Below are 55,440 nucleotides of genomic sequence, written 5' to 3'. Positions count from 1 at the left end.
GTGCCATGACGGGGCGCTGGGGCCTGCTGGGTTTGGTGATGGTGGGACTGCTGTCGGGCTGCGCGGACCGGGAGCGCTCGTCGCTCGCGGACGGCCGGCTGACGGCGACGCCAGGTGGCGTCGACTTCGCGCGGGTGGCGGTCTTCGACGCTCGCGAATCCACGGTGACGCTGCGCAACGTGGGCCGCGCGCGCATCACGGTGGACGAGGCCTGGGTGGAGGGGCCCGAGGGCGCCTACAAGGCGGAGTTCACCCACGAAGGCCCGCACAGCCTGGTGCCGGGCAGCGAGTGCACGCTGAAGGTGCGCTTCGCGCCGCTGGCGCAGGGCGGTCTGCCCGCGGTGCTGGTGATCCGCTCGGACACGCGCATCGAGCCGCTGATGCGGATTCCCCTCAACGGCGCGGGCGTGGACGCGTGGGCGCGGGTGACGCCGCGCGCGCTGGACTTCGGCCGCATCGAGGCGGACTCCACCAAGACGCTGGGCGTGACGCTGGACAACCCCACGGAACTGCCGGTGATGGTGACGCCCAAGCTGGTGGGCGCGGACAAGGATGAGTTCATCGCGGCGCCGGTGACGGTGAACCCGGGCGAGCGCGTGGAGTTGCCCCTCACCTTCAACCCGGTGAAGGTCGGCAAGAAGCAGGTTGCGCTGGCCATCTCGCCCTGCCACGGGTGCGCGGACGTGCCGGTGCAGGTGACGGCGGAGTCGCTGGAGCGCGCGGTGGTGGCGGAGCCGGAGGTGGTGGACTTTGGCGCGGTGCCGGTGGACCGCGACGCCATCAAGGCCTCCAGCCTGCGCAACATCAGCACGGAGCCGGTGACGGTGACGTCGCTCATGCTGGATGGCACGGACGCGTCCTTCAGCCAGAACAACACGGGCCTGCCGCTGGTGCTCCAGCCGGGAGAGGTGCGCGCCTTTGAGATCCGCTACAGCCCCGGCCACATGGGCGCGGCCACGGACCGCGCCGTCTACACCGTGGTGAGCAGGCGCCACCCCACGCTGCCCGTGCCGCTGCGCGGCTTTGGCGGCGCGTCCGAGCTGTGCGTGTCGCCGATGATGTACGACTTCGGCGAGCAGCCGCTGGGCTCCAAGGTGCGCGTGGTGGTGAACGTGAAGAACTGCGGCACGGACAACGCGGGGCCGCTCACCATCAACACGCTGGACTGGACGCCGGACGCGACGGGCGCCCAGCTCCAGTTCAACAACAAGCCGGTGACGCTGCCGTTCACCCTGCCGGCCAACGGCGAGCTGAACCTGGAGGTCTTCTACGAGCCCATGCGCGAGGGCAGCGCGTCCGGCGCGCTGGTGATGACCACGAGCGCGTTCTCCGCGGCCACCGTGCAGCTGGACTTCTTCGGCAGCGCGAAGGCGCACGCGCCCTGTGAATTGACCGTCACGCCGGAGCTGGTGGACTTCGGCACCATCCCGCCGGGCCGCGGCGCGGTGCTGGGCGTGAAGCTGGAGAACAAGGGCACGGACCTGTGCCCCGTGAAGAACATCCGCGTCGCCAACGACGGCGGCGGCGTGTTCAAGATGCCCGGCGGCGAGCTCTTCGGCGGCATCATCTACCCGGGGGATTGGTTCAGCTTCCAGGTGGCGTTCCAGGCGCCCTTCACCGGTGGCAACTTCATCGGTGAGTTGCAGGTGGAGCAGTACAACCCGGTGACGCCGGTGCGGCAGGTGCCGCTGATGGCGAACTCGCAGGAGACGTGCCTGGTGGCGTCGCCCTGGTACCTGGACTTCGGCCTGGGCCGCAAGGACTGCCGCCCGGCGCCGCGCGAGGTGAACTACCTCAACGCGTGCACCACGCCCATCACAGTGTCCAACGTCTTCATCGGGCCGGGCACGACGGACACGGAGTTCGAGCTGTTGGACCACCCGGCGCCGCCCGCGTTCCAGCTTGCGCCGGGTGAGTCCTTCACGGTGGGGGTGGACTACCTGGCGCAGGTGACGGGCATGAACCTGTCGCCGCTCTTCGTGGACTCCAGCGACCTGCCCATCCCGCTGATGGTGCCGCTCATCGGCGAGTCGTCGAAGAAGACGGACAAGACGGACACCTTCGTGCAGCAGGACGTGAGCAAGGTGGACGTGCTGTTCGTCGTGGACAACACGGCGTCCATGGTGGAGGAGCACCCGAAGCTCGTGTCCGCCATCCCCGCGTTCGTGGACGCCGCGCGCAACAAGGCGGTGGACGTGAACATGGCGGTGACGACGACGGGCATCTCCGCGGTGTCCGGCGCGTGCCCGGGCGGCGCGCTGGGTGGCGAGGCCGGCCGCTTCTTCCCGGCGGACAACAGCCGCCAGCGCATCCTCACCCTGGGCACGGCCAACGTGACGCAGGTGCTCCAGCAGAACGTGCAGGTGGGCCAGTGCGCCCAGGTGGAGCAGGGCTTTGAGGCGATGCGCCGCGCGCTCACGTCTCCGCTGGTGAACAACGTGGATGATCCGCGCACGCCGCTGGCCAACGACGGCAACGCGGGCTTCCTGCGCGACTCCGCGGCGCTGGTGGTGGTGTTCGTGGGCGACGAGGACGACCACTCGCCGGACGCGGTCTCCACGTACGTGCAGTGGGCGCAGCAGCGCAAGGGTGAGAACCAGCCGCAGCGGGCCACGTTCTTCGCCATCGCGCCCACCAAGACGTCCTGTGCCACGGCGGGCGGCACCGGCACCCGGTACGCGGACGCGGCGGCGCAGACGGGCGGCGAGGTGCTCAACGTCTGCGCGGCGGACTACGCGCCGCTGCTCCGGCAGGTGGCCAGCAAGGCGTTCAGCGCGCAGGACCGCTTCCCGCTGAGCGAGGAGCCCGACGCGGGCACGGTGGTGGTGACCGTCAACGGCACCGCCACCCCCAGCGGGTGGACCTATGACGCCGCGTCCAACAGCGTGGTGTTCAGCGTGGTGCCGCCGCCGGGCTCCAGGGTGGCCATCACCTACCGCCGCGCCTGCGCCAACGACTGAACGGTGAAGAAGCTGTGGGTGTGGACCCCGTGACGGGCCGGCCATCCGGCCCCGAACGGGGTTGTCAGACCCCGGTGCTACAGCACTGCATCTGCCTGTGCGGATGACCAGAAAATTGGAGGCGCTCCCTCGGTGTGTACCCTGCGGAGCGTCTGCACGCTGTTGCCCTGGAGGCGCTGTGAGCACCTGGATGCCCGATGAGCCCCTGAAGTCCTCTCCGCGCGCCGGTGCGCCGGGACTGCGGGTCATCCGTGGAGAGGGGCAGCGCAAGCAGGAGCCGCTGGCGGACCGGAACGCGGTGGCCCGGGTGCTGATGGAGGCCGGGGCGGACATGCTCCTGCGGCGCATCAGCCCCGTGAGGGCGCAGGAGATCGAGCGCAAGGTGGACCGGGTGCTGGACCTGTTCGACCGGGTAGATGCGGCCCCGGTGCTGATGCCGGTGCTCAAGCGGCACCTGGACGAACTGGAGGCCCTGATGCGGGAGACCCGCGAGGTCCGGGCCGCCCGGCGCTAGGCACACGCCCGGTGGAACCGGAAAAAGCCCAGGGGGATTCGATGTTTGATTCCCCTGGCCCGGCCGCTTACGCTTGGGGTTCGCCACCTCGCGTCCGGCCGTGTCCATCGAAACCTACGGCAGCTACCAGCTCCTGAAGCGCCTCGCCACGGGCGGCATGGCGCAGATCTACCTCGCACGCCGGCCAGGTTCGGATGCTCCGGACAAGCTGCTGGTGTTGAAGCGGATCCTCCCGCACCTGTCGGAGAACGACGAGTTCGTCCGGATGTTCCTGGACGAGGCGCGGATCGCGGCCCGGCTCGCTCACCCCAACGTCGTGCAGATCTACGACCTGGGCGCGGAGGCGGACACCTTCTTCATCGCCATGGAGTACATCCATGGCGTGGACGCGCGCCGGCTCTGGAAGCGCTCGGAGACGGCGGGCCGTCCGCTGCCGGTGCCCCTGGTGTGCCGCATCCTCCTGGAGGCGTGCGCGGGCCTGGACTACGCGCACAAGAAGACGGACGCGGCGGGGCGCCCGCTGGGCATCGTCCACCGGGACGTGTCACCGCAGAACATCCTGGTGACGTTCGACGGTGGCGTGAAGGTGGTGGACTTCGGCATCGCGAAGGCGGCGGATCAGGCCACCGTGACGCGCTCCGGGGTGCTCAAGGGCAAGTATTCGTACATGTCGCCGGAGCAGGCCGCCGGGCAGCGCGTGGACCGCCGCTCGGACGTGTTCGCGCTGGGCGTGGTGCTGCATGAGCTGCTGACCGGGGGGCGCCTCTTCAAGCGCCACAGCGACATGCTGACCCTGTCGGCGGTGGCGGAGTGCAACGTACCGGCGCCTTCGCAGGTGGCGCCCCGGGTGCCGGCGGAGCTGGACGCCATCGTGCTCAAGGCGCTCGCGAAGGAGCCGGACGCGCGCTTCCAGCACGCGCAGGAGCTGCAGTGGGCGCTGGAGGGGTGGCTCGCGTCGCAGCCGCAGCCGTGCGGCACGGCGGCGGACCTGGCCGGGTACATGGGGGAGCTGTACGCGGACCGCCTGACGGAGGAGGCGCGCTCCGGCGAGGTGCAGGTGACGGACGAGGAGGCGGGGGGGGCTCCGCCGCCCGCGCCGCGCCGTTCCGCGATGCGGCCCGCGACGGCGCCGGGGCGCACGGAGAACGAGCCCACCACCACGCTGCGTCCGAACCGGTCGAGCCGTCCCAGTGGGAAGGTGGAGGCGCGCCGCGAGGACGCGGAGGCGGGTGGGGCTCGCTCGGAGGTCCGGGGCCCGGACACCCGTCCAGAAGGCCGCAACGCGGAGGCGCGGGTGGACGCGCGCAACGCGGAGGCCCGCTCCGTCGACGCCCGCCCGGAGCCCCGCTCCGAGGTTCGCAACGCGGATCCGCGAGTGGATTCCCGCGCCGTCGATGCCCGTCCGGAGCCTCGCTCGGAAGTCCGTAACGCGGACCCGCGAGTGGAGGCCCGGTCCGTCGATGCGCGGCCGGAGCCCCGCTCCGAGGTCCGCAACGCCGAGGCCCCCCGGGGCATGACGGGCTCGCGGCGGGCCCTGGAGTCACCGCCCTCGCGGAGCACCCGGCCGGTGCGCCTGGAGGAGCCGTCCCTCCCGACGGTGACGCAGGACGAGGACGGTCCCACGCTCGCGATGGTGGACACGCAGAGGAAGCTCTCCGGCGGGTTCCAGATTGAAGAGGACGGTCCCACGCTCGCGATGGTGGACACGCAGGGGAAGATCTCCGGCGCGTTCCAGATTGAGGAGGACGGTCCCACGCTCGCGATGGTGGACACGCAGGGGAAGATCTCCGGCGCGTTCCAGATTGAAGAGGACGGTCCCACGCTGGATCATCGCTCCCTGACGGCGACGCTGACCCGGGATGACGAGGACGACTCGACCCTGGACATGCGCTCGGTCTCCCGCGCGGACGTGGACGAGGGCCCCACGCAGGACCTGCGCGCCGTGCCGCGCTCCGAGATTCCAGCCCCCCGTCCGGGCGGGCCCACGCCGTCCGGTGAACACCGTGGCCATCGGCTCCCGGTGCCCGCGCCCCACGCGACCATCGAGGAGATGACCGCGTCCACCGCGCCGCGCTCCGCGTCGCGCGCGCCCATGCCTGGCGCGTGGGTGCCGCCGGCCCGCACCGGCACGCTCACCGAGCAGTCCGCCGTGGAGCCGCCCAGGCGCCGGGGGCTCCTGTACGCCGCCATCGTGCTCGTCGCGATCCTGGTGGGCGTCGCCCTCGTGTGGAGCCTGGGCCCCGGCGCCAGCGGTGTGCACGTGGAGTCCGAGCCCGCGGGCGCGCGCGTCGTCTTCGAGGACCGGGTGCTCCCGGAGCGCACGCCGCTGACGCTGCCGACGGTGAAGCCCGGCCGCTACTGGGTCGTGCTGATCAAGGAAGGCTACCGCGAGCTGCGCACGCAGGTCGTCATCCCGCCGTCCGGCCGGCTCGACGTAGGGCCGCTGAAGCTCGTGCCGATGCCGTCGTCCGGAAAGCCCGGCACGGAGCCGCCCGCGTCGGCGCCGCCGGCTTCGACGACACCGGAGCCCGGCGTCGGACCTTCCGGCGCGGCCGCTCCCCGTGAGCCGGACGCCGCGGCCCCCGAAGTGAAGCAGGCCCAGGAGTCCCCTGTCGCGCAGGCTCCCGCGCCGGTGGTGAAGACGCCCGTGGCCACGGCGGAGGTGCGTGAAGCCGCGCGCGCCGCGGAGCGGGCCGCGTCGGTGAGCTTCGTGGTGACGCCCTGGGCGGAGGTGTCATGCAACGGCCGCAAGCTGGGGGAGACGCCGTTCCAGCCGGTGAAGCTGGGCGTGGGTTCGTATGACTGCAAGTTCACCAACCCCGAGCTGAAGCGCACTGTCAGCCGCCGCATCGAGGTGCGTCCCATCGACCTCAACGTGGTGACGGTCAAGTTCGAGTAGGCGTGGCCTTGGACCCTTCCGTGACGCTCGAGGCAGGCACCCACGTCGGCAAGTACGTCGTGCGCCGCAAGCTCGCCGAAGGGGGCATGGCGGAGATCTTCCTGTGCACCGCGCGCGGGCCGGAGGGCTTCGAGAAAGAGGTCGTCATCAAGCGCGTGCGGGCATTCCTCGCGAGCGACCCGGACTTCGTGCAGATGTTCATCGCGGAGGCGCGGCTGGCCTCGCGGCTCAACCACGCCAACGTGGTGCAGATCTTCGACTTCGACAAGCACGAGGACACCTACTACCTGGCGATGGAGTACGTGCGCGGCTGCTCGCTGTGGGAGCTGCGCAAGCGGAGCAAGGAGGCGATGACGCCGATGCCGCCCGTGCTGGTGGCGCACATCGGCGCGGAGGTCGCGCGCGGCCTGCACTACGCCCACCGCCTGCGGGTGAACGGCGAGCTGTTGAACCTGGTGCACCGGGACGTCACGCCGCACAACGTGCTCGTGTCCTACGACGGCGCGGTGAAGCTCACCGACTTCGGCATCGCGAAGGCGGGCAACAAGCTGACGAACCCCGGCGTGCTCAAGGGCAAGTTCGCGTACATGTCCCCCGAGCAGGCCCGGGGCGAGAGCGTGGACGTGCGCACCGACGTCTTCGCGCTGGGCGTGGTGTTGTGGGAGCTGCTCACCGGCGGGCGCCTGTTCCAGGGGGACTCGGAGATCGCCGTCCTGCGCGCGGTGCAGGAGAGCACCATCGTGCCGCCCGCGCGCCTCAACCCGGACGTGCCGCCGGACCTGGACGCCGTCATCTGCCGCGCGCTGGAGCGAGACCTGTCCAAGCGCTTCCAGACGGCGGGAGAGCTGGAGCGCGCGCTGGCGCAGTGCGTGTTGAACCACGCCCGCTCCGTGGACGACACCGACGTGGGCGCGTTCGTCCGGCCGCTGTTCCCCATCGCGGCGAGCAACCAGGCGCTGCCCGCGCTCCCGGAGCGCACCGCGCTGGAGGATGGCGCGCTGCCCGCCGCCGGAGCGCCGCCCCGCGAACCCACGGCGGTGATGCCGTCGCGCGAGCACGCCTCGGGAGCGAAGCGGGGCGCTTCGCCGGATGAGGACCGCCACGGGACGACGCTGGTGCTGTCGCGAGACGACCCGGCTCCGAACGGCCGTCCTCCTCAGCCCACGCCGCAGATGCCGTTGCAGTCCATGGGAAGGGAAGCGCCGCTCGCCCGGCGCAGCGAATCCCGCGAGGTCCCCGCCGCCCGGGCTGAGTCCCCGAGCGACGAGAACTCCATGGCCTGGGCCGGCTCCGCTGATGACGACGCCGGTGCGTCCGAGAGCCGTTCCGTGGACGGAGGCTCGCGGTCATCCGCCTCCGCGCGCCGGGCGGAGTCCTCGAGCCGCAAGTCCGACACCGCCTCCGCACGCCGGGTCGCGCTCGCCGCCGACGAACGCTCTAGCGCCGACGACCGTGAGCTCGACACGGTCTCCGCCACCGAGCCGGGGCCTCCCGTCGCGCCGAACCGCAAGCGCGCCCTGTGGGCTGGAGCCGCCGTGGTGGGGCTCGCGGGTCTGGTGGGCGTCCTCGCCGTGGCCCGCTCGAACACCGGTGCCCGGGACGCGGAGCAGGGGAGGCCGCCCGCGCAGGCCACGGCCCCGGCGGCGACCCCACCGCCCACGACGGCCCCCATCGTGAACCCGCCTCCGGCCGCGGAGGCCATCGACTCGGAGCTGGAAGGGCAGCGGCGCGAAGCCACCCTGACTCCGCCTCCGTCCACGGAACCGGCCGCCCCCGCCGCGACGCCCACGGCGGACCCCGCCACGGCGCCTGCCGCCTCGGACACGGCGAAGGCCATGGGCACGCTCCAGGTGCGGGCCAACCCCTACGCCACCGTCTTCCTGGGCACGAAGCGGCTCGGGGACGTGCAGGGCCGCGCGAGCTACAAGGTGCCGGCCGGCACCTACAGCCTGACCTTCGCGCACCCGACCAGCACGAAGACGTTCACCGTCATCGTCCCCGCCAACGGCTCCGTGATTCAGGAGTTCCGCGCGTCTCGCGGACGCTGAGCCGAGCTGGGCTGAAGCCCGCCTCCCGTCCCTCCATCCCCTGAAGCCCCCGGCAGCCGGCGCGCAGCGTCGGCCGGACGACGTCCGCCCGCACGCCTGCTCGTCTTCCTTGACGAATGACGCGCGAATCTGGCACCTATGGCGTCCATTCAGTAGCCTCTATTCAATGGAATCGATGGACCTGCTCGCGCCCGATGAACTCGAGCGCATCGAGCGCGAAAACGCGGGAGGCTTGCCCGCGAACGCGATCCTGGAAATCTTCCGGCCCCGGGGCGTGAGGCTCTCGGAGGCGACGTTCCGGAAGTACGTCCAGGCCGGTCTGCTCCCCCGCAGCCGCCGTGTGGGCCGCAAGGGGAAGCACCAGGGAAGCCTGGGCCTCTACCCGGTGGAAGCGGTGCGGCGCATCAACGTCATCAAGAAGATGATGGCCGAAGGACACACCCTGGAGGACATCCGTCGCTCCTTCGTGTTCCACCGAAACCACATCGACCAGCTCCAGCGGGACTTGTCGGAAGTGCTGGACGGGTTCCAGGAGGAGCTGGGAGGACGGCCTCTGGGAGGAGAACGCAGGAGGTCACTCGAAGCCCAGTTGGCAACGCTCAGGCAACGGGCGCAGGATCTGGTCCGGGATGTCGCCCGGTTGGGCAGCGCCGTCACGGCGCGCGAAGACGAAACGCTCCGGCCGCAATAGGATGCCCCCCCGGGTCCTGTTGAACCGGATAGACTCCACGCATCTGGAGGACGAAACATGTCGGAAGTGAAGCAGCTGCAGGAGGGCGAGGGGGGGAATGAGGAGGAGCAGCCCGCGGAACGCCGGCGCTCCAAGACGATGTCGCGCAAGGAGATGGCGCGCGACCTGCGCCGGCGCAGGCTCGCCGGTCAGCTGGACCCGGAAGAGGCGGAGACCCTCAAGCTCGTGGACGAGCAGCGGCCGCGCACCCGCGCGGACTGCATCAACGGCCCGCGCCCGTGCCTCTTCGTGTCCTGCAAGCACAACCTCTACCTGGACGTGAACCCGGAGACGGGCTCCATCAAGCTCAACTTCCCGGACAAGGAAATCACGGAGTTGGAGCACACCTGCGCCCTGGACGTGGCGGAGAAGGGCGGCATCACGCTGGAGGAGGTGGGGGAAATCATGAACCTCACCCGCGAGCGCATCCGTCAGGTGGAGACGCGCGGCCTGATGAAGCTGCGTGAGGCCACGGAGGCCGAGCCTCCCGTGTCCGCCCGCAAGCCTTGAGGGCAGGGCACTGTTTCGCGCCGGGCCTGGGGTGACGTGTTGCGTTGACACCCCAGGGGGTGGTTGCTAGGACCCGCGCCACCCCCCACCCATTGCGAGGCGCACACGTGCTGGCTCTCCTGAGCGTTTCCGACAAGCGCGGTCTGGTCCCCTTCGCCCAGGGCCTGGTGCGGCTGGGCTACCGGCTGCTCTCCACGGGCGGCACCCTGGAGGCCCTGAAGGCCGCCAGCATCCCCGCCACCCAGGTGTCCGAGCACACGAAGAGCCCCGAAATCCTCGGCGGCCGCGTGAAGACGCTCCACCCCCGCATCCACGGCGGCATCCTCGGCCGGCCCGACCTGGACAGCGACAAGGCGGAGATGGCGGCGAACAACATCGAGCCCATCTCGCTGGTGGTGGTGAACCTCTACCCGTTCCGCCAGACGGTGGCGTCCGGCGCGGGCGAGGACGACGTCATCGAGAACATCGACATTGGCGGGCCGGCGATGGTCCGCGCGTCCGCGAAGAACTTCCAGCACGTGGCCATCGTGGTGGACCCGGACGACTACGCGCCGGTGCTCGCGGAGATTGAGGGCCAGAAGTCGGTGGGTCTGGAGACGCGGCGCCGGCTGATGCGCAAGGCGTTCGCGCACACGGCGGCCTACGACGCGTCCATCTCCGGGTGGCTGTCCGGCGAGGCCCAGGAGCCCTTCCCCGAAGAGCTGTCGCTCGCGTTCCGCAAGGTGCAGGGCCTGCGCTACGGGGAGAACCCGCACCAGCGCGGCGCCTTCTACAAGGAATACGCCGCCCCGAAGGAGCCGTCCGTCGCCTTCGCCAAGGTGCTCCAGGGCAAGGAGCTCTCGTACAACAACATCCTGGACCTGGACGCGGCCCTGGGGCTCGTCCTGGAGTTCCCGGAGAAGCCCTGCGCGGTGGTCATCAAGCACAACACCCCGTGCGGCGTGGCGGTGGACGACGCGCTGGAGAAGGCCTACCGCACCGCCCGCGCGGTGGACGAGGTGAGCGCCTTCGGCGGCATCGTCGCCTTCAACCGGGAGGTGGACGAGGCCACGGCGAAGGCCATGGCAGAGACGTTCCTGGAGGCGGTCATCGCGCCGTCGTACTCGGCGGTGGCGCTCCAGGTGCTGGCGGGGAAGAAGAACCTGCGCCTCCTGGAGGCGGGCCCCGCGCTGGCGTCCGCCACGGCGGCGCCCCGGCCCCAGGTGGACGCGCGCAGCGTGTCCGGGGGAATGCTGCTGATGGACCGGGACGCGGTGGAGCCGCCCCTGGAGTGGAAGGTGGTGTCCAAGCGCGCCCCCACGCCGGAGGAGGAGCGGGCCCTTCGCTTCGCCTGGAAGGTGTGCAAGCACGTGAAGAGCAACGCCATCGTCTTCGCGGCCCCGGCGCAGCTGCTGGCCCAGGGTGGCGGGCAGACGAACCGGGTGGACTCCGTGCGCATCGCCATGACGCGGGGTGGCGAGGCCCTCAAGGGGAGCGCCGTGGCCTCGGATGCCTTCTTCCCCTTCCGGGACGGGCTGGACGAGGCGGCCCGGGCAGGGGCGACGGCGGTCATCCAACCGGGCGGGTCTGTCCGGGACGCGGAGGTGATTGCCGCCGCGGACGAACATGGGATGGCCATGGTGGTGACGGGAGTGCGACACTTCCGCCACTAACTTCATGCGCATCGTCTGCCAGAAATGCGCGGCGGCCTACGCGATCGACGATCGGTTGATCACGACCAAGGGCGTCCGCGCGCAGTGTCCCCGCTGCCGTCACCTCCAGCTCGTGAAGCGGGAGGCCTCGGCCGCGTCCGTGACGGCCCCCCCTGAAGGGGCCGTGCCTCCCGCCGCCGAGCCGAATCCGCCCGCGGCCGCACCGGCGCCTCCAGTCGCCCGCGAGCCCCGGAGCAATCCGGCCGCCGCGCCCGTCGCCGCGAAGCCACGGGAAGCACCGAAGGCGGCTCCGAAGTCGGACCTCTTCGGGGACTTCGGCGAGATGCCGGAGCTGGGGCCGCCGGGGAGCGTGGACCCGTTCGCGGACCTGGGGCCGCCCGCGTCGCAGGCCTCCGGGGGCCTTCCCTCGGACCCGTTCGCGAACCTGGGCCCGTCCTCGCCCAGGCCGGCGCCCGCCGCGAAGCCCGGCCCTCCGGTGCCCGACGCGCCCGGGGTGGCGGCTCCCGCGCCGACAGCGGCGCCATCCACCTCTCCGGAAGACCCGCTGCTCGACTTCCTCGGCCCGGCGCCCGGAGGCCTGGAGCCCGAAGCCCCGCTGGCGCCCACGCCCGGGCGGGCCTCCTCGCCACCCGCCGGGGCGGTGTCCCTGGGCCGCATGTCCGCCCGCGCGCCCGCTCCTGTGGTCCCGAAGAAGGAGATGCACACGAATTGCCGCTCGTGCGGCAAGGACCTGACGGACCCCTTCGATCAGGCCCTGGGCACCTGCGAGGCCTGCAAGCAGCGGGAGTCCGCGTTCCCCCGGGAGTCCTCCGTGGTGGTGGCGCCAGAGGCGGCGCCGCCTCCGTCCGACGGCGGCGGTCTGGTGGAACTGCCCATGATGAGCGGCCTGGACGGCACCGCGTCCGAGGACGAACCCCGGTTCGAGGGCGCCACGGCGCTGGCGCCGGACTCGCGCGTGAGCTCGGTGAAGCCCGCGCGCACGTCGCACATCACGGCCGCGCCGGTCCGCAGCGCGCAGCGTGACGGACGCGGTGGCGGCAGCCGTGCGGGAGTCTTCGGCCTGTTGGCGCTGGCGGTCCTGGGGGCCGGCGGCGCGGGCTACTACTTCCTCGTGCACAAGCCCCAGCAGGAGCAGCTGGCCCGGGCCGCGCAGCCCCCCGCTCCGGCCGAGGTGCCTTCGGAGGTGCTGGCCGCGGTGGGCCGGTGGAAGCTCCAGTTCCTGGAGCTGGAGGGCACCAGCGCGGAGCACCTGGCGGCCGGCCAGAAGCAGCTCGAGCTGGACCAGCGCATCGCCTACACGGAAGCCGAGGAGTCCTTCCAGCAGGCGCTGCTGCTCGACCCTCGCAGCACGGACGCCATCGCCGGGTACGTGCAGGCGCTGTCGCTCGGGCGCGGTCCGGGCATGGACGACAACTCCTTCCAGGAGGCGCGCGAGCTCATCCAGGCCGCGACGGGCATGGCCGGAGAGACGCCCGCGCTGCTCGTCGCGCACGCGAACCTGCTGCTGGCGCGCTCGCGTCAGTCCGGCAACCTGGAGGAGGCGGCGCGGCTGGCGACGGAGGTGCTGTCCCAGCCGAAGGCCGCTGACGCCTACAAGGCCGAAGCGCACCTGGTGCTGGGCCGCTCGCAGGTGGCCACGTCGCGTGAGCTGGCGAACCAGGAGTTCGACGCCGCGCGGAAGCTGGCGCCGAACCTCCAGCGCGTGGACTACTACAGCGCGCTCGCGCACGAGCAGGCCGGCCAGTACGGGCTGGCGCTCAAGCAGCTGCGCCAGCGGATGGAGCTGGATCCCCAGGACTGGAACAGCCTGGAGGCCACCGCCCGCATCTACGTGGAGGTCGGGGAGACCGCCCGCGCGCGCAAGCTGTACGAGGACCGGTTGAAGGCGAAGGCGGGCGACGTGCGCGCCTCCCTGGCGCTGGCGGTGCTGCGCTACCAGGCGGAGGGCAACGCGCGCGAAGCCGTGCGCGCCCTGAAGGAGCTGACGAAGAACGCGTCCCGCTACGGTCCGCGCGACGCCTCCGAAATCTTCAGCCACCTGGCCGCGGCGGAGCGCACCGCGGGCAATGACACCGCTGCCGCGAGCGCGGCCGCGTCGGCCCTGAAGGTGGTCCCGGCGATGCCGGAGGCCCACCTGCAGTTGTTCCTGGTGGCGCTGGCGAAGAAGGACGCGGCCCTGGCCCGCGAGCACCTGAAGGGCTTCCAGGGCCGGTTGCAGGACGCCGCGCTGGAGAAGGTGCTGGAAGGGCGCGTGCACCTGCTGGAAGGCGACGTGGCTGGAGCCCAGGAGCGCTTCCAGCAGGCGGTGCGGCTGGACGACCGCCGCATGGACGCGAAGCTGCTGGAAGGCGTGGCGGCGGCGAGCGCGAAGAAGCGCGACGAGGTCTTCCGCCTGTTCTACCCGGTGCTGGAGGCGCGCGAGTGGGATCCGCTGCGGCTGGCGCCCCGGCCCGCGCTGTCGCGCTTCTGGCTGCGGCCGGGCGACACGCTGGTGGGCGTGGAGAACGTGGTGAAGTCCCTGAGCGACCGTCCGGAGGACGTGCAGCCCCTGCTCTACGAGGCCCTGGTGCGCTTCCATCAGGGGGACCGTCAGACCGCGGAGCGGCTGCTGCACACCGTGGTGGACGTGAACGAGAACAGCGGCGGTGCGCAGGCGTACCGGGCGCTCATCGCGCTGGACACGAAGGGGCCGCAGGCCCGGAACCTGGCGGAGCGCGCGGTGAGGGTCGAGCGCGGGCTGCCGGTGGCGCGCCTGTCGCTGGGGCTCGCGCAGGCCGCGGACAGGGACGTGGCGGGGGCGATGCGCTCGTTGCAGTCCGCCCTGGACGTCGCGCCGAAGATGCTGTCCGCGCAGACGAAGCTGGCGGAGCTGCTGATGACGTCGAAGCCGCAGGAGGCGCGCGCGGTGCTGGAGAAGGTGGTGGGGTTGGATCCCTCCTACTTCCCGGCGAAGACGCTGCTCTTCAAACTGGACGAGCGAGGTTGACGTGAAGGTCCTGTTGCTGGGGTCGGGCGGCCGCGAGCACGCGCTCGCATGGAAGCTGGCCCAGAGTCCTCGTCTCTCGCGGCTCCTCGTCGGCCCCGGCAACCCGGGCACGGCGCGGTGGGGCACCAACGTGCCGTTGCAGGCGGACTCGCCGGAGGCGGTGGTGTCGCTGGCGCGCCGCGAGCGCGTGGACCTGGTGGTGGTGGGCCCGGAGGCGCCGCTCGTCGCGGGCGTCGCGGACGCGCTGGCGCAGGTGGACATCCCGTGCTTCGGCCCCGTCGCGGCGGCCGCGCGCATCGAGGGCTCCAAGGCCTTCGCCAAGGAGGTGATGGCGGAGGCGGGCGTGCCCACCGCGGCCTTCCGCGTCTTCACGGACGCGGCGGAGGCGGAGGCATACGCCGTGGCGCAGGGCCGCATCGTGGTGAAGGCGGACGGCCTGGCCGCGGGCAAGGGCGTCATCGTCGCGCCGGACGCGAAGGCCGCGCGTGAAGCCGTGCGCGCCGTGGCCCAGATGGGGCAGGCGGGCCAGCGGATGGTGCTGGAGGAACTGCTGGAGGGCGAGGAGGTGTCGCTCATGGCCCTGTGCGACGGCGAGCGCTACGTGCTCCTGCCGCTGTCGCAGGACCACAAGCGCGTGGGTGAGGGCGACACGGGCCCCAACACCGGCGGCATGGGCGCGTACTGCCCGGCGCCGTTCCTCACTCCGGCGCAGCTGGCCCAGGTGGGCGAGCAGGTCATCGCGCCCACGCTGGCGGTGCTCAAGAAGCGCGGCACGCCGCTGCGCGGGGTGCTGTACGCGGGGCTGATGCTCACGGCGTCCGGCCCGAAGGTGCTGGAGTTCAACGCGCGCTTCGGCGACCCGGAGACGCAGGTCCTGATGATGCAGGTGGACGAGGACCTGCTGCCGCTGATGGAGGCGTGCGCGAAGGGGACGCTGGAGCCCCGGCCGCTGAAGCAGTTCCCGGGCGCGTCGGTGGGCGTGGTGCTGGCGGCGGAGGGCTACCCGGAGGCGCCGAAGAAGGGCCAGCGGATTGAAGGGCTGGACGAGGTGGCGTCGAACGCGCCCGTGTTCCTGGCGGGCGTGGCGAAGCAGGACGGCGCGCTGGTGACGGCGGGTGGCAGGGTGCTGACGGTGTGCGCTCGGGGTGACAGCCTGGCGACGGCGCGAGAGCGGGCCCTGGAGTCGGCGGACGCCGTGCGCTTCGAGGGCAAGCACTTCCGCCGGGACATTGGCGCGCGGGGGCTGCGGGCGCGGTCGTGAAGCTGCTGGCGCGCTACCTGCTCAAGGAACTGCTCGTCCCCCTGGGTGTGTGGGTGGCGTTCATGTTCCTGCTGCTGTTCGTGATGCAGTTCCTGCGCGGCACGGACGTGCTGTTGGGCTCGGCGGTGACGCTGGTCGACCTGGGCCGGCTCATCGCGTACCTGGCGCCGCACTTCCTGGTGATGGCGCTGCCCATCGCGTTCCTGCTGGCCATCCTGTTGGGCCTGGGGCGGCTGGGCGAGGACCGGGAGCTCACGTCGCTGCAGGCCCTGGGCATCAGCCCGCTCCAGCTGCTGGCGGCGCCGCTGGGCGTGGGTATCGCGCTGAGCGCGTTCATGGTGTTGCTCACGTCCACGGTGGAGCCGTGGGGCCTCACGGGCGTGAAGGACCTGGTGGGCGAGGTCATCCAGAAGAACGTCGCGGGCGACGTGAAGTCCGGCGTCTTCTACGAGGACCTGAGCGACCTGACGTTGTACGCGCAGAAGGTGGCGCCCAAGGGCGGCGGGTGGACGAACGTGCTGTTGCACGACGACCGCGACCCCAGCTCGCCGTTGCTGGTGCTGGCGCACAAGGGCAGCGTGGGCACGTCCGAGCGGGGCGAGGCGCTGCGGATTGAATTGAGGGAAGGCGAGGTGCACCGCGCCAACCGCTCCTCGGTGGACGCGAGCGTCGTCGCGTTCGAGAAGGCGGAGATCAACGTGGGGCTGGGCGGCTCGCTGTCGCGGCGCAACCGGTTCCGCTCGCCGAAGGAGGAGCTGACGCCAGTGGAACTCCTGGCGGCGGCGAAGGACGCGGAGGAGCGGCGCGAGGATGCGCGCCCCTTCCTGATGGCGCTGCACAGCCGGATGGGCAACGCGGTGGCGCCGGTGGCGTTCGCGCTGCTGGGCACGCCGCTCGCGATTGGCCGCAGGCAGGCGGGCCGCGCGTGGGGCTACCTGCTGACGCTGGGCGGCTATGTCCTCTATTACCTCCTGAGCCGCGCCTTCGAGCAGATGGGGCAGAAGGGCCAGATGCCGGTGTTCGTCGCGGGGCAGCTGGCGAACGTGCTCTTCATGGTGGTGGGGGCGTTCGCGCTGTATCGCGTGACGCGTTCGGGGACGGTGCGGTGAAGGGCACCCTCTTCCGGTACGTGGTGGGCGCGTACGTGCGCTACACGCTGGGCATCCTGGCGGGCGTGGTGGCGGTGTTCCTGGTGGTGGACTTCGTGGATCGCGCGAAGGCCTACGGCGGCGAGGGCTGGGTGCTGGATGTGCTCAAGCTCTATGGCTACAAGGCGCTGGTGACGGTGCAGCAGCTGGGGCCGGCGGCGCTGCTGCTGGCGGCGGGCACCACGGTGTCGGCGCTGCGCAAGAAGGGCGAGGTGACGGCGCTGCGCGCGCTCACCTTCGGGCCGGCGGCGCTGTACCTGCCGGTGGCCGTGTGCGCGCTGGTGGCGTGCGTGGGGCTGGTGGCGTTCGACGAGACGGTGGCCGCGAGGGCAGGCCGGCGCGTGGATGAAATCACCACGCAGCGCTTCAACCGCTGGGGCGACTGGCGGATGTATTACACGCCGAAGCAGTGGTTCCGGCGGGGGGACGCCATCTTCTTCCTGCGAGGCGGCAATCCCCAGGAGGGCTTCGAGAACGTCTCCATCTTCACGCTGACGCCGGAGTTCAAGCTGCGCCGCCGAGTGGACGCGGGGCGGATGCGCCCGGTGGAGGGCACGCGCTGGGAGTTGACGGACGTGGTGGAGCGCACGTTCACGGAGGACGGGCGCACGTCCGTGACGCAGCAGCCCACCGCGGAGTACGAGCTGGGCGTGGGCGCGACGACGTTCCGCATCCGGCCGGGCCGTCCGGAGCAGATGCGCCTGGGTGAGTTGGGCGAACAGATTGTCGCGCGAGCGGAGGTGGGGCTCGCGACGAAGGCCTTCCAGCTCGCGTGGCACAACCGCTTCGCGTATCCGCTGGCGGGGCTGCCCGCGGCGTTGCTCGCCGTGGGCCTGGCGCTGCGGACGAACCGGCGAGGACACCTGACGGCGGCGGTGGTGGAGGGGCTGCTCATCGCCGTGGCGATGTGGGGCCTGATGGTGGTGTCCCGCACGCTGGTGCTCACCGAGCGTCTGGCGCCCGCCGTGGCGGCCTGGATGCCCACGACACTGCTGACCATCGTCGCGGCGGCCCTGTGGTTGCGCCGCGAAGGCTTGCTGCACCTGCCGCGCCGAAGCGTGACGCGGCAGGCGTAGGGGGCCTCACCCGCGAAGCAGCCGGCGCGTGTGGTGGGCGAGTTGTCTCTCCTCATCGCTGGGCAGCACGCAGACCGGACACCGGGAGCCCTTGGCTGTGATGAGCCCCTCGCCCGCCTCGTTCCGCCGCGCATCGAGCTGGATGCCCAGGTGGCCCAGTCTCTCGCACACACCCTCGCGGATCCGCGCGCTGTTCTCCCCGATGCCGCCGGTGAAGACGAGCATGTCCAGCCCGCCGAGCACCGTCGCATAGGCGCCCACCGTCTTCGCGATGCCGCGCGTGAAGACGTCCACCGCCAGTGCCGCCGCCGCGTTGCCCGCCGCCGCGTCGCGCGTCAGGGCCTGCATGTCGCTGGTCCCCTCCGACAGCCCCCGGAGCCCGGCGTCGTGGTTCACCAGCGACTCCAGCGCGTCCGCGTCCATTCCACCCGTGCGCATCAGGAATAGCAGGACGCCGGGATCCAGGTCGCCCGTGCGCGTTCCGCTGGGGATGCCGCCGGTGGGCGTGAAGCCCATGGACGTGTCGACGGAGCGTCCCCACTCGAGCGCCACGAGGCTCGCGCCATTGCCCAGGTGCGCCACCACGGTGCGTTCGTTGATGTGGGGCAGCAGCCTCGCCACGATGGACTCATACGACAGGCCATGGAAGCCGTACCGCTGCACGCCCTGGTCCCTCACGGAGCGGGGCAGGGGGAGCGTCGAGGCGACCTCCGGCAGCGTGGCGTGAAAGGCCGTGTCGAAGCAGACGAACTGCGGCACGCCCGGGTACTGCCGCTCGGTGGCCCGGATGAGCCGCAGCGCCGGAGGGATGTGCAGCGGCGCGAAGTGCGTCGCCTCCTCCAGCGCCTTCATCACCTCCGGCGTCAGGGCCTGGTGCTCGCGCAGGTGGGGACCGCCATGCACCACGCGGTGCCCGATGGCGCGGGGCCGCTCTGCGCCCAGCTCCTCCAGGTGCCGCACGGCCTCGCGGAACGCGTCCTCCTGTGACGGATTCCGCACGTCCACCGCGCGCACCTGCTTCCCCGCGCCGTCCTTCACGACCAGCCGGCCCTGCTCCGCGCCAATGTGGGTCGCGCTGCCCTTGAACCGCACCGCCTCCTGGCCACCCTGCTCATCGTAGAGGCCGAACTTCAGCGACGACGAGCCGCTGTTGATGACCAGCACCGCGCCTGAATCACTCATCGCGCGGTCCATTTCCAGTCGGCCACCTCGGGCATGTCCTCGCCGTGCTCCGACACGTAGAGCTTGTGGCGCTGGCGCACCTCGGAGAAGCGCTGCTCCGCGTCGTCCAGCCGGTGCCGCGCGGCCTTCGAGTGCCGGATGGCATCCAGCGCCAGGGTGAAGCGGTCCATGTCGTTGAGCACCGTCATGTCGAACGGCGTCGTCGTGGTGCCCTCTTCCTTGTACCCGTGCACGTGGATGTTGCCGTGGTTGGCCCGGTTGTATGTGAGCTTGTGCACGAGCGTGGGGTAGCCGTGGAACGCGAACACCACGGGCTTGTCCGTGGTGAACAGGCGGTTGAAGTCCTCTTCGTTGAGCCCGTGAGGATGGACGTGCACGGGCGCGAGCGTGAAGACATCCACCACGTTGACCACGCGCACCTTGAGCTCCGGAGCCCACTCGCGCAGCAGCGTCACCGCGGCCAGCGTCTCCATGGTGGGCACGTCGCCCGCGCAGGCCATCACCACGTCCGGGTCGCCATCGTCATTGCCAGCCCAGTCCCACGCGCCAATGCCCGCCGAGCAGTGGCGCACCGCACTCGCCATGTCCAACCACACCGGCGAGAGCTGCTTCCCCGCGATGATGAGGTTCACGTAGTTCTTCGAGCGCAGGCAGTGGTCCGCCACCGACAAGAGCGTGTTCGCGTCCGGCGGCAGGTAGATGCGCACCGTGTCCGCCTTCTTGTTGGCCACGTGGTCGATGAAGCCCGGGTCCTGGTGGGAGAACCCATTGTGGTCCTGCCGCCACACGTGCGAGCTGAGCAGGTAGTTCAGCGACGCGATGGGCTTGCGCCACGGCAGCTCCCTGGCGCTCTTGATCCACTTGGCGTGCTGGTTGAACATCGAATCGATGATGTGGATGAACGCCTCGTAGCAGGAGAAGAAGCCGTGGCGTCCGGTGAGCAGGTACCCCTCCAGCCAGCCCTGGCAGAGGTGCTCGCTCAGGACCTCCATCACGCGGCCGTCCACGGAGAGGTTCTCGTCCGTGGGCTCCTGCTTCGCGTCCCAGCTCTTGCCGCTGACGGCGTAGACGTCCTGGAGCCGGTTGGACGCGTTCTCGTCCGGGGCGAACATGCGGAAGTTCTTCGCCGCCAGGTTGTGGCGCATCACATCCCGCAGGTAGCCGCCCAGCACCTTGGTGGCGCTGACCTGCTTGGAACCCGGGACGCCCGGGTCGACCGCGTAGTCGCGAAAGGCCGGCAGCACCAACGGCACCAACAGCTGGCCGCCGTTCGAGTGCACGTTGACGCCCATGCGCAGCCGGCCCTTGGGAGCGATGTCCGCCAACTCCTCGCGGAAGGTGCCATTCGCGTCGAACAGCTCGCGGGGCCGGTAGCCGTGGAGCCACGCTTCCAAAATCTTCAGGTGCTCGGGGTTGTCGCGCACCTCCTCCAGCGGGACCTGGTGGGCGCGCCAGGTGCCCTCCACGGGCTTGCCATCCACGACCTTCGGGCCGGTCCACCCCTTGGGGGTGCGCAGCACGAGCATGGGCCAGCGCGGGCGGGTAGGGTCGTTCTTCTCGCGGGCGTGGCGCTGGATGCGTGTGATTTCGGCGTAGAGGGTGTCCAGCACCTGCGCCATCCGCTGGTGCATGTCCTTGGGGTCGTCGCCCTCCAGGAAGTAGGGCGTGTAGCCGTAGCCCTTGAAGAGGGACTCCAACTCGTCGGCGTCGATGCGGGCAAGCACCGTGGGGTTGGCGATCTTGTACCCGTTGAGGTGCAGGATGGGCAGCACCGCGCCGTCGGTGATGGGGTTGATGAACTTGTTGGAGTGCCAGCTCGCGGCGAGCGCGCCCGTCTCCGCCTCGCCGTCGCCGACGACGCACGGGACGATGAGGTCCGGGTTGTCCAGCACGGCGCCGTACGCGTGGAGCAGCGAGTAGCCCAGCTCGCCGCCTTCGCTGATGGAGCCGGGGACCTCCGGCGCGTCGTGGCTGGGGACGCCGTAGGGCCAGGAGAACTGGCGGAACAGGCGCTTCATGCCGTCGCGGTTGCGCTCGATGTTGGGATACAGCTCCGTGTAGGAGCCTTCGAGGAACGTGTTGGCGATGATGCCCGGAGCACCGTGGCCGGGGCCAATGAGATACATCATGTTGGCCCGGTGGTTCCGGATGATGCGGTTCAGGTGCACGTAGATGAAGTTGAGGCCGGGCGTGGTGCCGAAGTGCCCGAGCAGTCGGGGCTTGATGTCCTCGCGGGAGAGGGACCGCTCCAGCAGCGGGTTGTCCTTGAGGTAGATCTGCCCGACGGACAGGTAGTTCGCCGCGCGCCAGTAGGCGTCGATCTTTCCAAGCTCCTCATCACTCAGCGGACCCGCCATCTTTCATCTCCCGAGGTGTAGGCCGTGCATCCCCCGGGGAGGGATGGGACTCCATCTGGCCCACGACATGCAATGTCTGTGATGGGAAAAGTCGGGCGCGTCGGTTTCCCGACAGCGGAGGGGCCTTCGCGTGCGCGTCATGTTTACCGCAAGCCCTGACACCGCTGGACCACATTGGCAGCCATCTCCAGGTGTCCCACCGTCCCTTGCTTCGGTCTGACAAGGAGTTGGGCAATGCGTATGCGATTCGGGTGGATCCTTGCAGGGTTGTCGTTCGTGGGCTGTGGTGGAGCGCGGGACATGGAGCCGCCCGTGGCCCAGGAGCAGCAGGTTCAGGCGCAGGCGTGCACACCCGCCATGGCGGCCTTCAAGGTGAAGGACCTCCTCCCGCCGGGTGCGCCGTTGCCTTCGCCATCCCGGCCCATTCCCGATTGGCTGACGAACGTGGCGGGCACGCTGTACTTCACCGTGGATCCCTACCAGGGGACGGCTGGGCTGTGGCGCAGTGACGGCACCGGGGTGGGCACCGTTCCGGTGAAGGAGTTCCCCTTCGCGGGCTTGAACTACCGGGACTTCTCGTCGCTCACGGCCGTGGGCTCGCGGGTCTTCTTCAAGATGAGTGACCCGGCCACGGGCTTCGAGTTGTGGGTGAGCGACGGGACGGCGGCGGGAACGAGGCTCGTGAAGGACATCGTACCGGGCAGCGCGAACTCCATTCTCTCGAATCTCACCGACCTGGGGGGCGTGCTGACCTTCTTCCGCAGGGAGGAGAGCGCGGTGGAGCTGTGGCGGTCGGACGGGACGGAGGCGGGGACGTACCGGGTGGTGGACTTCGGCTCGGGGGCGTTCCTGTCCAGCTCCACGGTACGGACGAATGACGCGCTGTTGTTCTTCCTCCAGGACGCGACCCACGGCACGCGCCTGTGGCGGACGGACGGCACGGCGGCGGGCACCCGGCTCGTCAAGCGCGTGGACGCGGGGGCCCCCTTCGTGACGGCGACGCGCCGGCTCGCGAACGGCAACGGGTTGTTCACGCTGGACGACTCCGCCGGGACGGAGGTGTGGCGGACGGATGGAACGGCGGCGGGCACGGTGCGCCTGGACACCTTCGGCAAGCAGGCGCGGCTGCTGGGGGCGCTGGGCTCCTACGTCTACCTGTCCACGCTCGCCGACGATGGCGAGCGGTTGAAGCTGAACCGCCTGTCGCTCTCCGGAGGCGGGAAGACCCTGGTGACGACGCTGCCCAATCCCTATCCTGGCCAGCAGGACAACACGCCCTACGTGCAGGACTCGCGGGAGGCCGGGGGCAAGCTCTACCTGTCCGTGGCGATCAGCTCGCCGGGCCCCGCGCCTCGCCAGGTCGGGCTGTGGGTGACGGACGGCACTGCGGGAGGGACGCGGCAGGTCAGCCAGGGGCTCACCACGTCCGACGAGAGCAGTTCGCCCCTCTTCGACACGGGCTCTGGCACGCTGCTCTTCAGCTCGTGGGACGGCGGACTGGGACTCATGCCGCAGGTCACGAATGGCACGGCGGCGGGCACGGGGCGCGTCACCACCTCGAGCCCCGGGGCCGAGGGACCCGAGGAGTTCACGCGCGTGGGCAACAGGATCTACTTCCGGGGGTTCTCCGGCGTCTGGGGTGACGCGTTGTGGGCCGTGTCCGCCAACGTGACCTGCACGCCGCTGAGCGCCAGCGCGGAGTGACAGGGCCGGTGAGCGTCAGCGCAAGGCCAGACGCATGACGTGCCGCCGGCTTCCAGCGAGCCCCAGCTCCTGGAACCCGGCGGCTTAGAAGGACGCCGGGCATCAGTGGGAGGCGGTGACGTCCGACATGTTCACGGGCGTGGTGACGCGCTTCACCTTGGGGAAGAACAGGCCCGCCGCGAACGCGGCGATCATCGCCGAGCACATGATCCAGAAGTTGATGGACAGCCCGGTGTTCAGCGCTCCGCCGAGCGTCTCGAGGACGGCGGGAGCCAGGCCGCGTCCATGCTCGGGGCCGAGCAGCTCCGTGGCGGCGCTCACGGGGACATTCGGGTCCTTCATGAGCTGTGACACCAGCACGCCGCCCATGATGCCCACGCCCAGCGACCCGCCGATGGTGCGGAAGAACATGCTGCTGGCCGTGGCCACGCCGCGCAGCTCCCAGCCCACGGTGGTCTGGACTGCCACCATGGTCGCCATGGCGGCGAAGCCCAGGCCAATGCCAAACAACCCCATGGCGAGCTGCGGCACCAGCATGGAAGCCCCGGGCTTGAGCAGCAGCGCCATCAGCACGGTGCCAATGGAGGCCAGCCCCAGCCCGCCGACGATGAGCGGCCGGAACCCGGTGCGCACCATGAGCCTGCCGCCGATGAGGCTCGCCAGCGGCCAGCCGACGATCATGGGGGTGATCATCCCGCCCGCCATCGTGGCGGAGCCGCCGAGCACGCCCTGCACGTACAGGGGCACATAGGTGGTCGCGCCGAACTGGGCGGCGGAGAAGAGGGCGCCGGCCAGGCTGGAGATGGCGATGGTGGGAATCTTGAAGATGCTCATCGGGATGATGGGCTCGGCGGCGCGAAGCTCCACGAACACGAACGCGGTGAGGAGCACGGCGGCCAGGGGCAGGGCGAGCAGCGTCGCTCCCGAACCCTGCACGCCGAACAGCAGCGCCACGACGCCCGAGGACAGCAGCGCCGCGCCCGCGTAGTCGAGCCGGGCACGCACCTTGGGCTTGAGTTGCTCGTGGAAGAACATGACGAGCAGCACCATGGATGCGATGCCGATGGGGATGTTGATGAAGAAGATCCAGTGCCACGTGAGGTACTTCACGATGAGGCCGCCGGTGAGAGGGCCGGCGAGGCCCGCGATGCCCCACACGGCGCTGAACGCGCCCTGGACCTTCCCGCGCTGCTCCAGCGTGTAGATGTCCCCGATGATGGTGAGCGCGATGGGCTGCATGGCGCCGGCGCCCAGGCCCTGGAGGACGCGGAACGCGATGAGCATGTTCATCGACGTGGAGAACCCGCACGCCAGGGACGCCAGCAGGAACAGGGTGGAGCCGAAGAGGACGATGGGCTTGCGGCCGTAGAGGTCGGCGAGCTTCCCGTAGATGGGGACGGTGATGGTGGATGACAGCATGTACGCGGTGAAGACCCACGCGTAGTGCTGGATGCCGCCCAGGTCGCTGACCACCGTGGGCATGGCGGTGGAGACGACGGTCATCTCCAGCGCGGCCACGAAGAGGGACAGTGCCAGAGCCAAAGTGGTGAACGGTCGATGGGTGGTGCGCATATCGGAAGGGGGACCGGGGAAAGGACCCTGGGTAACGCGTGCCCGTCCAGAGCGCCAACGTCAAGCGCGTGAAAAGGGATGACGGCGTCCATCGCCGGGGATTCCAGGTCCAGTCCGGAAGGGCAGCGGAGCACGAGGTGGGATAGGGTCCACCGGCCTCGCGAATCCGAGGCGCACGGTATGGGCACGGAAACGAAGACGGTCGAGTCAGGGCGCTGGAAGACGGCGGTCGCCACGGTGTTGGGGCTCTACGCGGTAGGTCTGGTGCTGGCGGAGGCGGTGCTCCAGGCCGGAGCCATCCTGGCCACGGCGCTGGCCCTGGCGCTGGCGGCAACGAAGCGGCTGCGCCTGGAGAAGGACGTCAGGGCGTTCGTGCTGGCGAGCGTCGCCCTGAGCGTCTGGCAGCTGCTGTCCCCGGCGGTGGCGCTGCTGACAGGAGCCGCGACGAAGTGGCCCCGGGGCGCGAGGTACGGCCAGGCGCTGGACACGGTTGCGGGAGCCGCGGTCGCGTGCATCGGGACGCTGGGAGTGCCGTGGCTGATGCTGGGGAGCCTCGTCGCGGGAGGCTGGCTGCTGGCGGCGGCGCTGGGCTTCTTCCAGCACCGGGTGCAGTGGCCCTGGGAGCCGCCCAAGTTCCTGAAGCTGAACCTGTCGCGCCTGCACGAGAACTTCGGAACGGAGGAGAACCCGAGGTACGCGGCGGGAGGCTTCTTCTTCCACCGGCTGCGGTTCGCGCACGGAGCCATCGCGGTGCTGGGCCCGGCGCTGGCGGTGATTGGCCGGTCGAAGGTGACGCGGAGGCGGGTGCTGGCCGGCGTGATGGTGCTGGGGCTGCTGCTGTCCATCTACGGCGCGTTCGCGCGAGCAGCGTTGGGAGCGGCGCTGGGCGTGTGCGTGCTGGCGCTGCTGCTGTTGCTGCGGGGGACGGCGCGGAAGGCGGGGCTCGGAGTGGCGGTGGCGCTGGTGGCCGTGGTGCTGCTGACGCCCGCGTGGCGGGAGCGGTTCGGCAAGGCGGTGGACAACCTCTTCGGCAGCGGAGAGCGCTCGCTGGCGATGTCCGTGGGTTGGCGCCTGGTGCGAGAGCACCCCTGGGTGGGCGTGGGCTTCGGCAATCACAAACCCGCGGCCCTGGCGACGCAGGCGGAGACGGGTATCACGGACCTGCTGGCCACGGACTCACACAACATCTGGCTGACGGCCTGGGCGGAGACGGGGCTCGTGGGCCTGGTGCTGCTGGCGACGATGCACTTCCTGCTGGCGAGGGCATTGGTGCGAAGGCACCGGGCGGGTTCGATTCCGGCCACGGGAGCCCTGCTGTCCTTCGTGGGCTTCCACGTCCTGGCCCTGGTGCACTACCTACCGTTCCACCCCAGCGTGCACCTGTCGTTCATGCTCATCTGGGGCCTGGGGCTGTGCGAGTTCTGTACGCCGCTCCGCCATGAACCTGATTGAGTTTTCAAGCTGAGTGGGGGCGTGTGATGGAATCCGTTGCGGTCACCGAAATCAGGCAGGTCGATACCGGATTGCAGGAGCTGTTCTGTGACTACGTGCCCCAGGTGTTCCGCCGCGCGGACTTCCGCCGTTGGCGTGCATGGGGAGAGTGGAACGACGACTATCGTGCGTTCGCGCTGATTGAGGACGGCCGCGTGGTGGCCAACACCTCCGTGATGCGGATGCGCCTGCTGTTGGAAGGGCGCGAGGTGCTGGCCCATCAGCTGGGAGCCGTGGGGTGTTTGCCGTCGCATCGTGGCCGGGGACTTGCGCGCGTGGTCATGAACGCCGCGCTGGACGCGTGTGGGGATGCGCCCGTGCTGCTCTTCGCCAACCCCAAGGTGCGCCAGTTCTACCCGCGCTTCGGGTTCCAGCCTCAAATGCAGACGTTGTTCGCCACCCCGTACGATGCCGTGCCGGCGGGCCCACCCGCGCCCACGCTCAATCTGGATGACGCGGAAGTGCGCGCTGGCCTCGCCACGCTCTCCAGCGAAGGGCGTCCCTCCACGGAACGCTTCGGCGCGCGAGGCTACGCGACGGTGGCGAGCTGGCCCGTGGCCAATGGCTTCGCGAGGCCCCTGCGCCAGTTGGGAACGGACGCCTGGGCGTTCGCGGGAGTCGAAGGCGAGACGCTGTACCTCGACGACGTCTTCGCCCGCGAGCCCTTCGACCTGCGAGCCTGGATCCCCCGGTTGATTGACCGGCCCATCCGGTCCATCCGCTTCGGGTTCACTCCGGAGCGCTACTGGCCGGAGGCCGTGACGGCCGGTGAGGACATGGAAGCCGACCTGTTCGTGCGCAACTTCCATCCCTCACAAGAGGCCCACCGGTTCCCGGTCATGGCCCACACATGACCCTGACCCCATTCACATGAATGGGGACAGGGAGGAGCCTCACTGGCAGAGCCGCTCGACCGACTTGATCCGCACCACGCCGTCAACTTTCGGATCGTTGGTCTGGTCTCCGAGGGCGATGGTGCCGGTCGCCGAGAAGTTGTTCCGCGTGAGCTTCGCGACGCCGTCGATGCTCACCGTCGCGACCTTCGCGGCATCCACCACGAGCTCGTAGACATGGTACGCGCCATCGGTCACGGAGAATGCCGCGGACTGCGTGTCATCCGCCCAGCCAATCGCCGCATTGTCCAGGTAGATCATCTGCGAGCGATCCGTGGAGTTGCCGAACGGCGGGGTGAAGCTGCCCAGGATGGCCGCGCCGCTGTCGAGCTGGTTGTGGTTGTTCGCCGACTCGACCTGCATCGTCACGCGGAGCTTGAACGGCTTCGTTGCGTCGAACGCGTTCGCCCGCGTGATGAGCAACTGCCCGCTGGTTCGGCCGCCGCTGTCCGTCGACGTCGCGAGGCGGACGTAGTCCTCGCCGTACGTGAGTGTGTTCGGCGTCTGCGCGACCGTCGTCCAACCCTGCGCTGCGATGTCGACGCCGCCGACCAGCAGCGGAACGCTCGCGCGAGCCGACCACGTCGTCGTCGACGTCGTGGGCGCGCAGACCTCGCAGGCATTCGCGGGGTTCGGCGTACCCTCGGAGTAGAACGTGCCGTCGATCAGGCATTTCGGGCTGCACGCCCCGGCCGAGCAAATCTGTCCCGAGCCGCACGCCGCCCCGTCCGCGAGCGGCGTCCACGTGGTCGCGGACGTCGCGGGCACGCACTGCTCACACGCGTTCGCCGGGTTCACCGCCCCGGCCTCGACCTGCTGGCCGTCGATCCGACAGACCGCGACGCAGACACCGGCCTCACAGGCCTCGGTGGTCGTGCAGGCCTGGTCGCACCCTCCGCAGTGGGCAAGGTCACTGTCGGTGTTGACGCAGGTGTCGCCGCACTGCGTGGTGCCAGCGTCAGTGCACATCTCAGGAACGGACGCATCTGGCACAGAGGCGTCGGGTGTCCCGCCGGGAGGGTTGGGGGAATCGTCACTGCAGGCAGCGAAGATGCCGAGTACGACGATGCAGGAGAGAGCGATCGAGCGAATGGAGACCATGAAGGTACGTGACTTTACGCCCGCGTCACGGATCTCAGGGGGGCCCGTCCTGGATTTCGCGAGGACTCGTCAGAGTCCAAGCTCCAGGCCGATGCCTGGGGCCACGGACCAGAGCGTCTTCCGCGAGTTGCTGCCCGGGTACCACTCGCCGACCACCTGGGCCCGGAGGAACTCCAGGAAGGTGATGCCCACGAGCGCCTGGACGACGGGCCGTGAGCACGCGGTCACGTGGCTGGCGCCTCGGTCCGTGCAGAGGCTCGTTCCGTAGTCGTCGTTCGCGCTGAACAACCATCCGGCGCGAAGGGCCAGGCGGCTTTGGGAGAGGAAGGTCTGCTCGGCGCGGGGCTGGAACTCCAGTCCTCCCGCGAGGATCACGCCAAAGGGATCGCTGCTGCTGCCGGAGGAGAGGACGTCCTCGAGTCCCCGAAACCCAAGAGCACCCGCGAACCGGAGCCCGGACGACAGAGGCATCTCGGAGGCCCCGACGCTCAAGCCCAGTTCGCTCTCCGTGGGCCCCATCGTGATGTGCAGCGACAGGCGCTGGGGTTCGTAGCTGATGCTGTCCACCGCGAGCTTGCTGGCGAAGCGGACCGTGGGCTTGTCGGCGGCGGGCTGCACCGCCGCGAGCCGGATGGCCGCGTCACCCAGCGCATGGCGGATGCGCATGACGGCCTGGTCTCCTTGGCCCTTCGGGACACCGAGGTCCCGGAACCCGAAGCCGTAAGCGCCCAGCAGCCGCATCGAATACGCCAGCTCTGATTCCTCTTTGCGCTGCTTCCAGTCCGGCCACGTGTTGGCCTGGAGGCCCGGGACATGGGGCGGCGGCTGGCCCGCGATGGCGCGGTCACAGTGCGCATTGCGCCAGGTGCCCGGGGGGACGCTGCCGGCGGACTTGCTGCATGCGTCGTAGAGCTGGTCGAGAGACATCTGCAACAGCGCCCGGAAGTCCGACAGCGCTTCGCCCTGGCACGCCTGCTCCGCGCTCGGTGAGGAGTCATAGACGGCGCTCATGCAGGCGAAGGGCTGCCATCCGCCAACACCATCCATCGCCGCTGCGCGAGGCTGTTCCGCTTGGGTGTGCCCTTCCCGGAACGCGTCATCCATCATCCGCCGGGCGTCATACATGCCCAGGTAGAAATCGAAGACACGGAAGCTTTTTTCGAAGAAGCCCAGGAACGCGAAGAGGGGGGCACCGGCAGCAGGGAAGTGCCGACGGGGCAGGGTGAGTCGCTTGGCGATCTCCGGCTCCTCCTCCAGCAGCATGGCCAGTTCCTTGGACCGCGCCGTGTCCACGAAGGCCGCCAGGATCTCCGCGAGTGTTCCCGGCAGTGACGTGGGTCCGGCGCTCGCCTGCGGAGGTGGCGCGACCGGATACTCGGTGGCGTCCGGATCGATGAATGCGAACGCGATACCGGGAGGCGTCGTGCGTGTGTTGGGCTGTGGAACCGGACGCCACTCCAGCTTGCCGTCCGCGGTTTCGCGAAGACCATCACGGGCGAGCCCCACGGCCAGACGCAGGGGTGTGTTGTCGAAGACGCCGCCATCGATGAAGAGTTCCCGCTTCGCCTCCGAAGGCAGACAGACCCCAGGCTTCGCGGAGGCGTTCGGCGCGCAGGTCCGCAGGGGTTGGGGCGGGAACGCGATGGGGAAGGACATGGACGCGAGCAGCAGTTCGCGCAGGTTCGCGAAGGGGAGCTCTCCGTGCTCGTCCGTCTCCAGCAGCAGCTCCATGCGCCGGCCCTCGCGCGCGGTGTAGTTGGTCGCGCGTGGAGCGCGTCCGGGCCCGCGTCCCTGGATGCGGATGGCGAACTTCTCTTCGAGTCGCGGAAGGTCGAGACGGCCATTCGCGGCCTGAAGGGCACGAGGCGAAAGGCGCGTCGTTGAAACTCCGAGCACTACGTCGCAGGAGCGGTCCAAGCCTCGGTTCCAGGCCTGTTCGACATGAGAAGCGCGCCGCTCCAGCGCCTCCCGCGAGAAGACTCCGAGCGGCGTCGTCGAGGACGGGACGAAGAGGTCATTGAAGCCGATGGGAACCCAGATGTCCCAGAACAACGACTGGCCCGGTGTTGACGCATCCACGCCACAGGTCGCCATGATCGCAAGCAAGGCGTTGAGGCTTCCCGCGGATGCGCCAGTCACGAGTCGCAGGTCCACGGCGCGCTCTCCCTGAGAGGATGTTCCCGAGTAGTACAGGAACCCGGCCTCATACGTGCCCAGGGATACGCCGCCACTCACCGTCAGGGAGAAAGCCTTCGGAGTTGCGCCCTGGAGCGGGTGGATGGCCTGGGCGCTTGCGGTCGAGGCGAAGAAGAGCACCACCCCGGCAAGAACACGCGCTACTCGGAATACGCTTGGAATGAGGGGCGAAGTCGCAAGGCTTGTCATGGAAGGTAGCTCGGGGGTGGCTTGGGTCCTGTCCAGAGCTGGTTTAGACTGGCACTCATGAACCCGTCATCGTTGCGACTTGCTCTTGTGCTGTCCTGTTGCGGAGCGCTTGCCGTCGGCTGTGATTCGCCCGCCAAGGGATCGTGTCAGGGAACCCATCTGGGACAGGCTGTGAACTGGCCCATTGACGGTGAGAGGAGTTCCCTGGAGCGGACCCATCCGGCTCTGAACGACAACAAGGTGACCTACCTCGCGTTGTCGTATGTCACGGATTCTCTCCTTGATAAGGGTGTGGCCTCCATCGGGGTGGGTATCACGTTCAATGAAGAGCTCGTGATTCGCTCGCCGACTGCTTATGAGTTGGTTCGGGGGAGCGAGGATGAGCTGGTTGCCGCAGGCGAGTCCAGCGGCTTGCGGTGGGCGGGATACTACGACCCCATCAATGACCTGCGGATGGGGGGCTATCTCAAGCCCGGACCGCCGTCGTCCGCGACCCTGACCCTTGACCATGTGGCAAACGCGGATGCGCAAGGTGAATTTGTCTATCGCTATTTCGATGGCAGTGAATTGAATTGTACCTTCGACGTGAACTAACCCAGGGCTCTGCGAAATACACCCAACGTCTGCAATACACAGATGTCCCAGGTGAAACGCGCGGCCCTCCCCCTGCCCAGGTCCACCAGTTCTCGGCGGAGGGAGTCGTCACGTAACAGTCGCAGGCATGCCTCCCTCCATGCGGAAGACACCGTCGGTTCCAGTCGGAGCGCCGCGTCGCCCACGACCTCCGGGAGCGCTGTCGCATCCGCCGCGATCACCGGGCACCCGGACGCCATGGCCTCCAGGGCCGGCAATCCAAAGCCCTCGTACTTGGACGGCAGGAGCAGCGCCGTAGCTGCCCCATAGAACAACGGCATCTCCGACTCAGGCAGTTGCTCCAGGTCGATGACGTTCTCGTGCAGTCCCACTTCGTGTGCCACCGCGCCCCTACCCGCGAGCAACACCAGGGGCACCGGCAGGTCCGGAGCGAACTTCCCCAGCATCGCCAGGTTCTTGAACGGCTTCGCGTTGCCCACGACCGCGATGTACCGCTCCGGCAACTCATGCTGCTCCCGGAATGCCTTCGCCTCGCTCGCCGTGGGCGGCTGGAACCTTGAATCCACGCCGTTGTGGATCACCTGGAACCGGTACGGCGACATCTTCAGATACTTCCCCAGCTCCTCCCGGGAGAAGTCAGACACCGTAATCAGCGCAGTCGCCAGCCGGGCCCGCGGTCCCACCACGGCCTTGTAATAAATCGCCTGCACCGGCGTGTACTGGTCCGCCAGCGCCAGGTGGTTCGCGTCGTGCAACGTCGCCACCAGCTTCCCCGGCCAGAACAACGGCAACGAGAACGACGTCGCGTGGAACAGGTCAGGCTTCAGCTTCGTCAACTCGTACGCCAGCAGCGGCTGCTCGGTCGGTGACAGATACCCCGCCCTCGACCGGTGCAGCGGAATCGTCGGCGTCAGGTCGCCCAGGTCGTCCGGCAGGCCCTTCGCCGGCACCAGCGCGGAGAACTCCAGGTCCGGGGCCAGGGCGGGCAGACGGCGCGCCAGCTCCAGCGCGTACCTCGCGATGCCGTGGAGCTGACCGCGCACCATTCTCAAGTCGAGCAGGACAGAAGGCACGCTCCCTGGCCTACCACACGCCGCCTTCCCCCCGCACCGCCGCGCCAGTGCTAGAAGCCCCTCCCGTGAAGGTCGCCCTCGTCCACGACTGGCTCGTCACCCACCGCGGCGGAGAACGCGTCCTCGACGCCCTCTGCGAACTGTTCCCCAGCGCGGACCTCTACACCCTCATCCACCAGCCGGGCAGCCAGTCCCCGCGCATCGAGGACCGGCGCATCACCACGTCGTTCCTCCAGCACATCCCGGGCATCCACTCGCGCTACCGGCACTTCCTGCCGCTGTTCCCCCGCGCCATCGAAGCCCTGCGCATCACCGGCGACTACGACCTCGTCCTGTCCTCCAGCCACTGCGTCGCCAAGGGCATCCACGCGCCTCCCGGCGTGCCCCACCTGAGCTACGTCCACGCTCCCATGCGGTACATGTGGGACCTGTTCGACGAGTACTTCGGCCCCGGCCGCACCCGCCTCCCCGTGCGCGCCGCCGCCCTCGCCGTGCGCCCCTACCTCCAACACTGGGACCGCACCTCCACCCAGCGCGTGGACCGCATCGTCGCCAACTCCCAGCACATCGCCGGGAAGATCCGCCGCTTCTGGGACCGCGACGCCTCCGTCGTCCCGCCCCCCGTGGAGCTCGAACGCTTCACCCAGGTGCCGCTCGAAGGGGGAGGACAGGGCGGCTACTTCCTGTGGCTCGGAGCCTTCGCCCCCTACAAGCGCCTGGACGTCGCCCTGGAGGCCTTCCGCACCCTGGACACGCCTCTGTGGGTCGTGGGCACGGGGCAGGAGGCCTCGCGCCTCACGTCGGGGCCACTTCCGCCCCACATCCGGTTCCTCGGCAACGTGCCCGACAGCGCGCTCCCCGCCCTCTACCGCGACGCCCGCGCGCTCCTCTTCACCCCCGAGGAGGACTTCGGCATCACCCCCCTGGAGGCCCAGGCCACCGGCCGCCCCGTCATCGCCTTCGGCAAGGGCGGCTCCCTGGAGACCGTCACCTCGAAGACGGGCCTCTTCTTCCCGGAGCAGACCCCCGCGTCCCTCGCCGCCGCCGTGCGCCAGTTCGACGCCTGGGAGCAGTCCTTCCGGCCGGAGGACGCCCGCGCCCAGGCCGAGCGCTTCAGCCGCGCCCGCTTCCAGCAGGCCATCCAGGCGGAGGTGGAGGCCCTGCTCGGCATGTCCCCGTCCTCCCCAACGGTGTGACAACGCTGTCCACGCCGTCCCCAGTTTCCCGAGGCCTGCCTGCCCGGCGGGACGTCTTGTGTCCGCTGCCCTCCGGTGCAACCCCTTGGTTTCACGGAAAAACACGTGATAGGACGCCGCGCCGGGGGAGGGGCCCGGGCGCTTGAGGGCTCCCGGGGCTCAGGGTGCGTGTCTTGCATCCGACGGACGGTCCTCGTCCCCCGTCAGGAGTCACCGCGGTGTTTGGTCGCCTGCAGCGCTTCTACACGTCCATCAAGGTCGCCGCCGACGCGGGGATGCTCGGGGTGGCGTTCGTGCTCGCGTACTTCACCCGCTTCAGCGGCGTGTTCCCCATCACGGAGGGCGTCCCGCCCCCGGGTGAGACGTTCGTCTCCCTGGTGATGGTGCTGGTCATCTTCCCGATGACGTTCCAGCGGGCGCGGCTGTACGCGACCAACCGCGCGCGCTCGCACATGGGGGAGCTGTTCGAGCTCTTCAAGGCCACCATCACCGCGACGCTCGTCCTGGTGGCGGTGACGTACTTCATCCGCGAGCGCTACTCGCGCCTGACGCTGGCCATCTTCGTCGTCTACGCCTTCACGCTCATCGCGCTGTCGCGCATGGTCATGCGCCACCTGCTCAGCGAGGTGCGCCGGCGCGGCTACAACCTCAAGTCCATCCTCGTCATCGGCGAGGAGGAGCTGGGGCTGCGCACCATCGAGACCGTGGAGAGCCACCGCGAGCTGGGCTTCCGCGTGACGGGCGTGCTGGCGCTGAAGGAGGAGAAGGTCGGCCAGTGGGTGGGCGGCGTGCGCGTGGTGGGCCACGTGGGCGAGGTGGAGTCCTACCTGGATGCCCACCCCGTGGATCAGGTCATCATCGCCGTGCCGCTGGAGGACCAGGCGCGCGTGAAGCCGCTGATGGAGCAGCTGGCGCTGCGCACCGTGGACGTCAAGGTGGTGCCGGACCTGTACCAGTACATCACCCTGTACGGCGGCCTGGAGGAGTTCGGCGGCCTGCCCATCATCAGCCTCCAGGGCGACCCCATGGACGGCTGGAGCCGCGTGGCCAAGCGCGTGTTCGACGTGCTCTTCTCCCTGGTGGCCATCGCCGTCAGCGCGCCGATGATGGTGTTCACCGCCCTGCTGGTGCGCCTCACCAGCAAGGGCCCCATCCTCTACCGCCAGGAGCGGATGGGCATGGACGGGCGGACCTTCGCCATCCTCAAGTTCCGCACCATGCGCGTGGACGCGGAGGTCCAGGGCGCCACCATGGCCAGCGCGGTGGACGCGCGCCGCACGCCGGTGGGCACGTTCCTGCGCAAGTACTCGCTGGATGAGCTGCCCCAGTTCTTCAACGTGCTCCGGGGCGACATGAGCCTCGTGGGCCCGCGTCCGGAGCGGCCCGTCTTCATCGAGGAGTTCAAGCGCCAGATTCCGCGCTACCACCTGCGTCACAAGGTGAAGGCCGGCATCACCGGCTGGGCGCAGATCAACGGCCTGCGCGGCCAGACGTCCATCCAGAAGCGCATCGAGTACGACCTGTACTACATCGAGAACTGGTCGCTCCTGATGGACCTGAAGATCCTCCTGCGCACCGCGCTGGGTGGCTTCCTGTCGAAGAACGCGTACTGACCCGGGCGCCACCGGGCAGGCGAGCAGGACGGGTGCGCAGGTCGTATTCGTGCGCACCCTCTCTTTGGCACCGCGAAGCCGTTTAGACTGCGGGCCGACATGGGCGACAAGCTGGGATTGACGCTGGTCCGCAAGGGCCTCCTGACGCAGGCGCAGCTCGACCAGGGCATGAGCGCTCAGCTCGTGCATGGAGGCCGGTTGGGCTCCCGGCTCGTGGAGCTGGGGTTCCTCGACATCGAGACGGTGGGCATGGTGCTGGGCGAGCTGACCCGGTTGCCCGTCGCGATGGAGGCGGACTTCGACGCCGTCACGGACGCGACGCTGAAGCTGCTCAACGCGGATCAGGCGGAGAAGCACCAGGCGTTCCCGCTCGCGGTGGAGGGCCGGCGGCTGAAGGTCGCGATGGCCAACCCGTTGGATCTGCAGACCACGGATGCGCTCGGGTTCATCACCGGCATGCGCATCGTCCCGTACGTGGTGCCGGAGCTGCGGCTCTTCCACTACCTGAGCAAGCGCTACGACATCGACCGGCCGACGCGCCCACTGAAGCCGGCCATTCCGCTGCCCGCGCGGCGTTCGGTATCCATGGCGGCGGTGGCTCCTGTCGCCCCTGTGGCCATGGCGGCGCCGGTGGTCGTGCCTCCGCCGGCCGTGCCGCCTCCGCCCGCGCCCGTGCGCGCGGAGCCCGAGGTCGCGGGGATGTTCGGCGGGCTCGCGCCCGGACAGTTCCTCAGTGATGACTCGGAGGACTCCGAGGCCGACGCGGACATCGCCGACGCGGCCATCATCGGCGAGGAGCTTCCGGACATCGTGATGGGCGAGCCGGTGCGGGCTCCGCCTGTCATTGAGGCGGCTCGGCCCGGTGGGAGTCCTCCGGCCGCGCCGCCGCGATTGGCGGCACAGCCTCCGGGCTTGGTGGCCCGGCAGGGTGCGGCGGGTGGGCTTCCGTCGGCGGCTCCGGGGATGCCGGTGGCTCCGGGAGTTGCTCCACCTGGGGCTGCGCCGATGGGCGTTGTGCCTGGAGCGGTTCCTCCAGGTGCGGGAATGCCTCCGCGTGTGGCGCCTCCGCCGGGGGGGCAGCCACCCGGGATGATTGGACGGGGCGGGCCCGTGCCTCCGGCGGCTCGGCCTTCCGCGACGGGGATCCCCGCTGTGCCGAAGACGCCGCCTCCGGGCATGCGTCCCGCCGCTCCTGGTGTGCCGGGGCCGCGACCCGTGGGGCCTCCGGGGGCACCGATGCCGCCGGGGATGGTCCGCGCGGGGCCTCCGCCGGGAGCTCCGGGCATGCCGCCGGGAGCGGCGCCTCGGCCTCCGCCGGGCATGCCCGCGCCGGTGATGATGACTCCAGGTGGCGCGGGGCCTGTTCCTCCGGGGCAGCGTCCTCCGACCGCGCCTGGGGTTCCCGGTGTTGGGACTCCTCCGGGTGCGCGTCCGATGGGGCCTCCGGGCGCCATGCCGCCGAATGCCGTGCAGGGACGTCCCGTCCAGCCGCCTCCTCCGGGTGCGCCGCCGCGGCAGGGGCCACCCTCTGGAGTCGTGCCTTCGGTGGCTGCTGGCGCACCGGGTGTCGCCGTGCCTCCTCTCGGCGCTCCGGCGTTCGTTCCGCCGCCTCGTCCAGGTGCTGTCGCCGTACCTCCGGCCGCGATGGCCCAGGGCGCGACGAATGTGCTGTCGCCCGCGACAGCTCACGGGATGTCTGGTCCGGCGAATGGAGCCCAAGGCCTGTCTGGGGCAGCGAATGCCGCTCAAGGCAGTGTGCCTGCCATTGCGCCTCAAGGGCTGTCTGGGGAAACGAGCGCCTCCGTGGGCCTCGCTCCAGCTGCTGCGCGAACGGCCCAGGCTTCGCCAGTTGCGGGGTCTGCGCTGGCAGGGATTCCCCAGGACGTGGCGGGTGCCTCAATTCCTGTCATGGAGCGGCCTTCCGGTGGAGTCCAGCCCCCAGCGGCTCGACGTCCTTCCGGAGTGACTCGAACCATCACGGCGGCCGTGGCTCCGGCGGTGGCCTCCGTCGAGGAAGTCCCGGTAGCCAGTGGTTTGGTACCGGACCTCGGAGGTGAGTGGGGCGATGCATTCACTGTTGCCGCTCCCGCGAAGCCGGTGGCCGCGGACGTCGCGGATGCACCGTTGAATGCGAAGGCAGACGCCGCCATCGCCACGCCCGCCCCGAGTCCGTCGTTGTCCGGGCTGGTGCTGGACGCCGAGCTTCTCGCCGACGCCGACGTCAGTCCGAGTCCCGAGCCGCTCGACGTTGCACCTGTCGCGGCCGCTCCCGAGAAGGCGTCCGAGTCCGCGGCGATCCTGACCGGGGATGATCTCTCCGACGGCATCCTCGAAGACGTGGACGCCGTGTCCGCGGAGCTGCCGGCGGCGACCGCTGCGGAGGCCGCGGACATCCTCGACGTCGAGGACGTGATTTCCGCCGAGCCACACGAGGCGCGGGTTGCCGAAGCCTCGGACGTCCTCGAAGTCGATGCGGTGATGTCCGTCGAGCCTCAGAAGGCCCAGGCCACCGAAGCCTCGGACGTCCTCGAAGTCGATGCGGTGATGTCCGTCGAGCCTCAGAAAGCCCAGGCCACCGAAGCCTCGGACGTCCTCGAAGTCGAAGATGTGATTTCCGCCGAGCCGCACGCCGCCGAAGCCACGGACGTTTTCGAAGTCGAGGACGTGATTTCCGCCGAGCCGCACGCCGCCGAAGCCACGGACGTCCTCGAAGTCGAAGCGGTGATGGCTGCCGAGCCACACGAGGCGCTGGTCGCCGAAGCCACAGGCGTGCTCGACGTCGAAGCGGTGATGGCCGCCGAGCCACACGAGGCGCCGGTCGCCGAATCCACGGGCGTGCTCGAAGTCGAAGCGGTGATGGCCGCCGAACCACAACGGGCCCAGGCCGCCGAAGCCACGGGCGCGCTCGAAGTCGCAGGCTTGATGTCCGCCGAGCCGCACGCGCCTCAGGCCCCCGAAGCCACGGGCGTGCTCGAAGTCGCAGGCTTGATGGCCGCCGAGCCCCACGAGCCCCAGCCCATTCCCGAGGCGGAACCCGTCTGGGACGCCGCGCCTGACGCAGCCACGGCTGGCGCGAAGGGATCACCCGCGCAGGAATCCATCACCACGCCTGACGCCCCGAAGGATGGCGGGCTGTTGGAGGCGACGGAGCTCGCGGCCGTCCCGGAAGCGGCCGTCGCCGTCGAATCCTCGAAGCCGGAGAGCCTCCCTGAGGAGTCGTCCGTCTCCACGACGCCTTCGCCTGAAGCGAACGTTCCGGAGGCGTCTGTCATTGCCGCAGCCCCAGCCACGCTGGACGCCGAGGCCGACGCGCTCGAGTTCAGCCTGGCGGGAGACTCGCAGAAGCCCTCCGCGTCTTCGGAGGCCGAGTCCTGGCAGGTCGCCGCCGCACCGAAGTCCGACTCCGTGAGCACCGCTCCTCCGGCGGAGGCCCCCAGCCCCGCGCCCACCGAGGATCATCGAGCCGAAGTCCCCCCGGAGTTCGAGGTCGCCCTCGTCTCCCACTCGGACGTCGCCACGCCGACGCCCGCTGAAGAGCCCGTGACCCTGCCGATGCCGCGCCTCGTGGCCGCTCCTCCGGCGCCGGTCCGCGACCGGACGCCCATCGCGCTCGACGACCTGCCCACCTCCACCGAGGAACCCATGCAGCTCGCCTCCACTTGGGAGTTCGTGGGCTGGCAGGGCGGCGGGGAAGGGGAGGGCTCCGTGGGCCACAATCCGGAGACCACCTGGGCGGACCGCGTCGTGGACCTGGACGTCCCCGCCGCCGCGCCCGCTGCGGCCGAGGACGGCGTGGCCCTGGTCTCCGCGTGGGAGTTCATGCAGCAGCCGTGGCAGCCGCAGGACTCCGAGCAGGTCGATCCCGCCCAGGCCCTGCTCGCCGCCGCCAGCGCGTCCACCGACACGCCGACGCACGGTCCCGCCGTCTCCGCGGAACAGGTCCTCTCCGCGCTCGACACGGCGGACTCGCAGGGCATGGTCGGCAAGGTACTGCTGGCCTACAGCGCGGGCCGCTTCCGCCGGGCGTTCCTCCTGGGGGACAGCTTCGGGCTCGCGCGCGTGGGCCGTGCCTGGGGTCCGGGCAGCGACCGTCCGGAGGTCACCGCGCTCAAGGTGGACCTGGACGCGCCGTCCCTCTTCACCTCCGCCCTGAACGGCCCCAGCCCCAGCGTCTTCAGCGCCCCGCAGGTGCCTCAGGACGAGGCCATCTTCTCCGCGCTGTGCGGCGAGTCCGAATCCCACCTGCTCGTCTTCCCGCTGCACGCGCGCGGCCAGCCCGTGGCCTTCTTCGTCGCCGAGCACGGCCCCTCGCCCCTGGAGGTCGCCATGCTGGAGGAACTGGGCCGCATCGCGGACCGGGCCGTGGAGATCTGCACCCGCCTCCATCGCTTCCCCTGAAACACGAAGGGCTCCGGAGCTTGAAGCCCCGGAGCCCTTTCTCACTTCAGCTCAAGACCGACGCGCGCTCAGCTGCAGCCCGTCGTCGTGCCGCAGTTCGTGCACTTGTAGCAGGCGCCGCTGCGCACGGTGATGGCGCCGCACTGGTGGCAGGGCGGGGCGTCCGCCTGGTTCAGGTACGTGCTGCGCGAGTTCATCGCTGACAGCTGCAGCGTCCCCACCTGGGCCGGCACCGCCGCCTGCGTCACCGGCTCCGGACGGGCCTCCTCCACCGGCGTCACCTCCACGTCGTCCGCGCAGGGCTCCGTAGGCAGGAACTTCAACGACAGCCACCGGAAGATGTAGTCGGTGATGGACTTGGCGATGGGGATGGCCGGGTTGCCCGTGAAGCCGCTCGGCTCGTAGCGGGTGTGGCAGAACTTGTCCGCCAGCACCTGCAGCGGCACGCCGTACTGGAGCGCCAACGACACGCTGGTGGCGAAGCTGTCCATCAGGCCGCTCACCACCGAGCCCTCCTTCGCCATCACGACGAAGAGCTCGCCCGGCTTGCCGTCCTCGTACATGCCCACCGTCAGGTAGCCCTCGTGGCCGCCGATGGAGAACTTGTGCGTGATGGACTGACGCTCGTCCGGCAGCCGGCGACGCAGCGCCTTGGGCTCCGGCGTCACGGCGGGGGCGGGCTCCGCCACCACGCGGCGGGATTCCGGAGCCTTCTCGGGGGCCTTGTCCTGCGACGTGTTGAGCGGCTGCGTGCGCTTGCACCCGTCGCGGTACACCGCCACGGCCTTCAGCCCGCTGCGCCACGCCTCGATGTATGCCTTCTCGATGTCCTCCACCGAGGCGTCATTCGGCAGGTTCACCGTCTTGGAGATGGCGCCGGAGAGGAACGGCTGCGCCGCGGACATCATCTCGATGTGGCCCATCCAGTGGATGCTGCGCTGGCCCTTGGACGGCTTGAACGCGCAGTCGAACACCGGCAGGTGCTCCGGCTTCAGGTGCGGAGCGCCCTCGATGGTGTCGTGCTTGTCCAGGTACGCGATGATGTCCTGCGCCTGCGTCTGCGGGTAGCCCAGCTTCTCCAGCGCCAGCGGCACCGTCTGGTTGACGATCTTCAACATGCCGCCGCCGACCAGCTTCTTGTACTTGATCAGCGCGATGTCCGGCTCGATGCCCGTGGTGTCGCAGTCCATCATGAAGCCGATGGTCCCCGTGGGCGCCAGCACCGTCACCTGGCTGTTGCGGTAGCCGTGCTCCGTGCCGCGCGCCAGCGCGTCGTCCCACGCCTCCTTCTGCGCCGCGTGCAGCTCCGCGCTCACGCCGTCCACGGGCAGCTGGTACGCCGCCTTGCGGTGCTTGCGGATGACGCCGAGCATGGGCTCCGCGTTGTTGCCGTAGCCCGCGAAAGCGCCCTGCTTCTCCGCGATGCGCGCGCTCATCGCGTACGCCTCGCCGCACATCAGAGAGGTAATCGCCCCCGCCAGGTTGCGGCCCGCGGCCGAGTCGTAGGGCAGGCCGGACGCCATCAGCAGCGCGCCCAGGTTCGCGTAGCCCAGGCCCAGCGGACGGTAGTCGTGGCTGTTCTTCGCGATGCGCTCGGTGGGGTAGCGGCTGAAGCCGACGATGATCTCCTGCGCCAGCAGCACCACGTTCACCGCGTGCTTGAAGGCGGCCACGTCGAAGCCCCCCTCCAGCGTGCGGAAGTGCATCAGGTTCAGCGACGCCAGGTTGCAGGCCGAGTCATCCAGGAACATGTACTCGGAGCAGGGGTTGGACGCGTTGATGCGCGCCGTGCCGGAGCACGTGTGCCACGCGTTCACCGTGGTGTCGTACTGGAGGCCCGGATCGCCGCACAGGTGCGCCGCCTCCGCGATCTCACGGAACAGCTCACGGGCCTTGTAGGTCTCCATCACCTGGCCGTCGCGCACCGCGCGCGTCTGCCACGGGCCGTCGTTCACCACCGCCTTCATGAAGTCGTCGGTGACGCGCACGGAGTTGTTGGAGTTCTGGAAGTACACCGACCCGTAGGCCTCGCCGTTGAAGGACGGGTCGTAGCCCGCCTCGATCAGCGCCCAGGCCTTCTTCTCCTCGTTCGACTTGCAGCGGATGAACTCGAGGATGTCCGGGTGCCCGGCGTTGAGGATGACCATCTTCGCCGCGCGCCGCGTCTTGCCGCCGCTCTTGATGACGCCCGCGAACGCGTCGAAGCCGCGCATGAACGACACCGGGCCGGACGCGGTGCCGCCGCCCGCCAGCAGCTCCTTGCTGCCGCGGATGCTGGACAGGTTGGAGCCCGTGCCGCTGCCGTACTTGAAGAGCATGCCCTCCGTGCGCGCCAGCCCCAGGATGGACTCCATGTTGTCGTCCACGCTGTTGATGAAGCACGCCGAACACTGCGGGTGCTCCTCCACGCCCACGTTGAACCAGACGGGCGAGTTGAACGCCGCCTTCTGGCGCAGCAGCAGATGCGTCAGCTCCGCGTGGAACGCCTCGCGGTCCACCGCCGACGCGAAGTAGTGCCCGTCCTCGCCCCAGCGGGTGAGGGTGTCCACCACGCGCGCCACCAGCTTGCGCACGCTCGTCTCACGCTCGGGCGTGCCGGGCGTGCCCCGGAAGTACTTCGACGCCACGACGTTCGTCGCCAGCATCGACCAGGAGCGGGGGACCTCGATGTCCTTCTGATCGAAGACGACCTTGCCGTCCTCGCCCTTGATGCTCGCGCTGCGGTGCTCCCACGCCAGCTCGTCCGCCGGATCCACCCCGGGCGTCGTGAAGAAGCGCTCCACGCTCAGCCCCGTGGAGGACACCGCGGCCTTGCCCTTCGCACGGCCGCCGCGCCGCGGCTCCCTGCCCCCCACCACCGGCTTCCCGCTCAGTTCCTTCTCCATGACGCCCGCCTCCAAATCCACTGAGAGTGCTGATGCAAAATTTGCAAAATAGCCAACGCCGCGAGATCCCAGGGGATCCGATGATCACTTCCAGGTACGGGGACGGCAGCGTTGGGATGGTCCGGGATGGGCAGAAGCCAGAGGGTCCACCCCTGGAATCCGGGCCCGGGCCTGACTGCCCACCCGCCGGGCGGGCGGATCAATATGATCGCTGGTGGGGTCCGTCAACATCGCCCATTCCCCTATATCTAGTATCAGGTCCTCGCATACACACTGTATTTGGTGTGGGCGTTGGGTGGCTGAACAGCTACCTCAAGTTGGATCTAGGAACCCCGCCTGTGACTCGCAACGCCTGTTGTGGCTGGCAATGTATGGCCATGACCATGCGAAATCGGACAGGCGGGGAAGGGCGCCTGTCCAAGCGCTTGTGATCACTGACGGATGTTTGCTGGCAGTCCGTGCGCCGGGCGTAGGGGCGCTCCAGCGGCCCGGCGACATCAGGACCGGGCGGGGTGGGCCTGGACGGTCGCCTGCCGAACGGCGGCGTCGATTTCGCCGCCCGGGCGCGTTAGGAGGCGGACCATGCCGCCTCCCTTCGAACGCCACGTCTTCGTCTGCACCAACCGTCGCCCGGACGGCAACCCCAAGGGGTGCTGCGCCACCAAGGGAGGCGAGGAGGTGCGGGCGGCCTTCAAGGAGGAGCTCGACAAGCGCGGCCTCAAGCGCAGCATGCGCGCCAACGCGGCGGGCTGCGTGGACACGTGCGCCTTCGGCGTCTCCGTGGTCGTCTACCCGGAGGGCACCTGGTACGGCGGCGTGAAGGTGGAGGACGTGCCCACCATCGTGGAGGAGCACCTGGTGCAGGGGCGCCCCGTGGAGCGGCTGCTGATGCCCTTCAACAAGAAGGCGGAGCGCTGAAGGCGGTTTCCCGCCTCGCGCCCCGCCCTGGGGAACCACGTTGAATCCTACCGCCTGGAGCTAGTCGCGGCGGTTGCCCAGCAGGCGCAGCAGCGACAGGAACAGGTTGATGAAGTCCAGGTAGAGGGTGAGCGCGCCCACGATGCTCACCGCGGTCGCGCTCTTGAAGCCCGTGCCCGCGTGGTACTCGCGCAGCTTCTGCACGTCGTAGGCGGTGAGGCCCGCGAACACGAGCACGCCCGCGCAGGCCATCACGAACGACACGGCGCTGCTCTTGATGAAGAAGTTCACCACGCTGGCGATGACGATGCCGATGAGCCCCATGAAGAGGAACGTGCCCCAGCCGCTCAGGTCCTTCTTCGTGACGGTGCCGTAGACCGCCATCGCGCCGTAGGTCGCGGCGGTGATGAAGAACACCTGGCCGATGGAGCTGGCCGTGTAGATGAGGAAGATGACCGACATCGTCACGCCGGTGAGCGCCGCGTAGCCCGCGAACATGACCGCGGCTACCGGGCCGGACAGCCGGGGCGCCAGGATGGACAGGCCGAACACCACGCCCAACTGCACCAGGAACAGGGCCATCCGGTTCTGCACCGCCACGCGGAGCAGCGCCTCATTGGCCAGCGTCACCATCGCCATCACGCCGGTGAGCGCCAGGCCCGCGAACATCCAGCCGTGCACGCGCGACATGAACGCGCGCTGCGACTCCTGCACCAGGACGTCGTCCACCGCGCTCGCCCGCCCGCCCTGCCAGCCACCTGAAGATTCCCACGCCATGTGTTTCGTTTCCTTTCGGGCCGGGGACCGCTTCAGTCCCGGCCTCTCTTTAACGAGGACCCTTGGAGGACGCCTTAAAGGGCCTTCCAGGCCAGCAAAAGCTTCGAAGCGACTTCTGTCGTGATGAGGGGTAGCACGCCACCGCCACCCACGATGTTGACGATCTCCGACATGGACCCACGGCACACCCCGCCCCACGCGGGCTGCTTCGCGAGCCCAACAGACGCATACGCCGAGTAATCCACGAAGAAGGACGTGGGCAGCACCTGGTTCGTCCCGCAGAGCAGGTGCTCCTCCGGCTGAGTGTCCACCACCTCCTGCACCACGAAGCCGCCCTGCGCATCCGTCGCGGCGCGCTCGCACAGCTGCTCCCACGTCTTGGACTCGCCGTAGGCGCCCTTCACGCGCTCCTCGTAGGGCACCGTGCCCACGGAGCGGCCGAGGAAGACGGCCTTGCCGCCGTAGTCCCACGAGCGCTTGAGCACGAAGCGCGCGGGCTCCCGGGCCACGCGGGCCACGATGTCGTCCACCTGTGCGCCGTCCGGATCCACGCCGGGACCGTGGCGGAAGGGGCGCGTCCACGGCACCGACTCGCGCACCGCCTCCAGCTCCTCCGGTGAGAGGCCCGCGCGCTCCGCCAGCGCCGCGTCCGTCACCGCCTGCGACAGGAGCGCGAACGTCGCCTTCACCTCCACCTGCGAGGCGGGCGGGTTCAAGAACACGGCCTTCTTGCCCGGGACGACGGAGAGGAAGTCCTCCACCCAGGGGGCGGGGTTCTGCTCCAGCCGGCGCACGAAGAGGTGGCGGTAGACCAGGTCATACTTCTTGCCGTTCACCGTGAAGGCGTCGTCGCCGGACACATCCTCCGGATGCACCACGTCCGCGTCCGCGCCGAACTCGCGGAAGCGCTCGCACAGCCAGCGCAGCTCCGTGATCTGCGCGTCATTCTTGCGGCAGAGCAGCGCCACCGTGTCGGGCATCTGGCCGTTGCGTTCGGCCGCGTAGCCGTCCAGCAGCGCGCGGTAGAGCGCCAGCGCGTTGTTGCCGTTGAGCGTGAGCAGCGACGCGAGCGCCTTCTCCGGATAGCGCACGTGTCGCGCCACCACTTCGATGAAGGTGCGCGCCGCGATGTCCGAATAGCCCTGCATGGCCGGGATGGTGGCGTTCACCTCCAGCGCCCAGGGCCGGCCTCCGGACACGAAGTAGTCCACGCGCGTGGTGGCGAGCTTGCGGCTCGCCTCCCAGGTGCCTTGCGCCAGGCTGCGCTCCAGCGGCGACAGCGCGCCCAGCAGCAGCTCCGCGTCAGGGCCACCCAGGATGGCGCGCGCCATCTTCATCGTGGCGGAGGCCAGCTTCGCGGACAGGAGCGAGCGGCGTTTGATCTCCTCGGCGTCCAGGATGACCGGCGTGGCGGTGATGGGGATGGGCTGGGTGCTGCCATCCTGCTTCGTCACCGCGAGGCCGCGCTGGTAGGCGGTCTTCGCCAGCTCCGGTCCGAAATAGTGTGCCTGCCTGCGCAGGACATCCATGAGCTCGTGCACGCGCGGAACCTACGACCCCAGGGGCTCGTGGGTCCACAACCCGCGGATCCCGCCGCTGTTCCCTGTGTCCGCCACCTCGCCCTCCGGCCCCGGGCCAGGGCATCCCGGCTTGCACCGGGCAGGGAGGTCGCTTAAAAACAACTGAGTTGCTTTTCGAGACCGAGTCGACGTGAGCCGCCTCCGACGCCACCTCAGCACGAGTCGCTCCCTGCCGCGCCTGCTGGCGCTGCCGTGGGTGCTCGTGTGCGTGCTGGTGTACGTGGGCAGCGTGCTCCACTTCGCGCTCGTGCAGCACACCACGTGCCTGGAGCACGGGGACGTGATGCACGTGAGCGACGCGTCGTCCCACGACGGCCCGTTGGAGGAGGCGCTCTCCTTCGACGACGCGCGCGTGGCCCGGGCGCCGGTGTCGAAGGCCACGCCCCACGGTGGTGAGGCTCACTGCCACCACGCCTTCCTCCGCCGTGAGGCACCGCCTCCGGCCGAGACCGCGCCCGTCATGGCCGCGGTCTCCACGCGCTCCAGCCCCGCGCTGGCGGTGTTCCGCTTCCACGCGGCACCCGTCGCGCTGTTGAGGCTCGCGCCCAAGTCGTCGCCGCCGCGCGCTTGAGTCTTCCGCCGCCGTAGCCCGCCGTCCTGGCCCCCGTGTCTTCGTGGGCCGGGGTGCGCCGTGGCCACCGGAGTCCAGGGCGTGCGCGTTCCCGTTCGCTGAACGGATCCGCCGCACGCGCATGGCACCTCCGGCCACGTGCACGGGTGCGCGCTTCGTGCCGCGGTCCCTCCTTCCAGTCCCGTTCGTTCCTTCGCGGTCGCGCCTCTTGAGGAGCGGTGCGCGTGCGGCCCGTGCGGCTGGAGTTCCCGCAGTCCATCCCCGTGTCCCTGGAGTCCCCATCATGAAGAAGCTTCTGTCCGCCCTGCTGCTGTCCACCGCCCTCCTCGCCGCCGGTTGCGGTGGTGATGAAGAGGAAGCCCACGCCGACGAGGAGGGCTGCGAGCACCTGCAGGAAGGCCCCGCCGCCGCCGTCACCGCCGCTGTCAGCGGCATGGGCCCGGCCGTGAGCAATGACCACAAGCGCTACGACATCGCGCTGGTGGACATCGCTGGCGGCAAGGGCGGCGCGGTGTCCTTCGCCGTCTCCGAGGCCACCGACTACGTCCTCTACATGAGCGCCCCGGTCCCGGTGACGGTCACCAACAGCAGGGGTGTGGCCGTGGAGTTCGAGGAGAGCGCCACCAGCTCCTCGCTCTGCACGGACATCAAGGGCCGCCACGTCGTGCCGCTCACCGTGGGCACGCACACGCTCACCTTCGGGCCTTCGACGCTGTCCTCGGTGTCACTCGTCATCGAGGAGTCGGGCGAGCACGACCACGCCCACGACTGACCCCCGGTTCCTCTCTTTCCAATGAAGCCCGAGGCGCCCCATGTCCAAGGTCTCTTCTGGCAGTGCCGGTTCCCTGCTTCCCTGCGACGTGCGCCGCGACGGCGACCGTCTGTTCGACGTGGCCATGTGGTGCCTGGGCCAGGACGTGCGTTGCCCGGACGGCAACGTGCTGCTCCGGCGCGGGCTGGTGCGTGAAGCGCGTCCGCCGGGCGTGGAGGGACAGAGCGCGTACCAGGGGCAGCTCCTGGACGGGGGGCGCCTCACGCTGTGGGGCTTCGGCGCGCTGTGCGAGTCGTGCGGCGCCGCCATCTTCGTGCCGCGTGATGGCTTCGTTCCCCGGTGGGTGGACGAAGCGCGCGGCACGGCCTTCCGGGTGGAGGACGTGGGCGTCCGGCGCGCCGCGACCACGGGGCCAGAGCGCAGGGCGGCGCGGGCGGGACTCGCGCGGCTGGCGGACTGGCTCGCGGAGTACGAGGCGTGGGTGGCCCGCGACGTGGGCCTGGCCTGGCGGCGCGAGTGCCTGGCGGCGCGGCGCAAGGCGTCTCCCATCCCCGCCGAAGAGTTGTCGACCGCCTGGAGGCGGCTGGCCGTGCGAGTGCGCGCGACCGATGCCTCCGTGCAACACCATGCCGCTCCGATGACCGGAGCGTGAGGAGGACACCATGCTGGCACGTCTGTTCCGAGCCGATGCCCCGTCGGTCCACTCCCACGTCGCGTGGGAGGACCTGCCGGACGAAGCCCTTCCCACGCCGCCGCTCCAGGACGGGTTGGGAGACACACACCTCCAGGTGACGACGCAGGTTCCCCTGGCGCAGGCGTACTTCAATCAGGGCCTGCGCCTGCTGCACCTGGGCTGGGCGCTGGAGGCCCGGCGCGCCTTCGCGGAGGCCGCGCGACAGGATCCATCCCTCGCCATGGCGTGGTGGGGGCTCGCGCTCGCCCGGGGCGTGGGGCAGCGCTTCGCCGCGGACCGCGCGGAGGCCATCCGCAAGGCGCTGACCCTGGCGGAGGGCACCACCGACATGGAGCAGCGGTTGGTCGTCGCGGCCAGCCTCCTCGCGGACAAGGGCCCCGCCAATGGCAGACATGCCTTCGTGCGGGAGATGGAGTGCCTCATCGACCGCTTCCCCCAGGAGCCCGAGCCGCGCCTGCTGCTCGCGGGCTTCCTTCTGGACGGGTACGAGTCCGACGGGCGCCCCGGACAGGGACAGCCGTACGCGCAGCTGATTTTACGCGACCTGTTGCGCACGCACCCGAACCACGCGGGCGTGCACGTGGCCTGGGTGCAGGCATGGCTGCCCAGCGCCCGGCCGGAGACGGCGTTGGAGAGCGCGGAGTTGCTCCCGTCACTCGTGCCCGCGGGAAGCCCCGCGCTGCTCGCCGCCGGACGCCTGTTGCTGCGCGTGGGCAAGGCGGTGGAGGCGAACCGCATCCTCGAGTCAGCGGTGACGGCGGATGACGCGTATCTCGCGCGCGAGTCGCTGCCCCTCGACGTGGCGCCGAGCGCGGACACCGCTCTGCGCCTGCTCAGCGAAGGCTGCGTGGAAGTGGGGCAGTACCGGGGAGCGCAGGCCTGGGCGCGCAGGCTGCGGCAGCGCGTGGAGGCTTCAGGAGGCCAGCCGCAGGCGGTGCTCTTCGCCGCCACCACGCTCGTCGCCGCGCACCTGCGCTTCGGTTTCAGCCGGGCGGCGGCGGAGGTCCCCATGGAGCTGGGAGACGCGGCCACCATCGCGGAGGCGGGACTGCGTGACGCCGTGCGCCTGTACGCGAAGGGCGTCTGTGCGCTGGAGACGGGACGGCTGGGCGACGTGGAGCGCGCGTGCGGCACCTTGGATGCACTGGTGAACACCCTGTCGGAAGCGCCGCGCTCCGAGGGCCGCGCCCTATGCGCTCGCGACGTGGCGCGCACGGTGGAGGTCGCCGCGCAGGAGCTACGGGGCACGCTGGATGCGCGCCGGGGAGACTCCGGCCGGGCGGAGGCCGCGCTCACGCGGGCGCTGCGATTGGAGCGCCGCCTGCGTCCCGTGGGCCCCGCGCTCTTCTGCCGGCCGCCCCGTGAGACATTGGCCCGTGTCCGGCTGCGCTCCGGCCGCGAGGAGAAGGCCCTGGAGCTGGCGCTGGAGCGTGCAGGGGAGCGGCCCGGCTGCGGCCACTGCATGCTCCTGGTCGCGGAGGCCCACGTCGCCTGCGAGTGCATGTCCGAGGCGGAGCACGACTTCGCCGTGGTGCTGGACCTGTGGCGCGACGCGGATCCGCACCTGCCGGGCCTGCAACGCGCACGGGGCTTCGCGGCCCGGGGCCACCGCGGCCGCACGGCGCTCCGTCGGGTGCCAGACGTGGCCTCGGTGGACACCGCGCCCGTCCCCCGGGGTGGAGGAGCGCCCTGGACCGTTCACGGGGCCTGAGCCCGCACGCCGCCGCGCTTGACGCAGGCGCGGCCTTCGCGTCACTAGGGGTCATCCTCCAAGGAGCCGCCCCATGCCGTCGTTCCGCCTGAAGCCCGAGCAGGCCGCGCTGCTCGTCGTCGACATCCAGGAGCGCCTGTGCGCCGCGATGGACCGCGACGCCCTGGACCGCATGCTCGCGCGCACGGGCGCTGCGGTGGAGGGCGCGCGGGCCCTGGGCCTGCCCGTCATCGTCACGGAGCAGTACCCGCAGGGCCTGGGCCGCACGCACTCGCTGCTCAAGCTGCGCCTGGGTGAGTTCAAGCCGCTGGAGAAGATGGAGTTCTCCGCCGCCACGCCGGATGTGCTCTCCGTGCTGGGGGACCGCAAGCAGGTGCTCATCACCGGCATGGAGACGCACATCTGCGTCTTCCAGACGGCGCGCGACCTGGCGGAAAGCGGCCGGGAGCCGTGCCTGCTCGCGGACGCGGTGCTGTCGCGCTCGGAGGAGGACCGCCGCGTGGGACTGGAGCTGTGCCGCGACGCGGGCGCGCGCATCCTCACCGTGGAGTCGGCCCTGTTCGACATGCTGGGCCGCGCGGGCACGCCCGAGTTCAAGAAGGTGTCCGCCGCCGTCCGCTGAAGCAGGGACGACGGCGGCCCACCGCTTACGCCCTGCTCTTGAAGGGCTCGCGCACCAGGCGCACGAGCATCATCAGCAGCACCAGCACCCCGGACAGGACGGTCTGCGAACCGCCCACCGGGAAGTCGTAGAAGTACGCGAACAGGTATCCGCCCGCGCCCGCGATGCCGCCCAGCACGGTCGCCGTGAAGAACGTCCACGGCAGCCGCAGGTCCAGCACCAGCGCGGCGATGGCCGACAGCGTGGAGAACGCGAAGACGGGCAGGGCGCCCAGGGCCCGCGCGCACACGCCCACCATGATGCCGATGGACACCATCAACACCGTGTCCAGCAGCTTCACCGGCAGCCCCTGCACGGTGGCGCCAATGCGGTCGAAGCTCACGAAGGCGATGCCCCGGAACCACCACAGGTGCAGCACCATCAGCACCCCGCCGGCCACCGCCACCGCCTGGAGTTGATCCGGCGTCACCAGCACCGCGGTGCCGAAGAGGATGCCCTGGATGTCGTGCGCCTCCTGCGCGATGCGGTCACCCACCAGGATGGCCGCGCCGCCCGCGAAGGCGAACGCGCACCCCAGCAGGCTCTCCCGTGACAGCCGCAGCCGCGCGGGTTCAATCATCAGGAGCAGCGTGGCCGCGACGGACAGCACCACCGCGCCCACCAGTGGGTCCACGTGCACGCCCAGGTGGATCTCCGCGAAGAAGGCCAGGGCCACGCCCAGGCCCGCGGTGTTCGTCACCGCCGCGCTGACGAACACCATGCGCCGCAGCACCACGTAGACGCTGAGGAAGCCCAGCACGCACCCGGCGATGAGCGCGCAGAGGATGGGGTCACGGAACAGCTCCCAGCCCGCCTGGAACTGTTCCCACTTCGAGGGCTCAAGCAGGGTTGTTTCCACGGTGGGGTCCCTGGGGCGCGGTGTGGCAGTAGTCGTCGCCGTACTGGCGGCGGAAGGCGGGATGGCAGAACACGGTGCGCGCATCGCCCATGACGAAGCAGCGGTGCTCACGGTCCACGAAGAGGATGACGTCGGCGTGCTCGGCGGCGACGGACAGGTCGTGGCTCACCACCACCACGCCCAGGCCGCGGTCATGCGCGAGCGCGCACAGCCGCAGCATCGTCTGCTTCTCCGCCACCGCGTCCATCGCGGCGGTGGGCTCATCCAGCAGCACCACGTCCGCCTCGGTGGCGATGACCCGCGCCAGCAGCGCGCGCTGTTTCTCGCCGCCGGACAGGTCGCGGAAGGGCCGCTTCGCGATGCCGCGCGCGCCCGCCGTATCGAGTGCCGCCTCCACCTTCTGGCGGTCCGTCTTGTTGGGGAAGGGCCGGAGGAAGTTCCACCCGGACAGCCGTCCCCACCCGGTCAGCTCCCGCGTGTGCACGGGCAACAGCGAGTCGATGGCGGACATCTGCGGCACGTACGCGCTGCGGATGTGCGGCGCGCCCAGCGCGATGCGGCCGGACACCGGAGGAATCAGCCCCAGCAGCGTCTTGAACCAGGTGCTCTTGCCAGAGCCGTTGCGGCCCACCACCGCCACGAACTGGTGGCGGCGCACCACCAGGTCCATGGGCGGCAGGATGTCCTTGCCCCCGTAGCCGATGACGAGCTGCTCGCACTTCAGCAGCGGCTCGCCCGGCTCCGGCACCGCGGCGCGGTGGCCCCGGTCCAGCTCCGTCTCGTGATCACCGTGAGCCACGGTTCACCTCCGCGGTGGGGCTCAGCGCCGCCACCTTCTCCAAAAGCGCGGTGCGCACCGCCGCGTTCGCGGGCGCGTCCAGGTCCACCACGCCATCCGCTCCCACCGTCGCGGCGGACCAGTCCACCGCGTCGAAGAGGGCCGGCGTCAGCTCCAGCTTCAGGCCCAACGCCACGCGCGGTTCATTCTCCCGGTCGGACGGCACGTCCAACGCGCCGGTGAGCACCGCCACCGGCGTGGCCTCCGCGCCCGTCACCGTCGCGGTGAAGCGGAAGGGCAGGGCACCCGCGAAGCGCGCCGGGACGCGGCCATCGCGCACGCTGCCCGTCATCCGCAGACCCGTGACGGCCCAGCGTCCGCGGGACAGCGTCGTCTTGCCCAGCTCGCAGGCGGGCTTGCACGTGAGGTCGCGGGTCGCGGGCGCCAGCAGGTCCAGCTCCGCGTCCACCGGCAGGTTGGCCACGGTGACAGTGGTGCTGCCTCCGCCGCCCAGCTCCGCCTGGATGTCCTCGTAGTCCACGAGCGCCCCGGAGTCGCTGTGGCAGTGCCCGTTGTGGCACAGCGAGTAGCCCGGCGGTGGCGAGGACGGGTCGAACGTCGTGCTGCCTCCGCCCCCGGAGCTGGCAATCAGGTCGATGCTGCCCAGGCTCACCGTTCCGGTGTCCATGCGCAGCTGGAAGTCGGACGCGAGCGCCTGGTAGCCATCACCCGCATTGCGGCCGGACACCGGCGAGTACGCGGCCTGGACGGAGGGCTCGAGCACCGCGAAGCCCTCGCCCGCATCGAACGCGCACCCGGACAGCAGCGCGAAGGGAAGCAACCACGCCTGGGTTGGAAAGCGCTTCATGGCGTCATTGCCCCTTCCCGGCGAGGCCCTGCTCCAGGCGGCCCACCATCAACTCCAGGCGCTGCACGTACGTCTGGCTGGAACGGAAGTCGGTGCCGCCGGGCAGCGTGACGAGCGCGGCGGGAATCTTCGACGCCACGAGCTTCGCGATGTTGTCCGGGTAGTAGTCCTCCTTGAGGACCAGCTTCACCTTGTTGGCCTTGCCCTGCGCCAGCACCTGCGCGACGTGGGACGGGTTCGGCGGGATGCCCGGCTTGGGCTCCAGGAAGGCGATGGTCTTGAAGCCCAGCCAGTCCTGCAGGTACGCCGTCGTGCGGTGGTACGCGATGACGGGCACGCCCTTGAAGCCCGCGAGCCGCTTCTCCCAGCCCGTCTGCGCCGCCTGCAGCTCCTGCGTGAACTTCGCGAGGTTGGCCTTGTAGGTGGCGGCGTTCTTCTCATCCAGCTGCGACATGCGCGCTTCGATGGCGGCCGCCACCTTGAGTGCCTGCCGCGGATCATAGAGGTAGTGCGGGTTGCCGCCGGGGTGCACGTCGCCCTGGCTGCGGTCCACCTGCCCGGCGGGGATCTCCTGGAGGCTCACGAACCGCGACGCGTCCAGGTAGCCCGCGTTGCCCGTCAGGATGCGGTTGTTGCGCGCGCCCATCTGGAGCGTGGGCAGCCAGCCGATCTCCAGGTCCAGGCCCGCGGCGATGAGCAGGTCCGCGCGGTTGAGCGCGAGCGCCAGGTTCGGCTTGGCGTCCACGAAGTGCGGGTCCTGCGTGGGCAGCGCGAGCGCGATGACGTCCACCTTGTCCCCGCCCACGGTCCTGGCCAGCGCGGCCAGGTCCGGGAGGGTGGCGACGACCTTCAAATCCGCGCGAGCGGGAACGGCGGTGAGGCTGACGACGGCGGCGCACAGGGCCGCGAACAGGCGAAGGGAACGCATGGAAGGGCTCCGGAAGAAGAGGTCAGAACGCATGGGCACCGTGGGCGCCAGTCACGACTTCAAGGGCGAGGAAGGCCGAGTAGTCCGGCGACCCGCGCCAGCCCACCCGGTCCGTGGCGGCCTGCAGTCGCAGGCGGGAGAACTCGGTGGGCCAGAACGTCACCGACGCGGTGATGCGCTGGCGGTCGGAAATCCATTCGGGGTCGAGCGGATCATTCGCCACCCGGCCCTCCAGCGTCTTCGCGGCCGAGCCGAACTCGTAGCGCACGCCCGTGGCCCAGCGGTTGGAGAAGCGCCACACCGTCTGCGCGTAGCCGCCCCAGTCGGACAGCACGTCCTCCGGCACCTGCCTGCGGCGGTAGAGCACCTCCGCCTGGAACACCAGCTGCTGCGAGCTCTGCGACGTGATGGGCCGGAACTTCAGGTACACGTCCGTGCCGTAGATGCTGGTGTAGTTGCGGTAGCCCGTGGGGTTGGGGCCCGTGGCGACGGACAGGCCCCACAACAGCGACAGGTCGTCCGACAGCGGGAAGAACTGCTTCACCGCGCCGGTGAGCTGGAAATCCAGCGGTGACAGCACGCGCTCGGCGGCGGCGCCGAAGAAGCTGCGCGCGGTGGCCTCGCCCGTGGCGTCGGTGGCGCTGCCAATCACCTCCACGTACCAGGGCAGCGGCGTGAGCCAGGAGCCCTCCACGCCCAGGCCGCGGTTGCCCTCCGCGCCGAAGTAGCGGCTCATGATGAAGGGCTGATCCACGAAGTCCCACGCGTGCGGGTGCGTGGCGTTGATGCGGCCGAAGCGGGTGAGGAACTGGCCCGCGCGCACCTGGAGGTTGAGGGGCAGGTCCAGCGTGGTGACGTACGCCTCTTCAATCTCGACGCCGAACTGGCTGAAGACGAGGTTGCTGTCGAAGCGGAAGTACGGGTCCACCACGGAGCCGATGGACAGCTCCAACTGCTGGAGGTTGAAGCCGTTCTTCGTCGGGTCGTGCGCGCCGCCCTGGAGGGGCTCCTTGTTGGAGAAGGCCGCCAGGGCCATGTCCAGGATGAAGCTCAGGTTGAGGAAGTTGGTGCCGCTGGAGATGGCGTTGGGCAGCTTGAGCGGTGTCACGCCGGAGTCGTTCGTCGCGGTGGGTGACACCGGGGACGTGTCGCCGGACGGACGGGCGCGCGTGCTCGTGTCCGTGCCCAGCGCCTTCTCAATCTCCTCCATCTCCTCCGGGCTCAGCGCCGGAGTGTCCTCGGCGGGCGCGGGAGACTCGGAAGGTGGGGGTGACTCGGTGGAGGGCGGTGATGACTGCTGGGCCCACGCCGCGCTCGCGGACAGCTGCGCTGCGAGCACGACGGCGAGGGCGCGGGGATGCCTGCGCGGAAGGGATGACACGGATGTTGGCTCCTCGGAACCGGCCGGCCGTGGAGCATGCGCATGCGCACCCCGCGACGACCGTCGACCTGATGACCTGCTTCACGACACGACACGCGGAACTACGCGTGCGTCGGAGGCGAGGCCTTGGGCGCGGTGTCGAGGACGGCGAGCGGCGCGAAGGAACGGGGCGGCGCGGTGGCCGGGTGATTGCTCTCCACGCACGCCGAAGCGGAAGCGACGCCCGAACCCTGGAGGGCCTCCACCTGCGGGGCGGCCGTGAGCAGCGGGCACGTCTCGTGGTTGAGGGCCGTCGCGTCCGCCACGGCGGGCGGCACGGAGGCGACGACGGGGGCGCGCTCGGAGAAGCGGGACAGCGCGGGGTTCGCGCGCCGCGCGTCCTCTTCGAACGTCTGGTGCTGCGGACAGAACCGGTGCGCGTGCTGCTCCACGTGCAGCGCCAGACCCAGCGGCTGGGCACCCCAGAGCGCGACGAGCAGCATCGCGGTGAGGCGGGCAAGGGTGTGGGCGCGCGAGAGCATCTGAGGGTTCCCGGCTGGCTTACTGTCGGCCCCCGGGAGTGTCAAGGCAGCCTGGGTACACCGCCGAAACACGACGACAAGGGAACGTTGTTTTCATTCCAGACGTCCCTCCTTGCCGCATCGGTTAGGTTGGGCGCGCCAGCGTCACGCCCTTCGCGCCAGGAGTTCCGCCGCCCGTGCCTCCCTCCCGTTC

At 70.1% G+C, this 55,440-nt stretch carries 39 protein-coding genes; 24 read left to right on the top strand and 15 right to left on the bottom strand.

Translation table 11 applies throughout. From position 1 onward, the window contains the following. The first annotated feature begins 5 nt into the window (after window positions 1–5). The 11 genes from D7Y15_RS12335 to D7Y15_RS12285 all read left to right on the top strand — a co-directional run bounded on the left by D7Y15_RS12335 (window position 6) and on the right by D7Y15_RS12285 (window position 17,784). A complete protein-coding gene (locus tag D7Y15_RS12335) occupies window positions 6–2,960 on the top strand; it encodes a choice-of-anchor D domain-containing protein (protein ID WP_121752675.1) in 2,955 nt (984 codons plus the stop codon). 190 nt (window positions 2,961–3,150) lie between these two features. Further along, complete coding sequence (locus tag D7Y15_RS12330) at window positions 3,151–3,474, top strand: hypothetical protein (RefSeq protein ID WP_120578020.1); 324 nt, start codon at window positions 3,151–3,153, stop codon at window positions 3,472–3,474. A 100-nt stretch (window positions 3,475–3,574) separates the two neighbouring features. Next, entirely contained in the window at window positions 3,575–6,373 is a 2,799-nt protein-coding gene (locus D7Y15_RS12325) for a protein kinase (RefSeq protein WP_121752674.1), read from the top strand. 20 nt (window positions 6,374–6,393) lie between these two features. Beyond that, window positions 6,394–8,421 (top strand): serine/threonine-protein kinase, encoded by a 2,028-nt coding sequence (locus D7Y15_RS12320; protein ID WP_121752680.1) that lies wholly within the window; start codon window positions 6,394–6,396, stop codon window positions 8,419–8,421. 166 nt (window positions 8,422–8,587) lie between these two features. Continuing rightward, a complete protein-coding gene (locus D7Y15_RS12315; RefSeq protein ID WP_120525521.1) occupies window positions 8,588–9,112 on the top strand; it encodes a MerR family transcriptional regulator in 525 nt (174 codons plus the stop codon). Between the two features lie 57 nt (window positions 9,113–9,169). Then, complete coding sequence (locus D7Y15_RS12310) at window positions 9,170–9,661, top strand: sigma factor-like helix-turn-helix DNA-binding protein (RefSeq protein ID WP_014397952.1); 492 nt, start codon at window positions 9,170–9,172, stop codon at window positions 9,659–9,661. A 107-nt stretch (window positions 9,662–9,768) separates the two neighbouring features. Beyond that, a complete protein-coding gene (gene purH, locus D7Y15_RS12305; RefSeq protein WP_120578005.1) occupies window positions 9,769–11,313 on the top strand; it encodes a bifunctional phosphoribosylaminoimidazolecarboxamide formyltransferase/IMP cyclohydrolase in 1,545 nt (514 codons plus the stop codon). 4 nt (window positions 11,314–11,317) lie between these two features. Further along, window positions 11,318–14,299 (top strand): tetratricopeptide repeat protein, encoded by a 2,982-nt coding sequence (locus D7Y15_RS12300; protein ID WP_121752673.1) that lies wholly within the window; start codon window positions 11,318–11,320, stop codon window positions 14,297–14,299. Window position 14,300: 1 nt separating this feature from the next. Then, complete coding sequence (gene purD / locus D7Y15_RS12295; protein ID WP_120578007.1) at window positions 14,301–15,560, top strand: phosphoribosylamine--glycine ligase; 1,260 nt, start codon at window positions 14,301–14,303, stop codon at window positions 15,558–15,560. Next, the gene (locus tag D7Y15_RS12290) at window positions 15,557–16,669 is read left to right on the top strand and encodes an LptF/LptG family permease (RefSeq protein ID WP_120578008.1); all 1,113 of its coding nucleotides are present in this window, start codon (window positions 15,557–15,559) and stop codon (window positions 16,667–16,669) included. Before purD ends, D7Y15_RS12290 begins: the two co-directional genes overlap by 4 nt. After that, window positions 16,666–17,784, top strand: a complete 1,119-nt coding sequence (locus D7Y15_RS12285; RefSeq protein WP_121752672.1) for an LptF/LptG family permease — start codon at window positions 16,666–16,668, stop codon at window positions 17,782–17,784. The genes D7Y15_RS12290 and D7Y15_RS12285 overlap by 4 nt, the downstream gene beginning before the upstream one ends. A gap of 6 nt (window positions 17,785–17,790) precedes the next feature. Here D7Y15_RS12285 and D7Y15_RS12280 read toward each other — a convergent pair whose 3' ends face one another. Together D7Y15_RS12280 and D7Y15_RS12275 are read right to left on the bottom strand one after the other, a co-directional pair. Beyond that, window positions 17,791–18,966, bottom strand: coding sequence for an acetate/propionate family kinase (locus D7Y15_RS12280; protein ID WP_121752679.1), 1,176 nt, complete (start codon window positions 18,964–18,966; stop codon window positions 17,791–17,793). Further along, window positions 18,963–21,323: a phosphoketolase gene (locus D7Y15_RS12275; protein WP_121752671.1), complete on the bottom strand. Its 2,361-nt coding sequence runs from the start codon at window positions 21,321–21,323 to the stop codon at window positions 18,963–18,965. Before D7Y15_RS12275 ends, D7Y15_RS12280 begins: the two co-directional genes overlap by 4 nt. A gap of 234 nt (window positions 21,324–21,557) precedes the next feature. Between D7Y15_RS12275 and D7Y15_RS12270 the strand changes: the two genes are divergently transcribed. After that, a complete protein-coding gene (locus D7Y15_RS12270; RefSeq protein WP_121752670.1) occupies window positions 21,558–23,027 on the top strand; it encodes an ELWxxDGT repeat protein in 1,470 nt (489 codons plus the stop codon). Between the two features lie 102 nt (window positions 23,028–23,129). Here the strand turns inward: D7Y15_RS12270 and D7Y15_RS12265 are convergent, their stop codons facing one another. Next, window positions 23,130–24,599: an MDR family MFS transporter gene (locus D7Y15_RS12265; protein ID WP_121752669.1), complete on the bottom strand. Its 1,470-nt coding sequence runs from the start codon at window positions 24,597–24,599 to the stop codon at window positions 23,130–23,132. 180 nt (window positions 24,600–24,779) lie between these two features. Here D7Y15_RS12265 and D7Y15_RS12260 point away from each other — a divergent pair, with 180 nt between their 5' ends. Together D7Y15_RS12260 and D7Y15_RS12255 are read left to right on the top strand one after the other, a co-directional pair. Next, window positions 24,780–26,051, top strand: coding sequence for an O-antigen ligase (locus D7Y15_RS12260; RefSeq protein WP_121752668.1), 1,272 nt, complete (start codon window positions 24,780–24,782; stop codon window positions 26,049–26,051). A 26-nt stretch (window positions 26,052–26,077) separates the two neighbouring features. Then, window positions 26,078–26,944 (top strand): GNAT family N-acetyltransferase, encoded by an 867-nt coding sequence (locus D7Y15_RS12255; protein WP_121752678.1) that lies wholly within the window; start codon window positions 26,078–26,080, stop codon window positions 26,942–26,944. Window positions 26,945–26,983: 39 nt separating this feature from the next. Here D7Y15_RS12255 and D7Y15_RS12250 read toward each other — a convergent pair whose 3' ends face one another. Both D7Y15_RS12250 and D7Y15_RS12245 read right to left on the bottom strand, forming a co-directional pair. Continuing rightward, on the bottom strand, window positions 26,984–28,084 hold the full coding sequence (locus D7Y15_RS12250) for a hypothetical protein (RefSeq protein ID WP_121752667.1): 1,101 nt from the start codon (window positions 28,082–28,084) through the stop codon (window positions 26,984–26,986). 69 nt (window positions 28,085–28,153) lie between these two features. Then, window positions 28,154–30,469 (bottom strand): patatin-like phospholipase family protein, encoded by a 2,316-nt coding sequence (locus D7Y15_RS12245; protein WP_121752666.1) that lies wholly within the window; start codon window positions 30,467–30,469, stop codon window positions 28,154–28,156. A gap of 57 nt (window positions 30,470–30,526) precedes the next feature. On the opposite strand from D7Y15_RS12245, the gene D7Y15_RS12240 reads away from it, so the two are divergent. Beyond that, window positions 30,527–31,063, top strand: a complete 537-nt coding sequence (locus tag D7Y15_RS12240) for a hypothetical protein (RefSeq protein ID WP_148712749.1) — start codon at window positions 30,527–30,529, stop codon at window positions 31,061–31,063. Here the strand turns inward: D7Y15_RS12240 and D7Y15_RS12235 are convergent. Next, window positions 31,060–32,109: a glycosyltransferase family 1 protein gene (locus tag D7Y15_RS12235; RefSeq protein WP_233604910.1), complete on the bottom strand. Its 1,050-nt coding sequence runs from the start codon at window positions 32,107–32,109 to the stop codon at window positions 31,060–31,062. The two genes, D7Y15_RS12240 and D7Y15_RS12235, sit on opposite strands and share 4 nt — an antisense overlap. A 92-nt stretch (window positions 32,110–32,201) precedes the next feature. Between D7Y15_RS12235 and D7Y15_RS12230 the strand changes: the two genes are divergently transcribed. The 3 genes from D7Y15_RS12230 to D7Y15_RS12220 all read left to right on the top strand — a co-directional run bounded on the left by D7Y15_RS12230 (window position 32,202) and on the right by D7Y15_RS12220 (window position 39,343). After that, window positions 32,202–33,332, top strand: a complete 1,131-nt coding sequence (locus D7Y15_RS12230; protein WP_121752663.1) for a glycosyltransferase — start codon at window positions 32,202–32,204, stop codon at window positions 33,330–33,332. A gap of 218 nt (window positions 33,333–33,550) precedes the next feature. Then, window positions 33,551–34,945, top strand: coding sequence for an undecaprenyl-phosphate glucose phosphotransferase (locus D7Y15_RS12225; RefSeq protein WP_121752662.1), 1,395 nt, complete (start codon window positions 33,551–33,553; stop codon window positions 34,943–34,945). A gap of 99 nt (window positions 34,946–35,044) precedes the next feature. After that, window positions 35,045–39,343, top strand: a complete 4,299-nt coding sequence (locus D7Y15_RS12220; protein WP_121752661.1) for a hypothetical protein — start codon at window positions 35,045–35,047, stop codon at window positions 39,341–39,343. 68 nt (window positions 39,344–39,411) lie between these two features. Here the strand turns inward: D7Y15_RS12220 and D7Y15_RS12215 are convergent, their stop codons facing one another. Next, window positions 39,412–42,228: a vitamin B12-dependent ribonucleotide reductase gene (locus D7Y15_RS12215; RefSeq protein WP_121752660.1), complete on the bottom strand. Its 2,817-nt coding sequence runs from the start codon at window positions 42,226–42,228 to the stop codon at window positions 39,412–39,414. 582 nt (window positions 42,229–42,810) lie between these two features. Here D7Y15_RS12215 and D7Y15_RS12210 point away from each other — a divergent pair. Further along, a complete protein-coding gene (locus tag D7Y15_RS12210) occupies window positions 42,811–43,146 on the top strand; it encodes a ferredoxin (protein WP_120558865.1) in 336 nt (111 codons plus the stop codon). A 60-nt stretch (window positions 43,147–43,206) separates the two neighbouring features. Here D7Y15_RS12210 and D7Y15_RS12205 read toward each other — a convergent pair whose 3' ends face one another. Both D7Y15_RS12205 and D7Y15_RS12200 read right to left on the bottom strand, forming a co-directional pair. After that, window positions 43,207–43,923 carry a Bax inhibitor-1/YccA family protein gene (locus D7Y15_RS12205; RefSeq protein ID WP_121752659.1) on the bottom strand — a complete coding sequence of 239 codons (717 nt, stop codon included), beginning with the start codon at window positions 43,921–43,923 and terminating at the stop codon, window positions 43,207–43,209. A 74-nt stretch (window positions 43,924–43,997) separates the two neighbouring features. After that, on the bottom strand, window positions 43,998–45,464 hold the full coding sequence (locus tag D7Y15_RS12200) for a hypothetical protein (protein ID WP_120578133.1): 1,467 nt from the start codon (window positions 45,462–45,464) through the stop codon (window positions 43,998–44,000). Window positions 45,465–45,633: 169 nt separating this feature from the next. On the opposite strand from D7Y15_RS12200, the gene D7Y15_RS12195 reads away from it, so the two are divergent. The 5 genes from D7Y15_RS12195 (at window position 45,634) to D7Y15_RS12175 (ending at window position 49,873) form a co-directional block, all read left to right on the top strand. Further along, window positions 45,634–46,074 carry a hypothetical protein gene (locus D7Y15_RS12195; protein ID WP_233604909.1) on the top strand — a complete coding sequence of 147 codons (441 nt, stop codon included), beginning with the start codon at window positions 45,634–45,636 and terminating at the stop codon, window positions 46,072–46,074. Window positions 46,075–46,354: 280 nt separating this feature from the next. Continuing rightward, on the top strand, window positions 46,355–46,846 hold the full coding sequence (locus D7Y15_RS12190; RefSeq protein ID WP_121752676.1) for a hypothetical protein: 492 nt from the start codon (window positions 46,355–46,357) through the stop codon (window positions 46,844–46,846). A gap of 40 nt (window positions 46,847–46,886) precedes the next feature. Further along, on the top strand, window positions 46,887–47,498 hold the full coding sequence (locus D7Y15_RS12185; protein ID WP_121752658.1) for a hypothetical protein: 612 nt from the start codon (window positions 46,887–46,889) through the stop codon (window positions 47,496–47,498). Window positions 47,499–47,508: 10 nt separating this feature from the next. Continuing rightward, the gene (locus D7Y15_RS12180; protein ID WP_121752657.1) at window positions 47,509–49,251 is read left to right on the top strand and encodes a hypothetical protein; all 1,743 of its coding nucleotides are present in this window, start codon (window positions 47,509–47,511) and stop codon (window positions 49,249–49,251) included. Between the two features lie 73 nt (window positions 49,252–49,324). Then, window positions 49,325–49,873, top strand: coding sequence for an isochorismatase family protein (locus D7Y15_RS12175; protein ID WP_120578130.1), 549 nt, complete (start codon window positions 49,325–49,327; stop codon window positions 49,871–49,873). Between the two features lie 25 nt (window positions 49,874–49,898). On the opposite strand, the gene D7Y15_RS12170 is transcribed toward D7Y15_RS12175, so the two are convergent. The 6 genes from D7Y15_RS12170 to D7Y15_RS12145 all read right to left on the bottom strand — a co-directional run bounded on the left by D7Y15_RS12170 (window position 49,899) and on the right by D7Y15_RS12145 (window position 55,247). Beyond that, the gene (locus D7Y15_RS12170; protein ID WP_120578129.1) at window positions 49,899–50,771 is read right to left on the bottom strand and encodes a metal ABC transporter permease; all 873 of its coding nucleotides are present in this window, start codon (window positions 50,769–50,771) and stop codon (window positions 49,899–49,901) included. After that, entirely contained in the window at window positions 50,752–51,570 is an 819-nt protein-coding gene (locus tag D7Y15_RS12165; RefSeq protein WP_169820902.1) for a metal ABC transporter ATP-binding protein, read from the bottom strand. Before D7Y15_RS12165 ends, D7Y15_RS12170 begins: the two co-directional genes overlap by 20 nt. Next, entirely contained in the window at window positions 51,557–52,417 is an 861-nt protein-coding gene (locus D7Y15_RS12160) for a hypothetical protein (RefSeq protein ID WP_121752656.1), read from the bottom strand. Before D7Y15_RS12160 ends, D7Y15_RS12165 begins: the two co-directional genes overlap by 14 nt. Before the next feature lie 4 nt (window positions 52,418–52,421). After that, entirely contained in the window at window positions 52,422–53,345 is a 924-nt protein-coding gene (locus D7Y15_RS12155; protein ID WP_120578140.1) for a metal ABC transporter solute-binding protein, Zn/Mn family, read from the bottom strand. Window positions 53,346–53,367: 22 nt separating this feature from the next. Further along, the gene (locus D7Y15_RS12150; protein WP_121752655.1) at window positions 53,368–54,726 is read right to left on the bottom strand and encodes a zinc-regulated TonB-dependent outer membrane receptor; all 1,359 of its coding nucleotides are present in this window, start codon (window positions 54,724–54,726) and stop codon (window positions 53,368–53,370) included. 101 nt (window positions 54,727–54,827) lie between these two features. Further along, a complete protein-coding gene (locus D7Y15_RS12145) occupies window positions 54,828–55,247 on the bottom strand; it encodes a hypothetical protein (RefSeq protein WP_120578126.1) in 420 nt (139 codons plus the stop codon). Window positions 55,248–55,440 lie beyond the last annotated feature (193 nt).

Source organism: Corallococcus sp. AB030, assembly GCF_003668965.1.
Lineage (GTDB): Bacteria > Myxococcota > Myxococcia > Myxococcales > Myxococcaceae > Corallococcus > Corallococcus exiguus.
Note: the sequence above shows the minus strand (reverse complement) of the source record. Positions and strands in the feature narration are given on the sequence as shown.

Coding starts and splice junctions, on each gene's coding strand:
- D7Y15_RS12335 (WP_121752675.1), top strand. CDS start 6: ATGACGGGGCGCTGGGGCCTGCTGGGTTTGGTGATGGTGGGACTGCTG.
- D7Y15_RS12330 (WP_120578020.1), top strand. CDS start 3,151: ATGCCCGATGAGCCCCTGAAGTCCTCTCCGCGCGCCGGTGCGCCGGGA.
- D7Y15_RS12315 (WP_120525521.1), top strand. CDS start 8,588: ATGGAATCGATGGACCTGCTCGCGCCCGATGAACTCGAGCGCATCGAG.
- D7Y15_RS12310 (WP_014397952.1), top strand. CDS start 9,170: ATGTCGGAAGTGAAGCAGCTGCAGGAGGGCGAGGGGGGGAATGAGGAG.
- D7Y15_RS12300 (WP_121752673.1), top strand. CDS start 11,318: ATGCGCATCGTCTGCCAGAAATGCGCGGCGGCCTACGCGATCGACGAT.
- D7Y15_RS12280 (WP_121752679.1), bottom strand. CDS start 18,966: ATGAGTGATTCAGGCGCGGTGCTGGTCATCAACAGCGGCTCGTCGTCG.
- D7Y15_RS12275 (WP_121752671.1), bottom strand. CDS start 21,323: ATGGCGGGTCCGCTGAGTGATGAGGAGCTTGGAAAGATCGACGCCTAC.
- D7Y15_RS12270 (WP_121752670.1), top strand. CDS start 21,558: ATGCGTATGCGATTCGGGTGGATCCTTGCAGGGTTGTCGTTCGTGGGC.
- D7Y15_RS12265 (WP_121752669.1), bottom strand. CDS start 24,599: ATGCGCACCACCCATCGACCGTTCACCACTTTGGCTCTGGCACTGTCC.
- D7Y15_RS12260 (WP_121752668.1), top strand. CDS start 24,780: ATGGGCACGGAAACGAAGACGGTCGAGTCAGGGCGCTGGAAGACGGCG.
- D7Y15_RS12255 (WP_121752678.1), top strand. CDS start 26,078: ATGGAATCCGTTGCGGTCACCGAAATCAGGCAGGTCGATACCGGATTG.
- D7Y15_RS12250 (WP_121752667.1), bottom strand. CDS start 28,084: ATGGTCTCCATTCGCTCGATCGCTCTCTCCTGCATCGTCGTACTCGGC.
- D7Y15_RS12245 (WP_121752666.1), bottom strand. CDS start 30,469: ATGACAAGCCTTGCGACTTCGCCCCTCATTCCAAGCGTATTCCGAGTA.
- D7Y15_RS12240 (WP_148712749.1), top strand. CDS start 30,527: ATGAACCCGTCATCGTTGCGACTTGCTCTTGTGCTGTCCTGTTGCGGA.
- D7Y15_RS12235 (WP_233604910.1), bottom strand. CDS start 32,109: ATGGTGCGCGGTCAGCTCCACGGCATCGCGAGGTACGCGCTGGAGCTG.
- D7Y15_RS12220 (WP_121752661.1), top strand. CDS start 35,045: ATGGGCGACAAGCTGGGATTGACGCTGGTCCGCAAGGGCCTCCTGACG.
- D7Y15_RS12215 (WP_121752660.1), bottom strand. CDS start 42,228: ATGGAGAAGGAACTGAGCGGGAAGCCGGTGGTGGGGGGCAGGGAGCCG.
- D7Y15_RS12210 (WP_120558865.1), top strand. CDS start 42,811: ATGCCGCCTCCCTTCGAACGCCACGTCTTCGTCTGCACCAACCGTCGC.
- D7Y15_RS12205 (WP_121752659.1), bottom strand. CDS start 43,923: ATGGCGTGGGAATCTTCAGGTGGCTGGCAGGGCGGGCGGGCGAGCGCG.
- D7Y15_RS12185 (WP_121752658.1), top strand. CDS start 46,887: ATGTCCAAGGTCTCTTCTGGCAGTGCCGGTTCCCTGCTTCCCTGCGAC.
- D7Y15_RS12180 (WP_121752657.1), top strand. CDS start 47,509: ATGCTGGCACGTCTGTTCCGAGCCGATGCCCCGTCGGTCCACTCCCAC.
- D7Y15_RS12175 (WP_120578130.1), top strand. CDS start 49,325: ATGCCGTCGTTCCGCCTGAAGCCCGAGCAGGCCGCGCTGCTCGTCGTC.
- D7Y15_RS12160 (WP_121752656.1), bottom strand. CDS start 52,417: ATGAAGCGCTTTCCAACCCAGGCGTGGTTGCTTCCCTTCGCGCTGCTG.
- D7Y15_RS12155 (WP_120578140.1), bottom strand. CDS start 53,345: ATGCGTTCCCTTCGCCTGTTCGCGGCCCTGTGCGCCGCCGTCGTCAGC.
- D7Y15_RS12145 (WP_120578126.1), bottom strand. CDS start 55,247: ATGCTCTCGCGCGCCCACACCCTTGCCCGCCTCACCGCGATGCTGCTC.